This window comes from Dyadobacter sp. LHD-138, from assembly GCF_030929615.1.
Classification (GTDB): Bacteria; Bacteroidota; Bacteroidia; order Cytophagales; family Spirosomataceae; genus Dyadobacter.
On record NZ_JAVFVU010000008.1, the window covers coordinates 173014 to 230684 of the forward strand.

46 protein-coding genes (2 of these 46 only partly in view) are annotated in these 57671 nt (G+C 44.4%); 31 read left to right on the top strand and 15 right to left on the bottom strand.

Annotated features, from left to right (window positions below; translation table 11 throughout):
• A protein-coding gene (gene radA / locus RB622_RS08400) for a DNA repair protein RadA (protein WP_308046112.1) crosses the window boundary here: on the bottom strand, positions 1–803 show its 5' portion. 571 nt of this gene lie to the left of the window's left edge; only the first 803 of its 1374 coding nucleotides appear in the window; its start codon is at positions 801–803; its stop codon lies beyond the left edge, outside the window.
• A 168-nt stretch (positions 804–971) separates the two neighbouring features.
• On the opposite strand from radA, the gene RB622_RS08405 reads away from it, so the two are divergent.
• On the top strand, positions 972–1685 hold the full coding sequence (locus RB622_RS08405; protein WP_308046113.1) for a porin family protein: 714 nt from the start codon (positions 972–974) through the stop codon (positions 1683–1685).
• 114 nt (positions 1686–1799) lie between these two features.
• Here RB622_RS08405 and RB622_RS08410 read toward each other — a convergent pair whose 3' ends face one another.
• Positions 1800–2198: a LytTR family DNA-binding domain-containing protein gene (locus RB622_RS08410; RefSeq protein WP_308046114.1), complete on the bottom strand. Its 399-nt coding sequence runs from the start codon at positions 2196–2198 to the stop codon at positions 1800–1802.
• Between the two features lie 402 nt (positions 2199–2600).
• Here RB622_RS08410 and pheS point away from each other — a divergent pair, with 402 nt between their 5' ends.
• A complete protein-coding gene (gene pheS / locus RB622_RS08415) occupies positions 2601–3641 on the top strand; it encodes a phenylalanine--tRNA ligase subunit alpha (protein ID WP_308046115.1) in 1041 nt (346 codons plus the stop codon).
• 109 nt (positions 3642–3750) lie between these two features.
• On the opposite strand, the gene RB622_RS08420 is transcribed toward pheS, so the two are convergent.
• Both RB622_RS08420 and RB622_RS08425 read right to left on the bottom strand, forming a co-directional pair.
• A complete protein-coding gene (locus tag RB622_RS08420; RefSeq protein ID WP_308046116.1) occupies positions 3751–4482 on the bottom strand; it encodes an alpha/beta hydrolase-fold protein in 732 nt (243 codons plus the stop codon).
• Between the two features lie 141 nt (positions 4483–4623).
• Positions 4624–6054 carry a circularly permuted type 2 ATP-grasp protein gene (locus RB622_RS08425; RefSeq protein WP_308046117.1) on the bottom strand — a complete coding sequence of 477 codons (1431 nt, stop codon included), beginning with the start codon at positions 6052–6054 and terminating at the stop codon, positions 4624–4626.
• A gap of 401 nt (positions 6055–6455) precedes the next feature.
• Between RB622_RS08425 and RB622_RS08430 the strand changes: the two genes are divergently transcribed.
• From RB622_RS08430 to RB622_RS08440, 3 genes are all read left to right on the top strand, one after another.
• Positions 6456–7961 carry a DUF5723 family protein gene (locus RB622_RS08430; protein WP_308046118.1) on the top strand — a complete coding sequence of 502 codons (1506 nt, stop codon included), beginning with the start codon at positions 6456–6458 and terminating at the stop codon, positions 7959–7961.
• 74 nt (positions 7962–8035) lie between these two features.
• The gene (gene msrB, locus RB622_RS08435; RefSeq protein WP_308046119.1) at positions 8036–8431 is read left to right on the top strand and encodes a peptide-methionine (R)-S-oxide reductase MsrB; all 396 of its coding nucleotides are present in this window, start codon (positions 8036–8038) and stop codon (positions 8429–8431) included.
• Between the two features lie 81 nt (positions 8432–8512).
• Complete coding sequence (locus RB622_RS08440) at positions 8513–11068, top strand: transglycosylase domain-containing protein (protein ID WP_308046120.1); 2556 nt, start codon at positions 8513–8515, stop codon at positions 11066–11068.
• Positions 11069–11777: 709 nt separating this feature from the next.
• Here RB622_RS08440 and RB622_RS08445 read toward each other — a convergent pair.
• On the bottom strand, positions 11778–13547 hold the full coding sequence (locus RB622_RS08445) for an ABC transporter ATP-binding protein (RefSeq protein ID WP_308046121.1): 1770 nt from the start codon (positions 13545–13547) through the stop codon (positions 11778–11780).
• A 204-nt stretch (positions 13548–13751) separates the two neighbouring features.
• Between RB622_RS08445 and RB622_RS08450 the strand changes: the two genes are divergently transcribed.
• The 13 genes from RB622_RS08450 to RB622_RS08510 all read left to right on the top strand — a co-directional run bounded on the left by RB622_RS08450 (position 13752) and on the right by RB622_RS08510 (position 25218).
• Complete coding sequence (locus RB622_RS08450; protein WP_308046122.1) at positions 13752–14309, top strand: DUF4126 domain-containing protein; 558 nt, start codon at positions 13752–13754, stop codon at positions 14307–14309.
• A gap of 9 nt (positions 14310–14318) precedes the next feature.
• Positions 14319–15236: an AraC family transcriptional regulator gene (locus RB622_RS08455; protein ID WP_308046123.1), complete on the top strand. Its 918-nt coding sequence runs from the start codon at positions 14319–14321 to the stop codon at positions 15234–15236.
• 90 nt (positions 15237–15326) lie between these two features.
• A complete protein-coding gene (locus RB622_RS08460) occupies positions 15327–16748 on the top strand; it encodes a glycosyl hydrolase (protein ID WP_308046124.1) in 1422 nt (473 codons plus the stop codon).
• A 54-nt stretch (positions 16749–16802) separates the two neighbouring features.
• On the top strand, positions 16803–17618 hold the full coding sequence (locus tag RB622_RS08465; protein WP_308046125.1) for a sugar phosphate isomerase/epimerase family protein: 816 nt from the start codon (positions 16803–16805) through the stop codon (positions 17616–17618).
• 74 nt (positions 17619–17692) lie between these two features.
• Complete coding sequence (locus tag RB622_RS08470) at positions 17693–18838, top strand: Gfo/Idh/MocA family oxidoreductase (protein ID WP_308046126.1); 1146 nt, start codon at positions 17693–17695, stop codon at positions 18836–18838.
• A gap of 32 nt (positions 18839–18870) precedes the next feature.
• Positions 18871–19641, top strand: a complete 771-nt coding sequence (locus RB622_RS08475) for a 3-ketoacyl-ACP reductase (RefSeq protein WP_308046127.1) — start codon at positions 18871–18873, stop codon at positions 19639–19641.
• A gap of 296 nt (positions 19642–19937) precedes the next feature.
• On the top strand, positions 19938–21179 hold the full coding sequence (locus tag RB622_RS08480) for an MFS transporter (protein ID WP_308046128.1): 1242 nt from the start codon (positions 19938–19940) through the stop codon (positions 21177–21179).
• A gap of 249 nt (positions 21180–21428) precedes the next feature.
• A complete protein-coding gene (locus tag RB622_RS08485; protein ID WP_308046129.1) occupies positions 21429–21812 on the top strand; it encodes a hypothetical protein in 384 nt (127 codons plus the stop codon).
• A 251-nt stretch (positions 21813–22063) separates the two neighbouring features.
• Positions 22064–22444 carry a hypothetical protein gene (locus RB622_RS08490; RefSeq protein ID WP_308046130.1) on the top strand — a complete coding sequence of 127 codons (381 nt, stop codon included), beginning with the start codon at positions 22064–22066 and terminating at the stop codon, positions 22442–22444.
• Positions 22445–22643: 199 nt separating this feature from the next.
• Positions 22644–24242: a M6 family metalloprotease domain-containing protein gene (locus tag RB622_RS08495; protein ID WP_308046131.1), complete on the top strand. Its 1599-nt coding sequence runs from the start codon at positions 22644–22646 to the stop codon at positions 24240–24242.
• Between the two features lie 30 nt (positions 24243–24272).
• The gene (locus tag RB622_RS08500) at positions 24273–24491 is read left to right on the top strand and encodes a hypothetical protein (RefSeq protein ID WP_308046132.1); all 219 of its coding nucleotides are present in this window, start codon (positions 24273–24275) and stop codon (positions 24489–24491) included.
• Between the two features lie 29 nt (positions 24492–24520).
• The gene (locus RB622_RS08505; protein ID WP_308046133.1) at positions 24521–24937 is read left to right on the top strand and encodes a hypothetical protein; all 417 of its coding nucleotides are present in this window, start codon (positions 24521–24523) and stop codon (positions 24935–24937) included.
• A 17-nt stretch (positions 24938–24954) separates the two neighbouring features.
• The gene (locus tag RB622_RS08510) at positions 24955–25218 is read left to right on the top strand and encodes a hypothetical protein (protein WP_308046134.1); all 264 of its coding nucleotides are present in this window, start codon (positions 24955–24957) and stop codon (positions 25216–25218) included.
• Positions 25219–25305: 87 nt separating this feature from the next.
• Here the strand turns inward: RB622_RS08510 and RB622_RS08515 are convergent, their stop codons facing one another.
• Complete coding sequence (locus RB622_RS08515; protein WP_308046135.1) at positions 25306–26250, bottom strand: ring-cleaving dioxygenase; 945 nt, start codon at positions 26248–26250, stop codon at positions 25306–25308.
• A gap of 198 nt (positions 26251–26448) precedes the next feature.
• Between RB622_RS08515 and RB622_RS08520 the strand changes: the two genes are divergently transcribed.
• The 9 genes from RB622_RS08520 to RB622_RS08560 all read left to right on the top strand — a co-directional run bounded on the left by RB622_RS08520 (position 26449) and on the right by RB622_RS08560 (position 37528).
• Positions 26449–27564 (top strand): Gfo/Idh/MocA family oxidoreductase, encoded by a 1116-nt coding sequence (locus RB622_RS08520; RefSeq protein ID WP_308046136.1) that lies wholly within the window; start codon positions 26449–26451, stop codon positions 27562–27564.
• Positions 27565–27688: 124 nt separating this feature from the next.
• A complete protein-coding gene (locus RB622_RS08525) occupies positions 27689–28477 on the top strand; it encodes a DUF3050 domain-containing protein (RefSeq protein ID WP_308046137.1) in 789 nt (262 codons plus the stop codon).
• Positions 28478–28494: 17 nt separating this feature from the next.
• Complete coding sequence (gene rlmF, locus RB622_RS08530) at positions 28495–29463, top strand: 23S rRNA (adenine(1618)-N(6))-methyltransferase RlmF (protein WP_308046138.1); 969 nt, start codon at positions 28495–28497, stop codon at positions 29461–29463.
• A 409-nt stretch (positions 29464–29872) separates the two neighbouring features.
• Positions 29873–30712 carry an SMP-30/gluconolactonase/LRE family protein gene (locus tag RB622_RS08535; protein WP_308046139.1) on the top strand — a complete coding sequence of 280 codons (840 nt, stop codon included), beginning with the start codon at positions 29873–29875 and terminating at the stop codon, positions 30710–30712.
• 72 nt (positions 30713–30784) lie between these two features.
• Positions 30785–32869 (top strand): M3 family metallopeptidase, encoded by a 2085-nt coding sequence (locus RB622_RS08540; RefSeq protein WP_308046140.1) that lies wholly within the window; start codon positions 30785–30787, stop codon positions 32867–32869.
• A gap of 111 nt (positions 32870–32980) precedes the next feature.
• On the top strand, positions 32981–33379 hold the full coding sequence (locus RB622_RS08545) for a hypothetical protein (protein ID WP_308046141.1): 399 nt from the start codon (positions 32981–32983) through the stop codon (positions 33377–33379).
• A gap of 104 nt (positions 33380–33483) precedes the next feature.
• Complete coding sequence (locus RB622_RS08550; protein ID WP_308046142.1) at positions 33484–35883, top strand: TonB-dependent receptor; 2400 nt, start codon at positions 33484–33486, stop codon at positions 35881–35883.
• 3 nt (positions 35884–35886) lie between these two features.
• Positions 35887–36837 (top strand): DUF4249 domain-containing protein, encoded by a 951-nt coding sequence (locus tag RB622_RS08555; protein ID WP_308046143.1) that lies wholly within the window; start codon positions 35887–35889, stop codon positions 36835–36837.
• 130 nt (positions 36838–36967) lie between these two features.
• Complete coding sequence (locus RB622_RS08560; protein ID WP_308046144.1) at positions 36968–37528, top strand: helix-turn-helix domain-containing protein; 561 nt, start codon at positions 36968–36970, stop codon at positions 37526–37528.
• 105 nt (positions 37529–37633) lie between these two features.
• Here RB622_RS08560 and RB622_RS08565 read toward each other — a convergent pair whose 3' ends face one another.
• Complete coding sequence (locus RB622_RS08565) at positions 37634–38224, bottom strand: hypothetical protein (RefSeq protein WP_308046145.1); 591 nt, start codon at positions 38222–38224, stop codon at positions 37634–37636.
• Positions 38225–38393: 169 nt separating this feature from the next.
• On the opposite strand from RB622_RS08565, the gene RB622_RS08570 reads away from it, so the two are divergent.
• Positions 38394–38705 carry a DUF2809 domain-containing protein gene (locus tag RB622_RS08570; RefSeq protein ID WP_308046146.1) on the top strand — a complete coding sequence of 104 codons (312 nt, stop codon included), beginning with the start codon at positions 38394–38396 and terminating at the stop codon, positions 38703–38705.
• 45 nt (positions 38706–38750) lie between these two features.
• Here RB622_RS08570 and RB622_RS08575 read toward each other — a convergent pair whose 3' ends face one another.
• On the bottom strand, positions 38751–39767 hold the full coding sequence (locus tag RB622_RS08575; protein WP_308046147.1) for a GntG family PLP-dependent aldolase: 1017 nt from the start codon (positions 39765–39767) through the stop codon (positions 38751–38753).
• Between the two features lie 303 nt (positions 39768–40070).
• On the opposite strand from RB622_RS08575, the gene RB622_RS08580 reads away from it, so the two are divergent.
• On the top strand, positions 40071–40808 hold the full coding sequence (locus RB622_RS08580) for a class I SAM-dependent methyltransferase (protein WP_308046148.1): 738 nt from the start codon (positions 40071–40073) through the stop codon (positions 40806–40808).
• Between the two features lie 105 nt (positions 40809–40913).
• Here RB622_RS08580 and RB622_RS08585 read toward each other — a convergent pair whose 3' ends face one another.
• From RB622_RS08585 to RB622_RS08595, 3 genes are all read right to left on the bottom strand, one after another.
• Positions 40914–42824 (bottom strand): S9 family peptidase, encoded by a 1911-nt coding sequence (locus tag RB622_RS08585; protein WP_308046149.1) that lies wholly within the window; start codon positions 42822–42824, stop codon positions 40914–40916.
• Positions 42825–43258: 434 nt separating this feature from the next.
• Positions 43259–44407 carry an FAD-dependent oxidoreductase gene (locus RB622_RS08590; RefSeq protein WP_308046150.1) on the bottom strand — a complete coding sequence of 383 codons (1149 nt, stop codon included), beginning with the start codon at positions 44405–44407 and terminating at the stop codon, positions 43259–43261.
• Between the two features lie 187 nt (positions 44408–44594).
• Complete coding sequence (locus RB622_RS08595) at positions 44595–46916, bottom strand: GH92 family glycosyl hydrolase (protein ID WP_308046151.1); 2322 nt, start codon at positions 46914–46916, stop codon at positions 44595–44597.
• 137 nt (positions 46917–47053) lie between these two features.
• Between RB622_RS08595 and RB622_RS08600 the strand changes: the two genes are divergently transcribed.
• Positions 47054–47896 carry an MBL fold metallo-hydrolase gene (locus RB622_RS08600; RefSeq protein ID WP_308046152.1) on the top strand — a complete coding sequence of 281 codons (843 nt, stop codon included), beginning with the start codon at positions 47054–47056 and terminating at the stop codon, positions 47894–47896.
• A gap of 52 nt (positions 47897–47948) precedes the next feature.
• Positions 47949–48707 carry a patatin-like phospholipase family protein gene (locus RB622_RS08605; protein WP_308046153.1) on the top strand — a complete coding sequence of 253 codons (759 nt, stop codon included), beginning with the start codon at positions 47949–47951 and terminating at the stop codon, positions 48705–48707.
• Between the two features lie 15 nt (positions 48708–48722).
• Here RB622_RS08605 and RB622_RS08610 read toward each other — a convergent pair whose 3' ends face one another.
• The 4 genes from RB622_RS08610 to RB622_RS08625 all read right to left on the bottom strand — a co-directional run.
• The gene (locus RB622_RS08610) at positions 48723–50066 is read right to left on the bottom strand and encodes a vanadium-dependent haloperoxidase (protein ID WP_308046154.1); all 1344 of its coding nucleotides are present in this window, start codon (positions 50064–50066) and stop codon (positions 48723–48725) included.
• Positions 50063–53461 (bottom strand): VCBS repeat-containing protein, encoded by a 3399-nt coding sequence (locus tag RB622_RS08615; protein ID WP_308046155.1) that lies wholly within the window; start codon positions 53459–53461, stop codon positions 50063–50065. Before RB622_RS08615 ends, RB622_RS08610 begins: the two co-directional genes overlap by 4 nt.
• 97 nt (positions 53462–53558) lie before the next feature.
• A complete protein-coding gene (locus RB622_RS08620; protein WP_308046156.1) occupies positions 53559–55439 on the bottom strand; it encodes a RagB/SusD family nutrient uptake outer membrane protein in 1881 nt (626 codons plus the stop codon).
• Positions 55440–55451: 12 nt separating this feature from the next.
• Positions 55452–57671 carry the 3' portion of a TonB-dependent receptor gene (locus tag RB622_RS08625; RefSeq protein WP_308046157.1) on the bottom strand. Its footprint extends 1014 nt past the window's final position, so the window shows 2220 of its 3234 coding nt (coding positions 1015–3234); its start codon lies off the right edge, out of view — the gene reads right to left on this strand; it ends in the stop codon at positions 55452–55454.

Genomic DNA, 57671 nt, shown 5'->3' on the forward strand with positions numbered 1-57671 from the left:
GCATGCATTTCATAAATACCTAATTCCGAAGTACTTCCGAAACGATTTTTTACCGTTCTTAAAATTCGGTAGGTGGTATGTCGGTCCCCTTCAAATTGTAAAACCGTGTCCACCATATGCTCCAGCACTTTCGGCCCCGCCAGTGAACCGTCTTTGGTAATGTGCCCGATCAGAAACACGGGAACACCGGTTTCCTTGGCATACTTCATAAATTCCGCTGTACATTCCCGAACCTGCGAAACGCTTCCCGCTCCCGATTCAATGTACGCCGACTGCATGGTCTGTATCGAATCGATGATCAGGATTTCAGGTTGAAAATCTTCAATCTGCCTGAAAATATTGGTCGTATGTGTTTCTGTAAGGATAAAACAGTTGTCACTTTTCGAAGACATCCGTTCCGCACGCATCTTGATCTGCTGCTCAGACTCTTCGCCTGAAACATACAAAACCTTTTTCTTCGTAAGCGTCAGCGCAATTTGCAGCATCAGCGTCGACTTCCCGATCCCGGGTTCCCCTCCGATCAGCACCAGCGATCCCTGCACAATCCCTCCGCCCAAAACACGATTTAATTCACCATCATCGGTAATAATTCTCGGTTCGTTCGCGTATTCGATCTCGGCAATGGCCTTTGGTTTACTGGCAAGGTTAATCGCTTTCCAGGACACCGTCGTTTTTTTATCCTCTTTTTCGATCACTTCCTGCACCATGGTATTCCACTCTCCGCAAGAAGGACACCGACCAACCCATTTGGGCGAATTGTATCCGCATTCCTGACAAAAATATGCTGTTTTGGCTTTGGCCATAAGGGGTTTCTCTTAGTTTGTTGTCGTATAAGTTGTTATATTATTGTCTTCTAAATCTTGCCAAAGATGCAAACCTTTTCCACGTTAAATCAAAAAACAGTAGATTTACGTACCGTTTTTTATATCCAGACGTTATCAATCGGATTTAGTCATCAACAATTATTCCGTATGAACGTATTCAAGACAACAATTTTCGCGGGCCTTTTATTCCTGACCACAGTAATTTCTGCGCAGGCTCAGTCGAAGGGTTTCGCTTTTGGTTTAAAGGGCGGTGTCAATTTATCCCGTTTGACGATGGGAAATGTTTTGACGACCCGCTACGACGACAACGGGAACGCCTATCTGAAATATGACGGTTCCGAGGTCAGAGATAATCTTAAACAAAGTTTTGACACAAAAACCGGCTGGGTTGGAGGTGCCTGGATGCGATTTGGACGCACGATATTTGTGCAGCCCGAGGTTTTGGTTTCTACAAAGGGAGGATCTTTTAATATTATCCCCGATGGCTCCACTACTGCGGAGACTGTAAAAATCAAGTACAGCAACATTGATGTACCCTTGCTTATCGGATTAAAAGGCGGGCCGATCCGTATTTTAGCCGGGCCGTTATTTTCTTTTCGCGTTGGAGATAATCAGAAGCTGAGTGATGCATTCAAGCAGTATTCCTCGAACCGGGATAACGCTTTATCAAATGCAGTCGTTGGTTATCAGTTTGGTGCAGGACTTGATCTGGGGAGTTTTAGTCTTGATGTCCGCAAAGAAGGTACTTTTACGGATCTTGCCACCTTTAAATTAAATGGCAAACCAATTGAGGGAAGCAATGCAACGGTACGCCAGAAAGTAACTTCATGGCAGGTAACGCTGGGCCTTAAACTATTTTAGATTGACTAGACAACAAAACATGCAGCCGTCGATCTGGCGATGGCTGCTGTCCTTATGAATAACCCACTAATTTTTACCTAGTAAATATTTTATCGATAGAATATGTGTTTCGTGTCAGGCACTGATACGACGGTTGGCATGATCAAGAATGCCGGTTATTTCTTTGATTTTTCTACGGGATACAATCACTTCTTTACCGCAGGCCATTTTTAGCATACGATCATCCTCCATGCGTTCTACAACGTAATTCGAATTAACCAGATACGATTTATGAACTCTGATAAAATTGTTTGCCAATAGCTCCGCAAGCGATTTTAACGTTTTCGAAACCAAATATCTTTTACCGGCATTGGTATAGATAAAAGTATAATTCCCTTCTCCTTCCAAAAATGTAATAATGTCAGGGGTAAGAAATATCGTTCTGCCCATAGACTGAACTGAAATGTGAACTGTCCTGTCAGCCGATGCATTGTCCGACAATGTTTGATGAGTAAAGTTTCCTAAAGTTTTCATAATGATGTTTTGGGGCTGGTTTTCCGACGTTGTTTTGTGATTCAAATGTAGATGGAATATTCATGTAAATAAAGTACCCATAATTAGGTATTTTAACACAAGTAACTGAATAACATAGAGTTAAATCAATACTTAGAAATGAAATGACGTAACTGACCTTATCAAAACACGTAATTTTACCTAGTATACAAAACATCCAAAACGGGCTCTTTTTTAGGTTAAATTTTATACTCTTAAAAAATCTCAGCTCAGGCCGCGTAACTTTATCTATCTTTGCAGCAGTTTTCACACCAATATCGCCTGTTCGATAGCTGGTTTAGAAGAAATAGAAATTAGTGGAACACGGCAGTTGGCAGCCAGCAATCTGGTTCCGATTACGGTTCTTTACAACCAATAAAATTTATGATTACTGATCGGGTAAAGGAATTACTCCAAGAAATTGAAATAAGCCAGGTTGACAATAAAGAACAACTTGAAGCATTTCGTTTACGGTACATTAGCAAGAAAGGCGTTGTTACCGAATTATTTGACGGGCTTAAAAACATTCCTCAGGAAGATCGCCGTGCCGTTGGACAGGAATTAAATACATTAAAAAATCTTGCTCAGTCCCGTTTTCAGGATTTTACGACAAAACTGGAAGAGGTTTCCGATAACAATGAAGGCAGCCAGATTGACCTGACTTTACCCGTTGCGCCTAACCTTCAGGGCAGTATCCATCCTCTTACCATTGTTCGCCGCAGAATTATTGAGATTTTCGAACGTATGGGATTCAATGTTTCTTACGGACCGGAAATCGAGACGGACTGGTACAATTTCGGCGCGCTTAATTTTGCTGATAACCACCCGGCGCGTGAAATGCAGGATACTTTCTTTATTTCAAAAGGAGAAGGTGCCGTAAAGGATGATGTGCTGCTAAGAACGCATACTTCCAATGTTCAGGTGCGTTTGATGGAAAGACAAAAACCGCCGATCCGTTCGATCATGCCGGGACGTGTCTTCCGTAATGAAGCGATTTCGGCGCGTGCGCACTGTGTATTTCATCAGGTAGAAGGACTTTATGTCGACCGCAATGTTAGCTTCAAGGATTTAAAAGATACACTGCTTCACTTTGCCAAGGAGATGTTTGGTAAAGATTCCAAGATCCGTCTGCGTCCTTCGTATTTCCCTTTCACAGAACCCAGCGCGGAAATCGACGTAAGCTGCTTTATATGTAAAGGAAAAGGCTGTAACATTTGCAAGCACAGCGGCTGGGTAGAAATTGCAGGTTCAGGTATGGTTGACCCCGCTGTTTTGGAAAATGCAGGCATTGATGGTGAAAAATTTACCGGTTTCGCATTTGGCATGGGCATCGAGCGTATTACGATGCTGCGTTACGGAATCAGTGATTTAAGATTATTTACAGAAAACGATGTGCGGTTCCTAAGACAATTCGAAGGCGCCTGATAGCAATCTTTAACCTGATTTTTAATCATAATCTCAGGCAAACATTGAACGCATATAAAATCCGGTTTTCCAGTGGAATTAATTTCCAATCTGGCAAATCGGATTTTTTTCAAAATCTCGTTTCGAGGTAATAAGGTAACATTCTCTTCCAGGCCCACCAGTCATGGGGTATATCTTCCCCCCAGATATCCAGTTCATGGGGTACATTTTTAGCGTTTAAAATATCAGATATCTGCCTGGAACACCCCGGATGTTCATGCGCTCCCGACCCGGTAACAAAATGAATATGTCTGCTTTCCCTGTAAAGCGACAGTTGCCACTCGGCTTTTAATTGCGACAGATATTGAATGGGCGAATTGAAATACACATTGTCATCATAATATCCATCTGTATATGCGCTTAAATCGTAACAACCACTCATGCCAACCACGCCGTGGATAGCATCAGGATAACGAAAAAATAAATTGGCCGCATGAAAGGCGCCAAGAGACGCACCACCGGTTATAATCTGATTTTTCTGACTGGTTGTGTCTTTTATAAAAGGAATGACTTCCCGGATCACATAATCATTAAAATGCTGATGGCGCATCGCCTTGTCATATCCATTCATATGGGGATTGAGCCAGCTTTCTCCATTGATACTGCTGATGCAATAAACCTTTACCTTTCCCGAATTGATGTAAGGGGCTATACTTTCGATAAGTCCGTTTTGTTCGTATTCGAGATAATCCGACGCCGCAGTGGGAATTAATAACAAAGCAAATCCATAATGGCCATAAACCGCGATATCCAGCGGTTTATTAAGCGAAGGGCTGTACCAGCTGGCTACTTCACGTTGCATCTCGTTTTAATTTAAAGTTGATAAAGTTCCGGACAACCTGCCCTACCATCAAGACCAACATTAAAAAATTGATGCCAGTCCGCCATAATCCAGTGCTGGCATCAATTTTTTTAAACGACTCGAAAAAAAACGGACCGATCCTTAATATAAAACCCAGGTATCTTTTCCTCCGCCACCCTGCGACGAATTCACGACCAGCGATCCCTTTCGCAAGGCAACACGGGTAAGTCCGCCCGGAATCACACTGATTTCATCACCATATAAAATATACGGACGAAGGTCAACGTGGCGCCCTTCTGCATGTCCATCAACCATACAGGGAACCCTCGAAAGCGAAATTGTCGGCTGCGCGACATAATTACGCGGGTTATCCCGTATTTTTTGTCTGAAAATCTCATGTTCTTCCGGCGTCGCTTTAGGCCCGATCATCATCCCGTATCCACCAGCCTCATTGGCTTCCTTCACGACAAGATCATGGATATTTGCTAAAACGTACTCAAAATCGTCCGGTTCACGGCAGATGTATGTTTTTACATTGGGAATAATTGCTTCTTCCTTAAGATAATACTCAATGATGCGCGGCACATACGCATAAACCACTTTGTCATCAGCCACACCCGTGCCCGGTGCATTCGCCAAGGCGACACGTCCTTTCTTATACACTTCAAAAATACCCGGAATACCAATCAATGAATCCAGATTAAAGGCTTCCGGATCCAGGAATGTGTCATCAATACGACGATAAATCACATCGACGATCTGAAGACCGCTCGTTGTACGCATCTTCACATAACCATCCGACACGACAAGATCCCGGGCATCCACAAGCTCTACCCCCATTTGCTGTGCCAGATACGAGTGCTCAAAATACGCCGAGTTGTAAATTCCCGGTGTCAGAACCGCTACCGTTGGATTTGGTCTGTCCGCCAGGTGCTGAAGCATTTGCAAAAGCCGGGTCGGATAATCCGAAACCGGCCGGACACCGGTACGCGCCAACACATCCGGAAAAATCTGTTTGGACAGCTCCCGGTTTTCAATCATATAAGAAACCCCGGAAGGACAACGCAAATTATCTTCCAAAACCATAAAAGTTCCGTCATCCCCTTTGATCAAGTCGGTTCCCGTAATATGGCACCAAATACCTTTCGGCGGATTAAGCCCGATGCAAGGTTTAAGAAAACACTTGCTGGATTCAATCAGATCCCTGGGCACAACACCGTCATTTAATATATTCTGCTCATTATACACGTCATGGATAAACATGTTCAGCGCTTTGATACGCTGCTTAAGTCCTTTTTCAAGCCATTCCCATTCTGCATTTGGGAGTACGCGCGGTATGATATCTATCGGCATAATCCGTTCTGTACCTTCCCCTTCCGAATACACATTGAAAGTTATTCCCATCGAAAGCAAAGCCCGTTCTGTTGCCAGCTGTCTGTTGGTAAGATCCTCGTTGGTTAAATTTTCAAATTTATTTTTTAGATGCTCATATCCCGGACGAATTTGTCCATCGGGCGTAAACATCTCATCGAAGAAATCCTCGCATTGATAATCAGAGAATGAAAAATTCATACAATACAAAATTTGAATAAGTATATTTCTAGTATTTACAAAACAATATATGGCATATGTTTCAATTTGCAAAATATTCACACAACATATTGCAACAGAAGTTAATTAATTTACTAAAAGAACGGCATCGTCCGATACCAATGATTTAGCTGTTAAATGTTTATAAAAAAGAATAATGCAAATCCCGGCTGAATACGACTCATGCAATATATTCATAAAAAGGCCACGAGCATTTCCTTACGATTATTATTACCCCCTTAAATAAACAAACGTTGGATGTCAGTCCGCTTCATGTTTAATTTGTACCGGGAATAATGAAAATGAAGGTTTACCGTTTTAACCACATGTCTAAAAATTGGTTGCTTATTGGGGGAATAATACTTGGAATAACGAATACTGTCTTGGCGCAACATCTTCAGGGAATTGCGATGGGCAATTATTCCGGGACTCAGGCCCTATACCATAATCCCGCATTTGTCGCCGACTCCCGTTACAGTGTCTATGTTAACCTGGTCGGCTCGCAGCTTTATACAGCAAACAGTGGCGTCAGATACAATGCTCCTTATTCGTTTTTGAGTTTGATCACCAATCAGGTTTCTTCTGAATACCGGAATGAAAAAGGTGCCGTTTTGTTTCCGCGTGCCTACCTGAAAGAAAGGCTGAATGGCCGGGATAAATGGCTGAATGCAGGCGGAGATACCCGTTTGCCATCGATTATGTTCGGGCTTTTTAAAAATAAGATCGGTGTCGGGTTTTCAACGCGCGCCCGTTATTATGTCAATGCCTCCGGCATTACAGAACCGCTTTCCCGTCTGATCAGCAAAACGACAAGGCTTGAAGAATTGCAGGGCCAGCATTTTGATAACCAGTCCGGGCGTCTGCACGTCAATGCGCTGGGAGAACTGGCGATGACCGTCGGCGGTGTGGTCATGGATAATGAAACCGATTTCCTGAAAGTCGGTGTCACCGTTAAAAGGCTGATCGGACTGTACAATGCACATGTGGAAATCAATAATTCCTCATACTCCATCCAGCCAGATCCTGCCTGGACTACCAGAACGCCTTCGATTCCCCGTCACATGATCGTTGGCGACCAGATCGACGTTAAATACGGGATAACCCGGGATGAAGCCTTTCAAAATATCAAGCCAAATGCCTCCTGGTTATTAGGCAATGCACCTGCCGGCAGCGGCTGGGGATTCGACCTCGGTGCAGTTTACGAGTACCGTCCGGATGTTCATAAATATTCGTACACCGAAAAAGGTGTGCGAAAAAAAGACGCCAGCAAAAACAAGTACTTATACCGGGTTGCCGTTTCGTTGACCGACATAGGAAGGGTTCATTTCAAAAACCCGACCTACCTGCTGCAACAGGAAGTTGTTACAACAGGTAAGATTTTACGATATGACGATTTTCAAAACTTAAAGGGATCGGAAGGAGCTTTTGATGCGGTCAATGAAGCTTTCGGTGTTTCGGGATCTCAGGCAGCCCATTTTTATTCCGTATTGCCAATGGCTTTACAGGCAAGTGTGGACTATAATATCCAGCCAAAAATTTACGTCAATGCCTTATGGGTACAAAATCTTATTCCGCAAAGTACTTTTGGCATGAAAAGCGAATCCATGCTTGCTGTGACGCCGCGCTACGAGCATAAGTGGTATGAAGTTTCTGTACCGATTTCGATCATGAACCGATACGGTTCGCCCGCCATTGGCCTAGCCGGACGTGCGGGACCGTTCTGGATCGGAACTGACCATATCACCGGTTTATTAAATATCGGCAACCCGAAATCTTTCAATTTGTATTTTGGTGTATCTGCCGGTTTGTTCCGCAGACCGCCTGATATCGGTAATAAATGCTGGCCACCGGAAAATTCCTGGCTAAGGCGAATTTTCAGCAGACGCTGATCGTTCTTACTAGTAAATGCACCACAATCTTGGTAATTAGCATAACCTATAACATCAACTTTAAACCAAAAAGGATGAGAGAGATAGAGAAAACAGAGGAGGAATGGCAAAAAGAACTGACTGGCATGCAGTGTTTTGTCTTGCGTGAAAAAGGGACCGAGCGCCCCTATTCCAGCCCATTGAATGACAATAAAGAAGAAGGCATTTATGTATGCGCAGCCTGTGATACACCTTTGTTCAGCTCTGAAACCAAATATGATTCCGGATCAGGCTGGCCAAGTTTTTATACACCGATCGGAGAACAAAGTGTAGAGGAAATTGTTGACAAAGCCCACGGCATGATCCGTACAGAAGTGGTTTGCAGGAAATGCGGAGGCCATCTGGGGCATGTTTTCAACGATGGCCCAAAACCAACCGGATTGCGGTACTGCATGAATGGTCTGGCATTAAAATTTAATAAAACGGCCTAGTATGCGCTGATCGAAAAGCCGGACATACCGAGATATGTCCGGCTTTTCTTATCTTTGACACCTTATGAACCTTAACGTTTGATGGAAGTTATCAAAACCTTCTACAATAAATTAAAAGCATTGTTTCAATTCACTGGAACACAGCTTAAAGCAATCATCAGCAGCTCCCTTTACAAACTTTGCACCTTCTTTGTCGGCAAAGCGAAAACGAATGCTTATATCGCTGCCATCCATGAAAAACAAGCTGCTTACGACGCCTGGTGGGATAAGAAAGTAGATAAAAACTCCGCGTTTTATAAGCCGGTAGTCTTCACCTGGAAATTGTTTTTATACGGATTTATAGGCGCCTTCTTTTATATTTTCTGTGTCGAAACCAATTTTCTCTGGCTGATGGGCAGTATGCCAAGTGTTGAAGATCTTCAGAATCCGAAAGTTTCGCAGTCATCAGAAATTTATACATCCGACGGGGTCATGATCGGTAAGTTCTATACCGAGAACAGGACACCGGTTCCTTACGAAAAAATTTCCCCCAATCTTGTCAAAGCACTTATCGCGACGGAAGATATTCGCTTTTATGAACATTCCGGGATCGATTACCGTGCAATGGCCGGTGTTGCGGTCGGCATTGCAAGCGGCGAAACAGACCGCGGCGGAGGAAGTACCGTCACGCAACAGCTGGCGAAGAAGCTTTTTAAAACAAGAAAGAGAGACGCACGTGGTCTTTTGGGTTATGTGCCCGGTGTCAGCACGCTGATCTACAAAACCAAGGAATGGCTTACGGCGATCAAACTGGAAAGGAATTTTACGAAACAGGAAATTCTGACGATGTATTTCAATACCGTGGATTACGGTAATAATACTTACGGGATTAACACGGCCGCCAAATCATATTTCAGCAAAACGCCGGACAGTTTGAATGTGCAGGAAGCTGCGGTACTGGTAGGTTTGCAAAAAGCAACAACGACTTATAACCCTGTAAGGAACATCAAACGTTCGCTTGAAAGAAGAAACGTTGTGATCGGACAGATGCAGAAATACGGTTATTTGACGGCCAAACAAGCCGATTCGATCAGTGCGCTGCCTATCGAACTGAAAACAAAATTTGAAACTCCTTACGACGGCAATGCCAATTATTTCAAAAATGCAGTCGTTGATTTTGTAAAAAAATGGGGCGACGAAAACGGATATGACCTTTATACCGATGGCTTGAAAATTTATACCACCATTGATTCCCGTATGCAGGAAAAAGCGGAGGAGGCCATGACCCAAAGAATGAAGCAGCTCCAACGCGTTTTTGAAGACCATTGGGGTAAGCAAAACCCGTGGATCGATGAAAACGGTGATGAGATCCCTAATTTCCTTGAAACGGTCATCAAGCGTACCAGCCGATACAAATCATTGGTTGCCAAATTCCCCAATAGCCCCGACAGTGTTTCTTATTATCTTACAAAAAAGGATAGCATGACGGTTTACGACTGGAAAACCAGCGGCGAGATAACGAAATACTGGAGTTCGATGGATTCCCTTGACTATTACAAACGTATTTTGCGCGCCGGAATGATGGCTATGAACCCACACAACGGCCAGATTAAGGCCTGGGTTGGTGGGCTGGACTACAATTATTTCAAGTATGACCACGTAAAACAGGGACGTCGTCAGCCGGGATCAACATTCAAACCTTTTGTTTATACCACAGCGATTGACGATTCTACGTATAACATGACGCCCTGCGACCAGATTGAAGATAAGCCTTTTGAAAAGACTTATATGGAAGATGGTGTGGAAAAACAGTGGAAGCCCAAAAACGCAACAGGACATTTTTCGTATTCCAACATGACACTTCGCCGCGCTTTGGCACAATCGGTGAATTCAATTACGGCGCAGCTGACCGAAGATGTCGGCGCGGCTGATGTGGTGCGTTATGCTAAAAAAATGGGGATCACAACGCCTTTGAAGGCGGTTCCTTCCATCGGGCTTGGGCCATTTGACGTCACACTTTATGATATGGTGGCAGCGTACAGCGTTTTTGTCAACAATGGCCAGTACCAGGAACCTATTTTGGTGACAAAAATTGAAGATCAAAAAGGGAAAATCATCCAGGAATTTGCGCCGGAACCGCGTCAGGCTATCAGCCGCGAATCTGCGTTCCTGATGATTCATATGCTGAAAGGTAGTGTTGAAGAGCCCGGCGGAACTTCGGGAAGCATCCGGTGGAGATTTGATGTGGCTAAAAATAATAATGAGATCGGCGGAAAAACGGGAACAACTTCCAATAACTCGGATGGATGGTTTATGTGTATCACACGCGACCTGGTGATCGGTGCCTGGGTTGGCGGCGATGACAGAAGTATTCACTTCCGAACCACCAATCTCGGGGAAGGGGCAAAAACAGCGCTCCCCATTGTCGGCAGTTTCCTTGAAAAAATATATCGTGACAAGTCAATCGGTATAGAACCCGGACCATTCCCAAAACCAAGTTTCAAGATCAGCAAGGAATATAACTGTCCAAGTTACTACCAGCCAAGCCAGAGCGATTCACTTGAAGTCGGCAGTGACAGTTCAGATGCCAAAAAGCCTGAGGATGACTTTCTGATCGGGCCACCACCGATTCCGCTTGATACAGGAAGAAGAAATTAAAAAATTATAAGAATTGAAGGCGCGGAGAAATTGATCTCTGCGCCTTTGCTTTTTTAACCTAATATCTAATCTATTTTCCCGCTTCGTCTCCTACCTTTTTTGTCGCCCGATAAGCTTGCCAAGCCTGGACTGAAAAACTAAGTACAAGAATAGCGGTCAAAAAAACTTTTCCTGTAAAGAAATCAGCCCGGAAGAATAATGTATATCCTTGCGTAAATAGTATATTAAAGTTCCGGCTTCGACCGAGAAAAAGAATAGTCGTGTGTGAGGATTTTTAAGTTCCATGGTTGTTGTCTAATAGAAAATCCTGAATAAAACTCAGTCTTCCCTAACCTTTCTATAATGCTTAAAATAAATCATTACCAAAAGAATCAATAGCAAAGAAGAAATTACCAGATAAAACAGATACATGTGCTCGTTTGGCTTCTTTACCGATATGAAATCTCTGTAAGCCATCCAAAGCTGTAAGAGACAAATTACAATCGTACCAATGTTGTTCTTTAAGAGTTTCATCTCAGCCCGAGAAATAAATTTTTAGATATTTATCCTTCAGCAGACCTCACGAACCCCGCATTCTAAGAGCTTAGCTCTTCAACGCCATCCCCCAAGAGAGATCAGCTTCAATTTTACAGAATAAAAAATCTTTAACCAAAGCTTATTCCAAATTCGATTAAAATATTCTACCTCAATACATTAACGATACAATGCCCTACCCAATCTTCAAAACCTCCTTATACTGCATCCGGTACAAATTAGCGTAGAAACCTTCTTTTTCAAGCAGTTGTTCATGGTTTCCTTCTTCCATAATCTCCCCTTTATCAACCACGATAATCTTATTGGCTTCCTGAATTGTCGATAACCGGTGCGCGATTACGATGGCGGTTCTGCCCTTCATTAGCTTTTCAATGGCTTTCTGGATAAGTTCCTCGGTTTCGCTGTCGACGGATGAAGTGGCTTCGTCGAGCACTATTATTTTAGGATCGTGAACCATCGCCCTTACGAACGAAATCAGCTGTCGCTGGCCCACGGATAAGGTCGCGCCACGCTCCATTACATTGTAGGTATAACCACCCGGAAGTCTTTCTATAAAGTCATGAACACCAACCAGTTTGGCTGCTTCCACGATTTTGCCGTGCGTGATCGTATCGTCACCCAAGCGGATGTTGTTTTCAATCGTGTCAGAAAACAGGAAAACATCCTGTAAAACCACCCCGATATTTCTCCTCAGCGCCGTCAGTTCGTATTCATGAACCTCGATTCCGTCAATAAATATTTTTCCTTTATTGATATCGTAAAAACGGCTCAGGAGATTGATAATGGAAGATTTTCCGGCGCCAGTCGCCCCAACAAAAGCGATGGTTTCACCTTCATTCACTTTGAAATTGATGTTTTTCAAAACATAATCTTCATCATTGTAAGCAAACCAGACGTCTTTAAATTCTACTTCTCCGCGAATTTTTTCAGGCACATAGCTTCCGTCATTGGATGTAAACTCGTCACTATCAAGCAATGTCAGGATTCGGTCGGTACTGACAATACCCATTTGCAGTGTGTTGAAACGATCGGCCAATTGACGTATCGGCCTGAAAAACAAGTTAATAAACATCACAAAAGCCGTCACCGTACCAAAAGTTACTTCGGCATTTAAAATCTGTTTTGAACCATACCAAACCACCAGACCGGTACCTGCCGCCGAGATAACATCCGCCACCGGAAAGTATATCGAATAGTACAAAATCGACCTGATATTGGCATCCCGGTGGACCTTATTAATTTCTTCAAACTTCTTATATTCAATAGCTTCGCTGCTAAAAATCTGCACGATACTCATACCGGTGATGTGCTCCTGGACAAAAGAATTCAGGTTGGAAACAGCGGCACGGACTTCGTTGAAAGCATCCTTGATCTTTTCTTTAAAAACATAGGTACAAAACAACATCAGCGGGATCATGGAAAGGCTAATGATCGACAATTTCCAGTCCGTATAAAACATCACCCCGATGATCAAAACCAGTTGCAGGATATCGCCTGCTATCGCCGCCATACCATCACTAAACACATTGGAAAGCGTTTCTACATCAGAAATAGTCCTGGTAACCAGACGGCCGATCGGCGTATTGTCGAAAAATTTCAAGCGCAAACCGATAATCTTTTCGTAAAGCTGAACCCGGATATCACGAATAATATACTGCCCAAGCCAGCCAGCCATGTACGTGTTCCAAAACTGAACAAATCCCTGGACAATCAACACCACCACCATAACAACCAGCATTAACGCCAGCTGGTTATAATTTCCCTCCGCAATTGGTTTGTCAATAGTATATTTTATCAAAAGCGGCGTCAAAGGCGCAAGCACCGCGTTGATCATGATGATGCCGATCAACAAATAAAACTGCTTCTCGTATGGCCTAACGAACGTATATAAACGTTTAAGAGTTGAAAGATCAAATATCTGGCCGCTTTTGGTTTCCTGATTCACAGACTGGTGGTTGTTTATTCTGGTTTTCTTGCTGACGAAAATCAAGCAGTACGATCATGCTCATTAAACACAGCGCATTCACTTATATCTACTGATCAACAACGAAAAAGTAAAATTCGTCACCAAAGAAACGAAGAATTCATTTTTTTGTCTAACTTTCTTCACGGTCTTCCTCTCAAATCATGTTTTCAAACCACTACGGCCATGGAAGTTTTTCTTAGTATCTGTCTCGGATTAGGTCTTAGTGCAAGCAGTGGTTTTCGGGTATTCCTCCCCATGCTCCTTGCCAATATTGCAGCCATGAGCGGCTGGATTTCACCGGCTGAAAGTTTTGCATGGCTGGCCACCTGGCCTGCATTTTTTGCATTACTCACGGCAACCATCGCGGAAATAGGAGGTTATTATGTCCCGTTCATCGATAATCTGCTCGATACCATTGCCACACCAGCCGCGATCATCGCCGGTACCTTGCTGTCGACTTCTTTCATACAGATCGACAATCCCGTGCTGCACTGGGGCCTGGGACTTATTCTGGGTGGCGGAACGGCGGGCATGGTTCAGGTGGGTACGGGTCTGCTGCGGTTATTGTCGTCTAAAACAACGGCAGGGTTAGGAAATCCGGTGGTGTCCACCGCTGAAAACGTTGCCTCTTTCGGTCTATCAGGACTCGCCATTTTTTTGCCAATAATCGCCATGGTGCTGGTAGTTCTGCTGATTTTATGGCTTTTTAGAAAAATAGCCAATTTAAGAAAAACAAAATAGCGTACTTTCATGTCTGATGCCATACCAGTTCATTCGCTTCCAAAGTCGCAAAGTCCGGTTCCGGCACTCAAAATTTACAGATTTAAAAACAGCAACGAAATCACGGCACAAGCACCCGAAGCGTTACCCATAACGCCTCTTCCGACGGACACGCCGCATCGTCATACCTATTACGAGATTCTTTTTATTGAGGAAGGTCAGGGATTTCACGAGATTGATTTCCATTCCTATACCATGCAAGGTACGGGGATGCACTTTATCACACCCGGCCAGGTACATCTGCTCACTTTTGCAGCGCCTTGCCAGGGATTTATTGTGGCCTTTTCAGAAGATTTTTATACTTTTTACAATCCAACCAGCCCGGCCTTATCGCATTTCCCCTTTTTCCAGATTAATAAACGACAGCCTGTTCTCCGGTTAACAGATACCGAGCGTCACTATTTTCACAACATGCTGGAAAACATGGTAGAAGACCACCTGGGAAAAGATACCGACCAGAACATGCTTGGACAGTACCTGGGTTTGTTGTTGCAAAAATGTGCCATCATCAATCAAAAAGCGGTACATACAATGACCAACACTAGTTCCTCCATACCTGAAATGGTCGGGCGTTTTCAGGAACTGGTGGAAAAAAATTTCAGGGAAATGCACGAAGTACAGCAGTATGCAACCATCCTGAATGTTTCTCCCGACTATTTGAGCAAGATCGTAAAACGATTCCTTGGCGTACAAACGCAGGAATACATCCTGGATAAGCTGCTTTTAGAGGCCAAACGCCTCCTGGTTTTTACCAACCTCAGCAGTAAGGAAATTGCTTACCACATCCACATGGACGACCCCTCCTACTTTGGACGGATCTTCAAACGCAAATCAGGACTGACCCCAAACGAATACCGCGAACATGTTCGGAAAAGTACCATTTTTTAACAAAAATGTACCTTGATGACACATATCCAGAAACATATCTTTGTATTATCCTAAAATAAAAAGGCTAAATAATACTTTTGATATCAGATCATGGAGATTCGTAACGACCTGTCCGCAGCATCGCTTCAACCGAAAATAGATCGGTTGTGGCAACTTTCAGCTGAGAAAATTAACCTTATTTCAAATGAGTACGACACCTCGAAAGGTTCTCCTATTTTTACCGTCAACGGAAAGTATACCACCCGCGGATGGACTGAATGGACGCAGGGATTTCAGTATGGTGCCGAAGTTTTACAATTCGATGTCACAGACGACGAATCATTTTTGGAAAAAGCCCGAAAAAATACCGTCGATTACATGGCGTCGCACGTCGGACACTTCGGGGTTCATGACCATGGATTCAATAATGTGAGTACCTATGGCAACCTGCTGCGCCTGATGAACGAAGGCCGCATCGCCGAAAATAAATGGGAGCGGGATTTTTACGAAATAGCACTGAAAATCTCAGGTGCGGTACAGGCAAAACGCTGGACCAACACCCGAGACGGCCAGGGTTATATCCACTCTTTCAACGGCCCGCATTCCTTGTTCGTCGATACCATCCGTTCCGTTCGGGCCCTTATGGTTTCACATTTGCTGGGACACGGTTTGATGGGTGAAAATGATGTCAAAACCAGTTTGCTCGAAAGAGGGACTTATCATTCGCTGGCAACGGCAAAATATTCCGTCTTTTACGGAGAAGGCCGTGATAGCTATGATTTATGGGGAAGAACCGCACATGAAAGCGTATTTAACACCAACGACGGAAACTTCCGCTGCCCGAATTCACAACAAGGTTTTTCAGGATTTACAACCTGGACACGCGGACTTGCCTGGGCAATGACCGGATTTGCGGAGCAGCTTGAGTCGCTTCCTTTATTCTCGGATGATGAACTGGCATCTGTGGGAGGCCGTCAGCTGATCGAGGAAATATATTTGAAAGCAGCCAAAGCAACCTGTGATTTTTACATCGCAAACACCGCTGCCGACGGAATTCCCTACTGGGACACCGGAGCTCCCGAACTGTACAAATTGGGAGACTACACAAGCCGTGCTTCCGATCCTTATAACAATTTTGAACCTATCGACAGTTCAGCAGCCGCCATCGGTGCCCAGGGATTATTACGGTTGGGAAAATATTTGAATGACAAAAATGCCACAGAAGAAGGAAATAAATACTGGCAGGCAGGACTTACAACGTTAAACACCCTGTTTGGAGAGCCTTATTTATCGACGGATCCAACGCACCAGGGACTCATCCTGCATTCGGTTTATCACCGTCCAAATGGCTGGGATAATATTCCGGCAGGGCAAAAGGTACCAAACGGCGAATCCAGCATGTGGGGCGACTATCACGCCCGTGAAGTAGCCCTGTATCTGCACAGAATCAACAAGGGGCTGCCGTATTACACATATCTGGGCGCGGTAAGATCATTGTCAATGACCAACGCATCATTAACAATTAATCCTTAACCATTAAAAATTCCCCCGTCGTCATTAACCATTCATCATTAACCATTAAAAAAGATGTCTCTCGATCGCTGCTGTATTCATACCATTACGACAAAACCATGGGCGCTGCCCGAGGCGGTTGAGAAATATGCGGCTGCCGGAGTTAAAGGGATCAGCGTCTGGCAGAATGCGACCGAGGGAATTGGTCCACGTCGTGCCGGAGAGATCATCCGCGGGGCCGGGCTTGAAATTGTTTCTTATGTCCGTGGCGGCTTTTTCCCCCATACCAGCAGTGCCGGACGTGCACGAGCGATTGATCACAATAAAAAGTTACTTGAAGAGGCCGCAACTTTGGGTGCACCGATGATCGTGCTGGTTTGCGGGGCCTCTCCGGACCAATCGCTGGATGTTTCCAGAAATCAGATTAGGGAAGGGATTGAAGCCATTTTACCATTAGCCGAAAAACTTAACGTAAAACTTGCCATAGAGCCGTTACACCCGATGTACGCCGCGGACCGTTCTGCGATCAACACACTTGGACAGGCCAATGATATGGCAGAATTTTTCAGATCGGATTATGTGGGTGTTGCCGTGGATGTCTATCACTTATGGTGGGACCAGGATCTGGAAAAAGAAATAATCCGCTGCGGAGCCAACGGAAATCTTTTTGCCTACCACGTTTGCGACTGGAAAGTAAATACCATCGATCTGTTAAACGACCGCGGGCTGATGGGAGAAGGCTGTATTGACCTCAAAAAAATCCGGGGCTGGGTTGAATCTACCGGTTTTAACGGTTTTTGCGAGGTTGAGATTTTCTCCAATATCCACTGGGCGAAAGACCAGGATATTTTCCTGAAAGAAATTACCGACGCTTTTGTTCAACATGTTTAATAAAAGCACAAGCTTCAAAAAATCTGAATTATCTATAAGCTAAAAGCTAATAGCCAACCACTAAAACCTAAAAAATGACGACTCATACCATTGGCATTATCATGAACGGCGTAACGGGCCGTATGGGAACGAACCAGCATTTACTTCGTTCCATCAAAGCAATTATTGAACAAGGCGGTGTTAAAATTTCAGCTGATGAAATTATTATGCCCGATCCCATCCTGGTTGGCCGAAACCTGGCCAAGCTCGAAGCATTGGGAAAACAATCCAATATCACAAAATTCACAACGGATCTGGATTCTGTGTTAGCCGATCCTCATTATCAGATTTATTTCGATGCACAGGTTACCGGCCGCAGAGCTCCGGCGATAAAAAAAGCGATTCTCGCTGGAAAACATATTTACTGTGAAAAGCCAACCGGCACAACGACCGAAGAAGCACTGGAACTTTTCGAACTGGCCACCGCAGCCGGATTAAAAAACGGGGTGGTCCAGGATAAGTTATGGCTTCCGGGTATGCTAAAATTAAAACGATTGATGGAAAACGGCTTTTTCGGAAAAATTCTTTCCGTTCGCGGGGAATTTGGCTACTGGGTTTTTGAAGGTCATTCGGTTCCGGCGCAGCGTCCCTCATGGAATTACCGCAAGGAAGACGACGGCGGTATTATCGTCGATATGCTTTGCCACTGGCGTTATGTGCTGGACAATCTTTTCGGTAAAGTAAAAGCGGTTTCCTGCCTGGGCGCAACCCATATCCCCGAAAGAATTGACGAGAACGGAAAGTCTTATAATTGTACTGCTGACGACGCCTGTTATGCCACTTTCGAGCTTGAAGACGATGTGATTGCGCAATTCAATTCATCCTGGACTGTACGTGTCCGCCGTGATGATTTGCTGACATTGCAGGTAGACGGCACAAAAGGATCGGCCGTTGCGGGTTTGCGTGAATGCTATACCCAACATTATGGCAATACACCAAAGCCGGTATGGAATCCGGATATTGCGCAGCCTATTCCGTTTTTTGAAGGCTGGTCGAAGGTACCCGAGCAGGAGAATTTCGACAATGCTTTTAAAACGCAATGGGAGCTATTCCTTAAACACGTTGTAAAAGACACACCGTTCCCATGGGACCTCAAAGCCGGCGCACGTGGCGTTCAGCTGGCTGAAAAAGGTATCGAAAGCTGGGAAAAACGCCAGTGGGTAACCATTGACGAATTATAAAAGTCTTTTCATAAATCACTTAAAATCATTTTATGAAAAAGACAGCACTTATCACCGGAGGAAGTCGCGGAATCGGTTTTGGCATTGCCAAAGCACTGGCAAAAGAAGGTTACAACCTAGCCATCAACGGCGTACGTGACGAAGAAAATGCCTCCGAAGCTTTGGAAGAACTCCGTCAGCTTGGCGCAGAGGTGGTTTACTGTCAGGGAAGTATCGCTTTGGCCGAAGACCGTGAAAGAATTATTGAGAAAGCATACAACGCTTTTGGACAGATCAATCTGCTCGTCAATAATGCCGGAATAGCACCCAGGGAGCGGATGGATTTACTGGAAACCACGCCTGAAAATTATCAGGAGGTATTAACTACAAACCTGGAAGGGCCTTTTTTCTTTACCCAAAGTATTGCCCGCAAAATGGCTCATGCCAAGCAGAACAACCATGCTTTTGAGGCGACGATCATTTTTGTTACTTCCATTTCGGCTACGGTTGTTTCCATTAACCGGGGCGAATATTGCGTTTCAAAAGCCGGACTGGCAATGACGAGCGCACTCTTTGCTGTGCGTATGGCTGAATACAGCATTCCTGTTTTCGAGATCCGTCCGGGCGTTATTGCAACCGATATGACTTCCAAAGTACAGGGCAAATATGACGCGCTGTTCGAAAACGGCATGGCTTTGCAGCCACGGTGGGGTACGCCTGAGGATGTTGGAAAAGCCGTCGCATCGCTTACCCGAGGCGACTTCCCCTACTCGACCGGCCAGGTGATCGGCGTGGATGGGGGGATGCTGATTGACAGACTGTAATGAGCTACTGGCTTTTAGCAGTTGACGATTAGCTCTTTGGCTCGTCGATATATTAGACCTGATCACGAATTCATTTGTACCGCTATCGGCAGTCTGCATTCGATTACGCGCCCCGGGGCTATCAGATTAATGCAGGAAATGGCATTTCGGACGACTGCTGATAGCCGAAAGCAAAATTGTCATACAATATTATTCGTGATAAGGTTTATTATTCGCACTTCCAAGTACGCTTTACGACAAAATATTCTAATGATCCAAACCAACGCCTAATTACTAATAGCTAACTCCTGAAAGCCATGTCCGTCATTCCACAATCCCGTCCGTCCTTGTTATCGCAGCTTATGCAGGTGCCGGTTATTGTTGCTGCACTTGGTTATCTGGTGGACATGTATGATCTTTTTTTATTTAGTGTCGTGCGGGTACCCAGTCTTAAAGCACTGAATGTAGCCGATGACCAGCTTTTAACACAAGGCATAAAGTTGCTGAATTATCAGATGGCCGGTATGCTGATCGGCGGCGTGCTATGGGGCATTATTGCAGATAAAAAAGGACGCCTTTCGGTCCTTTTCGGCTCGATCATCATGTACTCACTTGCCAACATTGGCAATGGATTTGTGACCTCGGTGGATCAATACGCCATCCTCCGTTTCATAGCCGGCGTAGGTTTGGCCGGTGAGCTCGGAGCCGGCATAACGCTGGTCACGGAAGTATTGCCAAAGGAAATCCGCGGTTATGGCACAACGCTCGTTGCAACTTTGGGCGTACTAGGAGCCATTCTGGCCTATTTTGTGGCTGATCTTTTTGCCTGGCGTATATCCTATTTTGTCGGTGGCGGCATGGGTTTGATACTTCTGGTGCTCAGATTCAATGTTTTTGAGTCCGGCATGTTTGAAAAAATAAAAGAGAAAAGCGTCGATAAAGGAAACATCCTGCTGATCATTGGTAATGGAAAACGATTTGCCAAATACCTGATGGCCATTCTCGTTGGGCTTCCTATCTGGTTTGTCGTCGGCATCCTGATTACTTTTTCACCGGAATTTGGCAGTGCAAAAGGTGTTGTCGGCGTGAACGCGGGAAAAGCCGTTATGCTGGCTTTTTCAGGACAGGTTTTCGGAGACATCGCCAGCGGTTTATTAAGTCAATATTTACAAAGCAGAAAAAAAGTGATTGGGTTATTTATAGGCATGTCACTTTGCATGATGGCCGTCTATTTACTAATCCCGCTGCAAGACGCATTTTCCTTTTACGCGGTTTGCGCGTTCCTTGGATTCTGTAATGGCTACTGGACTTTATTCATTACCATCGCAGCAGAACTTTTCGGAACAAATCTGCGGGCTACCGTGGCTACCACCGTTCCCAACTTTGTTCGGGGTGCTACCATTCCGCTCGCGGCACTCTTCGTCCAGTTCAAACCCGATCTGGGCGTCATCAACAGCGGCCTTATGCTCGGTATTGCCACAGGTATTATCGCGTTGATCGCCTTATACTTCCTGGAAGAGACCTTTACCAAGGATATGAATTTTGTTGAGAAAAATTAAGATTTGCATAACATCAATCAAAAAGCAGTTTTCGGGCATCCGGAAGCTGCTTTTTTGATGTATTTACGATTCACATACGGTCATTTGCCAAGCTTCTGTTTGCCGTTTAATTACTCATTCCGTTTTCAAACCACTTATCACCGGAAAGCCCCCATTCGTGTACTTTGCATTACATAGTACCTTCCATCACCTTACCTTTGATATGTACTTTAAGATTAACAGTTAACAACAACATAAAAACATATAGCCATGAAAAATTCAATCAAAACCTTCATCTGCGCATTCGCATTAGTTACTTCTGCTGCTTTCACCGCCTCTGCGGCCGATAAAGAAACAAAAAAATCGACCGGATTCGGGACGGGCATTTACACGACCAAAGCCGGAAAAATCAATGTGTTGGTCGATAAAGCCAATGCCGAAGCCAAGACTACCTTGCTTTTGAAAAACGATAAAGGCGACGTGGTTTACCGTGAAGTAATAGACAAAAATCTTCAAAAATTCGGACGCACGTTAAATGTAAATGATCTGGAAGCAGGCAACTACGAAATTAATGTGATCAGCAATGGGGAAAAACAATCCAAATCCTTTAAGCTGACCGAACAAACAACAGAACGAGTACTGAATATCCATTAATAAAACAAAGCGGGTTCAGCCATTACAGAACCGATCTATTAGCCATCTCATAAGTAATAACCTCCCGCGAAACCGGGAGGTTATTTTGTTATTCACCTGTAAGTCACACAACTATAAAATATTTATTGAAATTTTTTATAAATATCCGTTGCCAAAAATGCAGAGATAACGACTAATACGATGAAAGAATTAACGGAATCTCAAAGGTATTGAAGCAGATTACAATGAACCCAACATAAACTACATGCGTCATGAAAACTTCATTTTTAGCTTTAACATGTGCTGTTGCACTGTTCACTCCTTTTTCCTCAGCTGCCGATGATGAGAAAGGAACCAAGAAATCGGCTGGGTTTGGCACCGGCATTTATCGGACCAAAGAGGGGAAAATTAATGTATTCATTGATAAAATCGACACGAATTCCCCCACGCTGCTACTGATCAAAAATTCGAGAGGAGAGATTATCTACCGGGAAATAATCCGGAAGGGTTACCAGAAATTCGGGCGCCTGCTGAATGTAAACGATCTGGAATCAGGCAAATACGAGATCAGGGTGATAATCAACGGTGAAGCACAATCGATACCGTTTCAACTGACGGAAGAGAAAGTGGAACGTGTTTTACGGGTTGACTAAATATAATTTTATGGATTTATTAGCCATGTTAATCTAAGACGGCTCCCTGGTTCAGGAAGCCGTTTTTTTGTTGCCTGCTATGGTTTATAAAAATATCATAAAATAATATCAATAAAATGTTACCACACCAATAATCGGCTGCGACTAACCTGATGAAACGTTTCAGAGCATTTTAATTTAAACCTTAAATTAAAACAACATGTGTAACCATTCATCAAAGGGTGATCATTTTTGCATCATGCCTCCTTCTCCCGAGTTACTGGAGAAGATTGTCAAAACCAAGGCCGCACTCCTTCGGGAAGCCGACCTTGCCGACTTCAACGACGTAGATATTCTTGACCTCCGCACGTTCAGCCAGATCACCAGCCGACCTCACAAAACCCGTAACCACGATTTTGTCGGCGAGGCGCGTGAGCAGGCACCGGTGTTGGGCAACAAACGCGCCATTGTATTGCTCGTTGATTTTTCAGACAAAGCTGCGGCACAAACCCAGGCTCATTTCAACAATCTGCTCTTCTCGGTAGGCACCTATGCAACGGGCAGCATGCGCGATTTTTATAGGGAAGCGTCTTATGGGCAGCTGGATGTAACCGGTGCCGTCGCAGGCCAGGGCGGTCCTACCGCGGGTTGGTTCAGAGCTCCGCAAACCAAGGCCTATTACACCAATAATGATTTCGGCTTTGGGGCTTATCCACGGAACGCCCAGAAACTTGTTGAGGATGCCATCGACCTTGCCAATCCTTTTGTCAATTTTTCACAATACGACAATGATGGTGATGGATTTGTGGAAGCGCTGGTTATTATCTGTGCAGGTGTCGGGGGGGAACAGAGCGGGAATAAAAATGATATCTGGTCCCACAAATGGGGTATTTCACCTAAAAATGTAGACGGTGTAAAAATCGACCGTTACTTTATGGCGCCGGAAAACGGAAAAGTCGGCGTAATGGCCCACGAGCTCGGACACCTGTTATGTGGCTTACCAGACCTTTATGATACCGATTATACTTCACAGGGAACGGGTCGCTGGGATCTTATGGCAGCCGGAAGCTGGGGAAATGGTGGAGACAAACCCGCACACCCCACGGCCTGGTGCAAGGTAATAACCGGCTGGGTCACGCCCACTGTTATTTTCGGAGCAGAACAGGAAGTTACCATCCGCCCCTACAAGAGTAACAGGGATATTATCAAACTTCCCGTCGGCAGTATCAACAGTAAAGAATATTTTTTACTGTCAAACCGTAGAAAGGAAGGTTTTGACGTCTCGCTTCCCGGAGAAGGATTGCTTATTGAGCACATTGACGAAAATCAGTCGGGTAATACGGATGAAAATCATTACCTGGTTGATGTGGAACAGGCTGACGGGTTGCGACAGTTAAATCTAAATCCGCAGACCAATTCAAGTGCAAATTCCGGCGATGCAACGGATGCTTTCCCAACGGCAGCCAACAATTCCTTTACGGTATCCAGTACACCGAACAGCAAAGCCTATAACGGAACGGATTCCAAGATTTCGATCACCAACATCACGCGTTCAGGAAACAACATTACCGCAAAAATTAATGTTGGCGGCACTTCTGCATTAACCACCCTATCCAACAAAAAAGTTCTGCAGGTATTTTGCAGTCCCCATACGACAAATGCCTGGGCTTTTATCGAGTCGGCGGGATGGAGAAAAATCAGCGAGCTTACGCCAGACGGGGTCTCCAATGTATTCTTAGCGCTTGTAAAGGCCCGGATCAGCAACCAAACCGTAACGGTTCAGGTAGACGGCAGTAAGATTCATTTGCTTTATTATTAATCATTTCTTCACCTTTAAACTTTTACGATCATGAATTTCTCAAAAAAAATCTTGCAGGTATTTACTTCTCCGCACTCAAAAAATGTTTGGGGTTTTGTTGAAACACTGGGCTGGAGAAAAGTACAACCCCTTACCAATGACGGTGCAACCAACATGTTTATGGTGTTAACTTCCGCAAAGAGTAGTGGAATTGCCGTCAGCGGTACCATCAATGACGCAACAAACGAGATTACGACGATCTATTTATAGTCAGGTCATTTAAATTTATCCTTAAAATTATGGTAACCATCAATGTATTTCCACCACCTGATGCTTCTCAAAAGCAAACGGAACAAAATAACAGCTTTTCGGCGGGTCCGGAGCCGGGAAACTTCCAGTCGGCAGAAACCGCAGGCATTGACAGTAACTTACCTACTCCGTCGCTTCAGATTCAGGAGCTAACGGCGGGGAATGAAGAGCTGCCGCAGCCGACTTTGCAAATCAGTTCTTTTCAGGATCAGGGATTATCCAGTGCTGATGCGCCGGTTCCTTCTATGGATTTTTTAAATCTGACCGGGGGCTTTCAGTCAGCACCGGATCCCGTTTTCAATCCAGAAAGTGACCAAAATACCGACGCCATGATACCTTCGCCTTCTATGCTGCCACCCGGAGAAAATACAGAAGGGGCAGGTAAATCGTTATCAAAGAAAAAATAACCATGATAGCTCAACCGATGTCTTTCAGATGTAAAATCCGTATGCTTGAAATCAAAGAAGAGGGCAAGGCGGAGAGAAGGTATTGGATCACATTCGTCATCGAGGAATCACCAAAGGAAGCCGAAGGGAATTCATTTTTTGAAAAAGGCAGGCGCGCGGACGGCATCTCGTTCGATACACTGCCGACTATAAAACCCGACACGATGGCATTGGCAGATATTAAATTCTTTGGCGATCCCTTCCATCTGAACTATCAGATAAGCAACATAACGCTGATCTGAAATGCGTAAAGTAAAAAAGACAGACTCTATCCATGACCGAACGGGTTGATGTGATAAAGTCTGTCTTTTAATAACCAGGGACTTAAATTATTTCGATTCCGCACTGAGAACAGGTAACGCCGCTTCAATTTTTTCCCTTCTTGCTTCAAACCATTCCGGTAATTTTAAAGAAGATCCGAGCTCGGAAACCGTTTCATCAACAAAGAATCCAGGAGGGTTGGTCGCAATTTCAAATAAAATACCCCCTGGCTCACGGTAATAAATACTGTGGAAATAATTCCGGTCCAACACTTCGGTCGGATGATAACTTCCCGACAATAATTTCTCACGAATTTCAAGCTGTGTTTCATCACTTTCCGTGGCAAAAGCCAGGTGATGCACGGAGCCCGCGCCCTGCAAAGCACGAACATCCTTTGGCGATTCCAACACATCCACAAACGAACCTGGCCCACCTTCTCCACTTTCAAAGCGGTATATCCCCGACTCTTCCGCCACCAGCCTGTGCCCCATGACGTCGGTTAACAAAGAAACGGTCCGATCAATTTTAAACTCATTTAATGAAACGGTATAGGCGCCACGGATTGCATATTCTTTTGGTATTTTGCCATTATCCCAACCAGGACGTTTATCGGTATCATTGGCAACGAGTTCCACACCCATGCCATCAAAATCTTCAAATCGGAGATAAGTTTCATTAAATCTTCTGTATGGCCCCGCATAAGGTATTCCAAACTGCACCAGACGGTCCATCCAATAACCCAAAGACGAAGTGGGAATTGAAAACGCCGAAAATGTCAGCTGTCCGCCACCTTTACGACCACGCACCAAACCGGCATACGGAAAGAATGTAACGATCGAGCCGGGTGTGCCGGTTTCATCGCCATAATATAAATGATAAACATCGGGTGCGTCAAAATTTACTGTTTTTTTCACCATCCTCAACCCCAGAATCCCTACATAAAAGTCCACATTTCTTTGTGCGTCACTGGCCAATGCCGTGATGTGGTGTAAGCCGTTGATCAGATTATTCATAATTCAGAAATTTATATGTTATTACATTTAATGTATATACATTAAATGTAATAATTAAGTTCATTGCCTGGAAAAACATTAAAAATTACATTCCAAAAACAATACTTATGGCTCATAAGGAGATCGTTACAGAATTTCACTTTTGGGATAAGTGACTAATCTTGTCTGTTAAACACTATTCACAAACCCTGTTATCCTATGAATTCTCGTCGTGATTTCCTTCAAAAGGTTTCTCTGGGTATCGGAGTAACTGCGCTTTCCGGCCTTCCTGCATCGGCGAATAACAGTCCCGAACCTTTTGTTCGTCCGGAAAAACAGCTACGCGTTGCGCTGATGGGCCTGGGCAGCTACGCAACGCGCGTCGCTGAAGCCATGCAGAGCTGTAAGCTGGCAACGCTCGCTGGTGTTGTTTCAGGTACCCCTTCCAAAATCAACACATGGAAACAGAAATACAACATCCCGGACAAAAATACATATAACTACCAAACGATCAGTGAGATAAAAAATAATCCTGACATTGATATCGTTTACGTCACCACGCCAAATTCGCTGCACCACAAACACGTATTGCAAATTGCGGCAGCAGGCAAACATGTGCTTTGTGAAAAGCCGGTTGCCGATAACGCCAAACAGGCAAGAGAAATGATTGCTGCCTGCGAAAAAGCAGGTGTCAAATTTTTTATTGGCTATCGCATGCATTTCGAACCGCATACACGCGAGCTGATCCGCATGCGCGAGGCGGGCGAACTTGGAAAAATCATGCATGTGAACAACTACATGGGTTTCAAAAGCGGCGATCCGAACCAATGGAGGCTAAAAAAAGCATTAGCGGGCGGCGGAGCGATGATGGATGTAGGGATTTATGCCCTCAACGGAGCGCGTTACGCAACCGGTGAAGAGCCGATCTGGGTAACGGCGCAGGAAAGTAAAACCGATCCGGTAAAGTTTAAGGAAGTTGACGAAACGATCACGTTTCAGCTGGGTTTCCCAAGCGGTGTCATCGCAAACTGCGGCACGACTTACAATTTCAATAATTTTGAAAGGCTTTATGTTATTGGCGATAAAGGATTTGCAGAACTAAGTCCGGCCTTTGGTTACGGCCCGATCAAGGGAAGAACTCATCTGGGGCCGATGAACCAGCCTGTGGTAACCCACCAAACTTTACAGATGGACGGTATTGCCGATATTATTTTAAACAATAAACCGGATCCGAATGTAACGGGTCACGAGGGATTGAAAGATATGATCGTCGTGGATGCCGTTTATGAGTCGATTCGAAAAGGCGGACAAAAAGTTTTTATCAATAAAGTATAGTCAAAAGCCCGGTTTTGCGAGACCGGGCTTTTTTCGGTCTTATAAAAACATCAAACTATATGATAACGCCTGGTGATGCCTTACCTTTGCGATTTATTTCGAATCTTAAAAGTTTCATTGCCATATGGCCGATCATATCAGTAAATTACAACAGTCGATAGAGCCGCTTCGCCAGCAAATTATCAATCATAAAGTTTATTCAGCCATCACCGAGCTCGAAGACCTGCGGGTTTTCATGCAATATCATATTTTTGCAGTTTGGGATTTCATGTCACTTTTGAAAGCGCTGCAAAATAATCTTACCTGCACCACTGTGCCCTGGTTTCCAAAAGGATCGGCTGAAACCAGACATTTGATCAATGAAATTGTCCTTGGAGAGGAAGCCGATATTGATGAAAACGGCGACCTGAAAAGTCATTTCGAACTGTATCTGGAAGCGATGCAGCAAAGTGGCGCGGATATTATCCAGATAGAAAAATTCATTTCCGCGCTGAAATCCGGTAGCAGCCTTGCTGCTGCATTTGAGATTTCCGACGCACCGAAAGCGACGAGAGATTTCGTAAATTTCACCTTCGATATCATCAACAGCGGGAAAGATTACCTTCAGGCGGCAACTTTTACATTTGGCAGAGAAGACCTCATCCCAAATATGTTCCATTCGATTGTAAACGACATCGGTAAAACATTCCCGAATGAGGTGTCCATTTTCAAGTATTATCTGGAAAGACATATCGAAATTGACGGAGATCATCACAGCAACCTGGCTTTGCTAATGACATCAAATCTTTGTGAAGAAAACGAAACGTTCTGGAAAGAAGCGGAAGTGGCTACCATCCAATCCCTTCAAAAAAGAATTGATCTTTGGGACGCTGTTTATGACCAAATTGCTTTCAATAAAGCAATTTCTAACTAATCTGACCGGCTTTTCCATTGGCTCAAAAATCCAAAAAAATACATACCGAAAAAACAAGTCTGCATGCCCGGAACCTGCACCGGGACCGGTATGATTTTAAACGATTGATACAGGGTACTCCGGAGCTGTTCAGGTTTGTTTCGATAAATCCCTATGGCGATGAATCGGTTGACTTCTCAGATCCGGAGGCCGTTAAATCGCTTAATAAAGCGCTTTTGAAACATTTTTATGGAATTGCTTACTGGGATATCCCTGAAAATTATCTTTGCCCCCCGATACCCGGACGGGCAGATTATATTCACCATCTTGCCGACCTACTGGGAGCATCCAATCATGGAAATTTCCCCGTTGGAAAAACGACAAGCATACTGGATATTGGTACAGGCGCCAATTGTGTTTATCCGATCATCGGTCATCGAGAGTACGGATGGAGCTTTGTCGGTTCTGATATTGATTCGGTCGCTTTTGATTCCGCGCGCCGGATCGTAGAAAACAATCCGTCACTGGAAGGTGCAATCGACTGCCGCCTCCAAACTTCATCACAGCATATTTTCAAAAGCATCATCAAACCAGGCGAATACTATGACGCCACCATTTGTAATCCGCCGTTCCACGCCTCACTTGCCGAAGCGCAGGCAGGGACGAAACGAAAGTTGACAAACCTGGGCTTAAAGAAAACCGGTAAACAAACCCTGAATTTTGGTGGACAAAATGCGGAGTTGTGGTGTGAAGGTGGCGAGGAAACTTTCGTAAAAAAAATGATTTCGGAAAGTATCGAATTTCAGGAGCAGTGTCTTTGGTTCACATCCCTTATTTCCAAAAAAACAACATTACCCGGCGTGTATGGCGCGTTGAAAACGGCGAAAGCTTTTGAGGTAAAAACCATCGAAATGGCACAGGGACAAAAAGTAAGCAGGTTTGTCGCCTGGACGTTTTTTGATAAAAATAAACAGAAGGAATGGCGTAAAAGGCGTTTTTCGATCTGAGAGAGCGTTTGATGATAATGCAATGATCAGGATTATTCTTCTGTCACCCTTTCAGGGTTTTGCGTGAGCGCCTTCCGACATGTTTTCTATAATCATGCCATCCCTTCGGGATTGTTCCCCCCAGATAATGGCATCCAAATGCATAGAGGCTATTTTAATCCCGAAACGATAAGTAGTATTATAAAAGACCAATAAAAATGCCCCCAAAACCCTGAAAGGGTGGCACAAAATTCAAACAATCTGTTTTTTGCATCGTTAAATTCCGTCAATCTATTCCTTATCTGTGCATCCAACATGATTGGCGACTAAAATCCAACTTCCATTCCGTATGAAACAAGCCACCTTATTCAATGCATTAACAACCGCGACTTTATCTTTTTTTTTCCCAATAATTCTTTCCGCACAAATCATGGACAAAAACGCAATTGCTGCGCCGGGAGCTCAGGTTGAAAAACTGGGCGAAGGTTATAAATTTACAGAAGGACCTGTTCCAGATACAAAGGGAAATGTTTTTTTCACCGATCAACCCAACAATAAAATCATTCGCTGGGACGCGGAAACTCGTCAGTTCAGCACATTTTCCGACAATGCAGGCCGGGCAAATGGCATGTATTTTGACAAAAAAGGAAACCTCATAACTTGCTCCGATGAAGACAATCAGGTTTGGTCTTTTGATAAAAAGGGGAAACCGACGGTTTTGGTTAAGGAATATGACGGAAAACTGCTCAATGGCCCAAACGACTTATGGATTGACCCAAAAGGCGGAATGTACCTGACCGACCCGCTTTATCCAAGAGATTATTGGAAACGTGATCCTAAAATGCAGCAGGATGGTGAGCATGTTTACTATCTTAGTCCCGGCAGCAAAGAACTGGTACGCGTGGACGACAAGCTCAAAAAGCCAAACGGGATCATTGGAACGGCTGATGGTAAAAAGCTCTATGTAGCCGATATTGGTGCCAATAAAACTTATCTGTACGACATAGCCAAAGATGGTTCGCTGACCAACAAAACACTTTTCGTGTCAAAGGGTTCCGACGGCATGATCCTCGATAATGAGGGAAATTTATACCTGACCGGGGATGGCGTGACTGTTTTTGACAAAACCGGTAAAAAAATCGCTCATTTTCCAATCAGCAAAGGCTGGACGGCAAACTTGTGTTTCGGTGGAAAAAACCGTGATCTGCTTTTCATCACTTCTGAAACCGCGGTTTATGGAATAAAAATGAGGGTAAAAGGTGTTAAGTAAAATATTGATCATTACATTTCGCTGAGCAATATTTGAAACGATCTCAATTACAAACCTGATTTATTACCCGACATGACTTCCACAGCGCACGAAAACGTCTTCATAGCAGCCGACACCAATCCTTTTTTTTCAGAATATACAACGCCTTTTGAGGTACCGCCTTTTGATAAGGTCGCAACGGAACATTTTATGCCTGCTTTTGAGGAGGGCATGAAACAGCAAAAAAATGTTATTGCTGAAATTTGTTCGGCCACTTCCGATCCGACTTTCGAAAATACCGTGGAAGCGTTGGAAACAAGCGGGGAGCTTCTGACAAAAGTCTGTGCCGTATTTTTCAACCTGGCGTCGGCTAACACGTCTCCTGAAATTGAGAAAATTTCGCAGATTATTGCGCCGAAATTGTCAGGTCACGGTGATGACATCTATTTGAATGCTGATTTATTTGACAAAATAAAGAAACTGAACGATTCCCCGAGCACGTTAAACCTGACTCCGGAGCAAAGTCGGTTATTGGAAAAAACATATAAAGCCTTTGTAAGAAGCGGCGCAAATCTGGACGCCGGGCAGCAGATCAAAATGCGCGAGATCAATAAGGAACTTTCAATACTGACCGTTCAGTTTGGGCAAAATCTTCTGGCCGAAACCAATCTGTTCGAGCTTATTGTTGACAAGGAGTCCGATTTATCAGGATTATCTCCTTCATTCAAGGCGGCCGCTGCACAATCCGCGAAGGAAGCCGAAAAATCGGGTTCATGGAGATTTACCCTTCATAATCCCAGCGTGATGCCATTTTTACAGTATGCCGAAAACAGGTCGTTACGCGAAAAAATATTTACGGCTTATGTCAATCGCTGCAATCATGGAGACGAGCGGGACAACAAGGAAATCGTTGCGCGTATCGCCGTGTTACGTGCTGAAAGGGCACAATTGCTGGGTTATCCAACGCACGCCGATTTTGTTTTGGAAGAAAGCATGGCCAAAACACCTGATCAGGCTTATGATTTGCTCAACAAACTTTGGAAAGCTGCGTTACCCGTCGCCACGCTTGAAGCCGGAGAAATGCAGCAAGTGATGGATAATGAAGGAGCAGACAACGTTCTTGAAGCCTGGGACTGGCCGTTTTATGCTGATAAAGTTCGCAAAGAAAAGTACAATTATGATGCCGAGGAACTTCGTCCGTATTTCAAACTTGAAAATGTCCGTGACGGCATTTTCACAGTGGCTCAAAAGCTGTATGGTTTAACATTTACCGAAATAAAAGATCTTCCAAAATATCATCCCGATGTGACTGGCTATGAGGTAAAAGAAGCGAACGGAACACATACCGGGATTTTTTACATGGATTTCCATTCCCGCACCTCCAAACGAGGGGGAGCCTGGATGACATCCTATCGCAAGCAATCCCAAAAAGGTGGAAAGGCTGTTTCGCCGATCGTTTCCAATGTCTGTAATTTCGCTAAACCAACAGAAAACGAACCTGTATTGTTAACCCCTGATGAAGTGGAAACACTTTTTCACGAGTTCGGACATGCGCTGCACGGTTTGTTATCACAGGTAAAATATGAAACGCTGTCGGGAACTTCTGTTCCACGCGATTTTGTAGAGCTCCCTTCGCAAATCATGGAACACTGGGCTTTCGAGCCGGAAGTATTGAAACAATATGCCAAACATTATGAAACCGGTGAGGTCATTCCAAACGAGCTGGTTGAAAAAATGAAAAACGCTTCAAAATTCAATCAGGGATTTGGTACCGTTGAATATCTGGCGGCCTCATTTCTGGATATGAGCTACCACACGTTACAGGCAGGCCAACAGATCGAAACTACTGTTTTTGAAAAACAACAAATGGCTGATCTGGGGTTAATTAACCAAATCCCGCCCAGATACAGAAGCACTTATTTCCAGCATATTTTCTCCGGCGGGTATTCGGCCGGGTATTATAGTTATATCTGGTCGGAAGTACTGGATAGTGACGGTTTTGCAGCGTTTAAGGAAACCGGCGATATTTTCGATCCGGCTACCGCAGCATCTTTCCGAAAAAACATTCTGGCCAAAGGCGGTACCGAAGAACCGATGACCTTGTACAAAGCCTTTCGTGGCAGAGAGCCGGAAGTTAAATATTTACTTGAAAACCGGGGATTGGATAAAGCTGTTTAAACTGAATAATCCAGCTTATACGTAGAAATAAGGTGTCGGTATTGACTGGCACCTTGTTTTTTGAAAATCTTAAAAAACGACAACCTGCAAATAAACCGTACTAAAAGATCAATGGGAAGTTTTATCGAAATCAATGATACACTGCAAATTACAGCAGAACAGGGTTTTCCTGCCGATTTACTGAATCTTGAAAAACATTTACAGACACCGGTAACCCTGGATGACGTCAAAGGAAAAGTTTTTCATTTTTATAAAAAAGACAGTGCAAGGCTATTTCACCTGGATCCTGTCCGGGTGTTTTTAGTGCAGAGCATCAACGGCAAATGGCTGATATGGGGCAAGGCTCTAATTCAGTCCCAAACCATAGCGAAACAATTGGATGAATCCGGAAAATGGATTGACGAAAAATGGCAAACCAGCGGCACTTACGTCATTTCAGAAATTTACGAGCCCGATTATCAGGCGCTGTTTACAAAGCGGGAATCAATCCCGGGCAAGAGCTATTTATAAGCAAAATACAATCCACCTCTTTCTTTTCGACTTATACTCGGCAATGAAATTTTTATACTATATTCAGCATTAGGACGTTACCAATGTCAAGCATCAGGTTCACTATGCGTATAGTTTTTACTTTGTTTTTCTTATTATACACATTCAAAGTCAGCGCTCAGGAACGTATAACCATTAGCGGCTTTGTAAAGGAGCAAGGCAGCCAGGAGCAGCTTCCAGGTGTGAATGTATACATTCCTGATACGCCTTACGGCACGGTCACCAATACCTATGGCTTTTATTCGCTGACGCTTCCCGTCGCGGATTCTGCGCTGATCGTTTATTCTTTCGTCGGCTATGAAAAGACGGAACGAAAAATAAGTTTGACAAAAAATACGGAACTCAATATTTTGCTGACGACCATCAATCAGCTGGAAGAAGTGGTGGTTTCCTCACGCCGCCAGGAGGATTATGTAAGCCGCTCGGCGCAGATGAGCCAAATTGAAATTCCCATTCAGCAGATAAAAAAAATACCAGCCTTTTTCGGAGAAAAGGATGTTTTGAAAGTTTTGCAGCTCATGCCCGGCGTCCAGAAGGGAACAGAAGGGCAGACCGGTTTATACGTGCGCGGCGGCGGCCCCGATCAGAACCTTATCATTCTGGACGATGCCGTAGTTTATAATGCCAACCACCTTTTTGGGTTTTTCTCAATTTTCAACAGTGATGCCCTGAAAAGTGTAGAACTTACCAAAGGCGGATTTCCGGCAAGATATGGCGGGCGGCTTTCTTCGGTCCTTGAAATGAATATGAAGGAAGGAAGCAAAGATGCTTTGCATGGCGAAGGAGGCATTGGCATTATCTCATCAAGATTGAGATTGGAAGGACCTATTTCCAAAGGAAAATCTTCTTTTCTGATATCGGGCAGGCGTACTTATATCGACATTCTCGCCGCACCGCTTATTGCCAGAAACCAGCGTGGTTCCGATGAACAGGTTAAACCCGGTTACTATTTTTACGATCTTAATGCAAAAATCAACTACGATCTGGGTACAAAAGATAAGGTATATTTAAGCGGTTATTTTGGTCACGATAAATTTTACGCCAATGAGACCGGAAATAATGACGAATCCCGTGCCGGGCTCGACTGGGAAAACAAAACGGCAACCCTTCGCTGGAATCATTTATTGAATCAAAAACTGTTTGTCAATACCTCATTCATTTACAGCAATTTCAATTTCGGCGTTTCCAATGATAGTAAAGATCTCAATACGGATGGCAGCACGCAGGATGAATTCAGCCTGCGTTACACTTCAAAAATCCGCGACTGGGGTGTAAAAACGGACCTGGACTATTATCCCTCCCCCAAACATGCCGTGAAATTCGGAGCCCAGGCCACATTTCACAGATTCATTCCATCAGCACTGGCCCTTAAGGGTTCTTTTATTGACGAATCCATTGAAAGATCTGTAAAACCGGTCAATACCCTGGAAAGCGGAATATACATTGAAGATACCTGGCAGGCTGCTGATGCCCTGAAAATGAATGCGGGATTCAGGATAAGTTCATTTCAGACGGCGTCAAAAACGTACATCAGGCCCGAACCTCGTTTCTCGGCAGCCTTGCGCCTTGCTCAGAATTTTTCTTTCAAAGCGTCTTATGCCCAAATGAACCAGTATGTCCATTTGTTATCCAACACCGGACTTGGCCTGCCGACAGATTTGTGGGTACCGACCACAGACCGGGTGGCGCCGCAGCAATCGAAACAGATTGCCATTGGTTTGGCAAAAGATCTCGAAAAGCCAGCGCTGACTTTAACATTGGAGGGCTATTACAAAAAAATGAACCACATCCTTAATTACAAGGAAGGCGCCTCGTTTTTGAGTATAAACGGAGAAAATGCCAATGAGCTCAGCTGGGAGGATAACGTAACAGCGGGAAAGGGCTGGTCCTATGGGGCTGAATTTCTGGTCCATAAGAAAACAGGACGGTTTTCGGGATGGGTCGGTTATACACTTTCCTGGACCAAATGGCAATTTACCGAACTCAATTTTGGCAAAACTTTTTACCCGCGTTACGACCGTCGCCACGACTTATCCGTCGTCGGAATCTATGAACTGAGCAAACGGATTACCCTTTCTGCGACCTGGGTTTACGGTACGGGAAATGCACTCACATTACCCATGGCCAGTTTCACAGGCGTGACAGATAATTTTTTCAGTCGCTTTTCTTCGGGTGGAAAATCGACGGTAACCTGGAATGGCGACCGGGTTAATGAGTATGGCGAGAAAAACAGTTTCCGGGCTGAACCGTTTCACAGATTGGATCTGGCCCTGCAGCTGCATCGGAAAAAGAAACGATACGAACGAACCTGGGAATTCGGCCTCTACAATGCATACAATCGCCGAAACCCATTTTTCTATGATATTTCCGAAGAAAAGCTGGCGAATGGAAATACCAAAAGCACGCTGAAACGCTATTCACTATTCCCGGTATTACCTTCTGTCAGTTACAATTTCAAGTTTTAGGATATGAAAACAAATATTTTTGTTCTGCCGATACTCTTGACCGGGCTATTTGCCTGCGATACCCTGATCACAGAAATCTCGCCGGAAGACCTCCCCGAAACGACATCAAAGCTTGTCGTTCAATCATTCATTTCCCCGCAGGCGACCCGTATCAATGTGGTCGTAACGGAATCCATCCCTTTGTTCGGAGAATCGGGTTCAAGTACTTCGGTGATCAAAAATGCAATCGTAAAAATGTCGGGAGGAGGTAAAGAAGTAACCCTGCTCTATGACTCAACCAGTCAACTGTATACCATTGAAAAAATGAAATTTCCGATCGTCGCATCAGAAACATACAAGCTGTCTGTGTCTGACGGAAAACGCTCCGTAACTTCTATCTGTACCGTCCCGACCAATCAGGTTACAATAAAATCTTACGTTATTGACACGGCTTATCTGAGCCGCCGCAACGGTCCGGACACGGCCCTGACGGTAAAAATGATCTGGCAGGATATTCCCGGAGAAAGTAACTACTACCGCGTTCGGGCCAATATGGACATTGAATATTCGATTCTGGAAGGGACCAATCCTGATAATTTTGAAGAGAAACGGGTACGAAACAGGTTCAGCATCCGCTGGGATGACAACAGCGGAAGAAGTGATTTCCAGAATGATGTAAATCTGGATGGCACTTCATTCACCTCGCCGCTGGGAAGAGGTTTTTTGCCTTCATCCCTCCTGTACACGTCCAGCGATGGAACGAAGTATTATGCCAAACAGAAACCAAAACTCATCGCGATGGTGATGGAAGTGAATAATACGGAAAAATCGTACTACGAATACCATCAGTCGCTCAGACTGAATGAACGTACCGATAACCCCTTCGCTGAGCCCGTCCTTGTTTTTAATAACATTCTGGGAGGACTCGGTTGTTTTGCAGCGTACAACAACAAGCAGCTGATTTATAACCCATGACCGCTTCACAAATCTGATCAAATGCTTTTATTATCGCTGTTTGCTTTATAACTTCCATCCAATTCCAATCTGTGCTTTCAGAATTTCAATAAATAGACTGGTCTGTATGTTTAACTAATCTGTCCTGCTTATGAAACACCATCCCATCGTACCGAGAGAAAGGATTCTGGATACTGCGTTGCGTTTGTTTCATGAACAGGGCTACCATGCAACAGGAATCAACCAGATTATCAGTGAAGCCGGCGTAGCAAAAGCGAGTTTATATTTGCATTTCAAATCGAAGGAGGAGCTTGGCATCGAATATCTGAATGCCCGCCAGGATCTTTGGTTTACGCAACTCAGGCTTTTTACTGACGCGGAAAAGAAAACCAGAAAGAAAATTCTTGCTGCATTTGATTTCCTGGCTTACGTCAATGAAAATGAGCACTTCAGAGGATGCAGCTTTCTTAATATGTTATCCGAAATACGGCCAGACAATTACGCACTCTTAACTTCGATTCAAAATCATAAACAGGAACTCCGTCAATTTTTCACTGACATTCTTGGGGAACAAAAAAATGATGCCGCCGATATCGTGTATATGCTCTTTGAGAGTGCCGCTACCGAAAGTCAGCTTTTTAAAAACCAATGGCCTATTGAGAAAGCGAAACAAGCAGTTTCCGATCTTTGCAAACTGAAATACATCAAATAGCAGCGTTTAATTTACGCCAATAACCCGATTTTGTTCACATCAAAAAAGCCACTCCCAAACAGAAGTGGCTTAAAATGATATGTATTGAACCGTAATTTTCAGCGCTTAAATAGCAGAACCGACAAGACTTACAATACTTCCCAAAGACTTGCTGGAAGCCGTTGCAGCCAGTTTTCCGGCCATACCTTTTTTGTCCAATCCACCCACAGCTTTTGTCGCTTCGCCTAATAGCCCGCCTAACTTGCTTTGAGAATCTGAACCCAGGATTGATGACCCAGCTTTGATTAACCCAAGGTTGCTTGTTAAACTCGACGCATTGCCAAGTAATCCGGACTCTCCTTTTCCCAATAAGCTGCTGATTCTATTCGCACCAATAAGCATTTTGACCGCGCTCACAGCTTTTCCTAGAATCCCTGATTGTAATTTCCCACCGGAAGCCAAAGGAATTAGCGATTTAAGATCACCCGCTTTGCTTAACAATTTATCCTTCAAAGTGCCTGTTGACCCCTTTGCCTCACTTTCCAGTGCAGCAGTTCCCTTTGTCAAAGCCTCGGCAGTACCGGCGCCGTCTCCTTTTTCCGAAAGCGCAACGGCCTGATCAAGCAGGCCTTCCACAGACATATCCTGTGCAAATGAAACATGTGTTAAAAATAATAAGCAAAAAGCGGCTGTCAGGGATAACATGTAATTCTTCATAACTTGTGTTTTTTATGTGATGTACTATGGACGAAAAACGATGCAAAAAGACACTTTTTCGGGAAAAAAAATTTTGCTTCATCCCGACGATATAACCAATGGGCGTAACAGAATTACCTATTTTTCCCTCATTATATTCACCGTTATATTTGGACTAACTTCCAGAAAAATGGCTGATCAACTTCCGAAGTTAGTTAATTTATATCTTGGCGATGCACTGTGGGCATTAATGATTTTTCTTATCGCTGGATTCCTTTTCACAAAACGCTCAACACTGCGTATCTCCCTGTATGCAGCAACATTTTGTTATCTGATCGAGATCAGCCAGTTATACCATGCGCCCTGGATTGATACGATTCGGGGCACTACTTTGGGAGCACTTGCCTTGGGTTATGGTTTCTTGTGGAGTGATATGCTCGCCTATTCCATAGGTGTCGGATTTGGCCTGTTTTTGGAGAAATTGATGTTAAAAAACAGGTAAGACAAGTCGTCCCGATTATCGAAACGACTTATCCCGCTTTGTTTCTTACTTTAATAACCTTGCCCGCATTTCCGTAAGCTGATCATCTGAAAAGTCATGGTGTGTAACAAAACGGACCAGATTCTTACCAAAAGTTACCGCCTGAATTCCCGATTCGGCTAAAGTACGAACGTAGCCGGGAGCGGAAATATGCGAAGCGATGCGAATGATGACAATATTCGTATCCACCGGATAAATATCTTCCACTTCCTGTTTCTGCATAAAAATTTCAGCGATCGCACGGGCACGGGCATGATCTTCTTTCAAACGGTCAACGTGATTGTCAAGCGCATAAATTCCGGCGGCCGCCAAAAAACCTGCCTGTCGCCAACCTCCTCCCATTACTTTACGGAAGCGTTTGGCTTTGGTAATCATTTCTTTTGTACCCAATAACAAAGAACCTACCGGACAACCCAACCCTTTGGACAGACAAATACTGATGCTATCAAAAACCTTCCCGAACTGCCGGGGTGTTTCACCAGTTTCAACCAGAGCGTTAAAAAGACGTGCACCATCAAGATGTAAAACGAGACCATTTTGATCACACACCTTACGAACTGCCTTTATTTCCTCAAAGTCATAATAACAGCCGCCGCCCTTGTTCATTGTATTTTCCAAAGAAACCATCCGGCTGACCGTCGCATGTATATCTCCCTCGGGGCTTATGGCATCGGCAACCTGCGCGGCATTAATCCTGCCACGGTCACCATCCAGCAATTTCACCGATGAAAATGAGTTCAGCATGATACCGCCTCCTTCATACAGGTAGATATGCGAGTTTTTATCACAAATTACATCGCTTCCGGGCTGCGTATGTACGCGAATTGCCAGCTGGTTGGTCATCGTTCCCGAAGCACAAAACAATGCTGCCTCCATTCCAAATAAAGCCGCCGCTTTATCCTGCAAGGCATTCACCGTCGGATCGTCCCCCATTACATCGTCGCCTACCGGCGCCGACCACATGGCTTCCTGCATGGTTTTGGTTGGGCGTGTTACCGTATCGCTACGAAGATCTATTACCATTTTTACTCAATTTTTTCAAAAATCTTAGACAATTGGAATGTATCCTCTGAACAAAACTATTCCCGAAAAATGCCGAATATAGGAAATCAATCCCGTTTATTCTTCCTCTTTTTGAGATTATCTTTGTGTTGAAATCTCAAAAGAAGAATCTTTATTAACATAATTTTTCTGTGATTTTGTACCAGGAAAGGCCCCCTGGACATACTGCTTTACCTGAGTGCTTGAAATTTACAGGACAAAGTTGCCGAAGATGCGTTTGTTATAGATATTCGCATATCATAAACGGAGTAAAATGATCGGGTGATGAAAGATAATTTTTCAAAGCAATCCAGAGCGTATTCAGTTTTCCGACCAACATATCCGGATGAAGCAATTTCGTTTATTTTATCCCAGGTTCCCAACAAAACAGCGGCCTGGGATTGCGGAACCGGTAATGGACAACTGGCGGCTAGGCTCTCGGATTTTTTTCAACATGTGTATGCTACCGACATCAGCGAAAATCAAATCGCGAATGCCGTCAGGAAAAACAATATAACTTATCAAATTGTAAGCGCCGAAGAGGCCCTGTTTCCGGAAAATTCCTTTGATCTGATAACCGTCGCGCAAGCGATTCACTGGTTTGATTTTGACAAATTCTATGAAAGAGTCCGGACAACATTGAAGCCAAACGGCATCCTTGCCGTGATCGGATACAACCTGATGCAAATCGATGAGGCCTGTGACCGGCTCATAGGACACTTTTACAAAGATATTCTTGGAGACAAATATTGGGATCAGGAGCGCAGTTATCTCGACGAAAAATATCAAACCATCCCTTTTCCGTTCCACGAAATTCCAGCCCCTGCGTTTGCTCAAAAAGTAAACTGGACTCTGGATGAATTAACGGGCTATCTCAACACCTGGTCTGCTGTGCAGCATTATATTAAGGCCAATGCGGTTAATCCGGTTGATGCTATACGAAAACAGCTGCAAGAAGTCTGGGGAAGTGAGGAAAAGAAAGAAGTTTGCTTTCCAACCCTTTTGCGAATCGGGAAGTTATGAACGGTGTAAATAAATAGGCTTCCGGTTGTTCAGTCAAATATTGAACAAACAGAAGCCTATTCAGCATTTCAGCTGTCTGACTGGCTTATTAAAATGTACTTAACTTCACAAAGTCTCTTTTAACCAACCGAAAAATTCACGCTGCCAAACCAACGCATTTTGCGCGCTGAGGACACAATGATTTTCGTCCGGCAGGTATAACAACTTACTTTTAATACCCTTTAATTGCACAGCCTGAAATGCCTGTAGTCCCTGTTCGATCGGAACGCGGTAATCTTTCCCACCCTGAATGATGAAAATCGGGGTATTCCATTTGTCTACAAAATTGCTCGGCGACTGGCTAAATGAACGCTGGGCAACCGTATTCTTTTTGTCCCAGTACGCACCTCCTTTTTCCCAGTTTTCAAAAAACATTTCATCCGTTGTGCCATACATACTTCTAAAATCAAACACGCCGTCATGCGAAACAAAGGTCTTGAAACGACCTGCATGCTCTGCTTCCAAAGCAAATACCGAAAATCCTCCAAAACTCGCTCCAACGCATCCCAGTCGGCTTTTATCCACATAAGACTCTTTGGAAACCGCATCAATTGCACTCAGGTAATCTTTGATAACCTGACCGCCCCAGTCCTTGCTTACCTGCTCATTCCACTGCGTTCCGTGTCCGGGCATCCCCCTGCGGTTAGGCGCCACGACGATATATCCCTGAGAAGCCATTAACTGAAAATTCCAGCGGAATGAATAAAACTGCGTCAAAGGCGCCTGAGGGCCACCCTGGCAATAAAGCAGTGTCGGATATTTTTTAGCAGGATCAAAATTCGGCGGGTAAACTACCCAAACCAGCATTTTTTTATTATCGGTCGTGGTTACAAACTTGCGTTCCGTTTTACATTTCGCGAGCGTTGCATTGATATCGTCATTCACGTGCGTCAGCGGTTTCATGCTTCCGTTTGTGATGTCCACTGTGTACAATTCCGCAGCATTATTCATGTCATTTCTGGAAACAACCAGCGTATTACCAACCTGTCCAACCACGCCGGTTATATCGAAATCTCCCTTTGTAATCTGTGTAATCGTTGCGGCAATTTTGGTCAATCCGGGATAATTCACTTTAAACAACTGAATCGTTCCATCAATCGGAGCCCAGAAAAAGATCGTCCGGTCATCTTCTCCCCATTTGAACCCTTCTACGTGAATATCGTCACGTTGCCCCGTCAGGTTAATTTTGACATTGCCGTTTGACACAATGATATCCTGTTTGTCGGCCTCGTAACCATCTCTTTTCATTTGCAGCCAGGCAAGCTGCCCTTTCGTGTTATAGGCAGGTGCTATGTCATAACCCTTGTTTTCTTCCGTCAGGTTTTTTGTAGTGCCTTTTTCGATATCGTATTCGTACAAATCCGTATTCGTGCTAATGGTGTAATCCGTGCCGAATTTCTTTTTTGTTACGTACAAAACACGCTTGCTATCAGGATTCCAGATAAAATCTTCGTCTCCGCCGAATGGCTTCTGAGGGCAATCAAAGGCTTCGCCAGCCATAATATCTTTGGCTTCACCGGCAACTCCGTTGGCAAACGGAGCCACGAAAACATGATCAAATTTCCCGTCCTCCCAGGTATCCCAGTGACGATAATTCAGCGACGTAAAAACATAAGCATTGGATTTTTTCAAATCCGGGTACTTATCTGAGGCAATGATATCCTTTACTTTTACGGCGTCACTTGTGATGATATGTCTTCCGTCCGGTGCAACTTTATCATTCGCCAGCACACCATCCGTACTGGTAATTTCAACGGCGGCACCACCGGTAACGGGTATGCTGTATAGCTTTCTGGCGCTTTTATTTTCTTCAGCATTTGGCGTACTGACCGAATAAATAACATTTTTCTTATCGAGAGACAATCCCATGCCCGAAACACGGCCAAGTTTCCAAAGCTGTTCAGGAGAGAGTAAATTCTGAGCCTGGGTTCCAAACGACATCAGGACTAAACCAGCCGCGTACCAAATTTTATTCATGTTTTTATTGATGATTTTAGCCGAAAGAAAAATTTTAATGATCCTTTCGGGAATAAATTAAAACGTGAATTTAGGAGTTAGTAGTAGGAAAACAAAAATAAGGGATGACCAATGACGATAGATCGGGGTGAGAATGGCTAATTGACCCACGTGACAAACGACAATGGACGGAGGCACGACCAAATAAAAAAACCGGAGCGGTCAACGAAAATGGACGCGGTGGGAATGACACACACGGAACGACCAACGATAATGGATCCCGCGGGAATAACGAACTCGGAACGACCAACGATAATGGATCCGGCCGGAACGACGAACCGTAATAGATCCGGCCGGAACGACGAACCCGGGGCGTTGCCCCGGGCTAAGTTAGGCAACCCTTTCAGGGTTGTGATGGTTGGGGTGTTTCCCTATTTTTAATTCCTCATTCAAATTTATCCCCTCATGTTCTCCATCAGTTTCTGAATAATTCCCACGGTCTTTTCCGTTTGTTCCCGGCTCGGGGTCGTGTCCCAATTCCCTAAAATTCCGTTGCTTCCAATATAAATCCCGTCTTTTCTAGAAATGAAATTCGCGCCCTGGGTGTATAATTTATAGTTCACATCGCTTTGCGGAATCAGACAGGAAAGTTGTCCCGATACCGGTGTTAGCTCCTGGTCGTTGAATACTGGTTTGGCTCCCAACCCCATGCAATTAACAACCACACGTTCCGGCAGTGCATCAATATCTTCAAGCTTTTTGATTTCCTGGATTTTCACTTTTCCGCCAAACATGAGAAAATCATTCAAATGATGTCTCAGGTAGGACGGGATGTTGAACATCAGATTGGACCGTCTTGTAACGTGACCGGCTTTAAACGGATGCTCTTTTTCAGTCAGTTTTACACGTTCCGGTATCAAGCCATGAATTTCAAAATCTTCGCCGCCCGCTCCCGGAATGTATACCGGTTCCTTGTCAAAAACACCATATTCCTCAGCCCAGCAGGCGATATCATTCATGCCCAGAAGAAACTGAAAACGTCGGAATGAAAACCGTGTCGCCTCTTCCCAGATCGCCTTAAATTCGGGTCTGGCAACCTTTACATCACAAACCCGGGAAGCTGGAGACCAGGTACCCGTTGCCAGATTACTCGTAATATTCGGTGGAACATCTTTCGTATAAATCGTAACCTCACAACCACTTTCCTGCAGCAAACGCGCCGTGGCAATACCCACCGCTCCGCAGCCCAGCAAGGCTACTTTTTTCTCATTTGTCGCCAGCACCATTTTCCTGGCCATGTTGCCCGTTCCCCACGATAGCGACCATCCGCTCCCCCCATGTCCGTAGTTATGAACAATGGTTTTATTGTCTAACATTTCTGTTTCAATACGTGGCCCTGACGGACGGAAAGGACGTAATCCCACCGTTTCCTTCACAATACGATCCATTGAAAGGCGTAATTTAGGAATCTGATGGTACCCTCGACTGATATGAAAATGCTTGTCGGGATACTGCTGTTGTAATTTCGGTGCACAGGATGTCGCGACAGCGCCAAGGGCCAGACTGGCCGGAACAGCTTTTTGGAAAAAGTTTCTACGATTCATTTGAAAGGGAGTAATAGGACGACGTATTCCAACGAAAAATAGTCAACCCATTACTCGATTACAAATTTAATATCGCACAAAACTAAATTATCGAAATTATATTTTACAAATATTTACTTTAATACAATAATAACACAGCAAAATACTAGATTCACAAGACAATAAACCGTTCAAAAAAATAAAATTATTATTTAGTCAGCGATGGTGGCATGTCCGACGGTGCACTACCCCATTTTTCATTAGGGGTTTCTCCCATTTCCAGAACAAGTTCCCCTCCGCTTGTAATTTCCTGATGCGACAAATAGGTTTTGGTAAAAGGCCTCCCGTTCAGCCGGGCCGACTGAATGTATAAAGCTTTGTCGGACACATTGTTCGCTTTAATTTTAAATTTCCTGCTTCTTGAAAATTCAAAGACCACTTCCTCAAAAGCCGGTGTTCCCAAAACATAATAAGGCGTCCCGGGTGTAACCGGATACAAACCGGCCATGCTAAACACCAGCCATCCCGACATTTGCCCTCCGTCTTCATTGCCACTTAGGCCGCCCGGTGTAATATCATATTCTTCGCTGATGATTTTTCGAACCCATTTCTGCGTTTTCCAGGGTTGTCCTGCATAAGCAAACAGATATGGAATTTGATGATTTGGTTCGTTGCCGTGCCAATAATATCCTTTCTCAAACATGGAGTCGAGCTTTGCTGCGAAATATTTATCTCCTCCTACGGCCTTTTTCAAACCGGCAATATCCTGCGGAACAAACCAGGTGTACTGCGCCGGAGAGCCTTCGGTAATAAAACTGGATCGTTTGGCAAAGGGGTCAAAGGGTTTAATCCAGCTGCCATCCGCATACCTTCCGCGCGCATAACCTGTGGAAGGATCAATCACATGCTGATAATTCAACGCCCTTTTTCTAAGCACCGCTGCGTCGTCAGCATGCCCCAACTCCTCCGCCAAAACAAAGAGACAGAAGTCATCGTAAGCATACTCCAGCGTTCTTGAAACCTGTTCCCGTTTATGAAATGCCTGCCAGACACTGTCCTCCAAGGGCACATAATTGTATTTCAGATACGATGTCAACGCCCGTCTGCCTTTTCCGGCTTCATAACTTTTCTGATCCGTGTTAACATCAAAAGCATTTTTGCGTAAATACTTGTAACCTGTCTGCACGTCAAAATTCCTTACGTTTTTAACATAAGCATCCGCCATAACAGACATCACGTGGTCGCCAATCATTGCAGCCGTGTAGTGGTTCCAGATTGGAAAAATTGGCATCCAACCGCCCTGTTCCGCTTTTTTCACAAGCGACTGCATCATGTCACCGGATTTTTTCGACTCTAGCAATACATTCAGCGGCATTGATGCCCGGAAAGTATCCCACATGCTGTAATCACAGTAATAATCAAATCCATCAGCTTTTTGAAGTGGTGTACCGCCCGCAAAAGAAGGATACTGGCCGTCAACGTCGGAATATAATCGCGGTGAAAGTTTTGACCGGTAAAGCGCGCTGTAAAACAATGTCTTATCTTTTTCACTTCCTTTCACCTTCATTTTACCCAAAGCCTCATTCCAGGTTTTCTCGGTCGATCTGCGGACAGCATCAAAACTTTTACCGGCCTGCTCTTTTTTCAGGTTATTTCTTGCACCTTCCAGACTCGTAAAGGAAGTACCGATCTGCACAATCACAGACTGCTGTTTTGTACCAAAACCTACATAGGCCCCCAGCTTCTCGCGCTTTCCTTTCCCGGCTCTGGTCCTCCCCATCGGCAGGATCGTATCAGATTCCCACACACCATATTGTGTAAAAGGCGTATCAAATTTCAAAACAAAATAACCACTGAAACCTGCCGACTGGCCTGATCCCTGATAAATCCGGTGCACGGGATTGTATCCGACGATCTCCCCTCTTTCAGGATACACTTCTACAAAACCTTCTCCCTCGTCACTATTGGGTTCCACGACAATAAAATTCTCTTTTCCTGCTTCATAGGTAAAGCGCAGCATTGCCGAACGCGCCAGAGACGTTACTTCCGCGTTGATTTTATAATCGTCAAGCAATACACTATAATAAGTCGGCGTCGCGACCTCTGTTTCGTGGCGGAATTTCGATGCACGTTTTTCGGCAGCGACAATTAACTCTCCCGAAAGTGGCATCACGGTCAGCGTTCCGTAATCCTGCACACAGGAACCGTTGAGCCAATGCGTACCACGAAAACCCTGAAAGTGAGTATCTGAATAATAGTAAGGAGCAATACACTTCGTCTCCGTAGCCCTGGTTTGCGGCGTCCACTGTGTCATGCCATACGGTGTTCCTACGGCTGGCATTGTTTGTCCTTTTAATTCGCTGCCCGCTTCACTGTGCATTTTGGCACTCTGGGTGGCAGCCGGAGCGGTGCCAATTCTCGTTTCTACGTATTGAACAGGTAATTTTTGAGCCTGGGAAACATGAAAAATCATCAGCAATAAAAAACTGAAACCACCTGATATTTTTCGAAAATGTAAATAATGAGACATACAAATAGAATAATATTATAATTGCCGGTATTGGATCTTTAAGTTTGGTAATTAAAGACCAATTACCAACTTCTGTATTAATAACTAACTTTACCGGCAAAGCTACTTCTAAGACGAATAAATATCTTGTTTCCCTTATGAATTTACATATTATCGATACCGGTTATTTCAAACTTGACGGTGGTGCAATGTTTGGCGTCGTTCCAAAAACGCTATGGAACAAACACAATCCGGCGGATGAAAAAAACTTGTGCAGCTGGTCCATGCGCTGTCTTCTGATCGAAGACGAAAATCGTCTCATCCTGGTTGACACCGGTCTGGGCGATAAACAGGATGATAAATTCTTCGGTTTTTATGATCTGCATGGCGATGCAACATTAATCGGTTCGATCAAAAAAGCCGGGTTTAGTCCGGAAGATGTAACGGATGTTATCCTCACCCATTTGCATTTTGACCATGTCGGAGGCGCTGTGAAATACAATACAGACAAATCTGTCCTTTTACCCACTTTTCCGAATGCAACCTATTGGTCCAACGCATCCCACTGGCAATGGGCTACAAATCCAAATCCAAGAGAGAAGGCTTCTTTCCTGAAAGAAAATATTTTACCAATCCAGGAATCCGGACAGCTAAAATTTATTGACAATGAAAAATCACCGTTCACCAATATTGACTTTATTCATGTCAACGGGCATACCGAGCAAATGATGCTACCGGTTATCCATTACAAAAATCAGAAAATAATTTATGCTGCCGACTTAATCCCTTCGTCTTTTCATCTCCCCTTGCCCTGGGTGATGAGCTACGATGTACGGCCTTTGTTAACGATGCAGGAAAAAGAAAGTGTATTAAAAAAGGCGGCGGAAGAAAAATGTATTTTACTGTTCGAGCATGACCCTGTATACGAAGCAGCCGTTGTTGAACAAACTGAAAAAGGGATAAAAATTTTGGAACGGGGGGATTTGAAAAATTTTATCTGATAAAAAACGGAGAATACAACGACAAGATCCCCAGGATCTGTGTTTATAAAACATGAAGAAAATTGGACTCGTTTTATCTGGCGGCGGTGCCCGGGGGATATCACATATTGGTGCAATAAAAGCGCTGGAAGAATACGGCCTAAAACCCGCTATCATCAGCGGAACAAGCGCCGGTGCATTCGTAGGAGCATTACTCGCTTACGGATATTCCGCCGATGAAATATTTGAAATCGTTCTCAAAACACGGTTCAGCAATTATTTAAGATTCGGTTTCAGCCTTGGAGGTTTGTTAAAAATTGACAGGGCGGAAGAGATATTAAAAAAATACATTCCCGAGAATTCCTTTGAAGCGTTGAAAATTCCTTTGGTCGTCACGGCTACCGACATTAACGCCGGGGAAGAAATATCTTTTCGCGCCGGCGAGCTGGCAAGAATTGTCCTGGCCTCCTGTTGCCTTCCTGGGGTATTCAGACCGCTCCGGCTAAACGGCCGTGATCTGATCGACGGCGCTATTTTTAATAATTTACCCGTAACCCCAATCGAAAAAGAGACCGATTATATCATTGGCGTCCATTGCAACCCGCTTCTTTTCAACAAGCCTTCTGCCCACATGCACCAGATTACCATCCGGAGCCTCCGGATGGCTATGCGGCAAAAGGCCAAAGCAAGCCTCGACCGCTGCGACCTGCTCATTGAGGCTCCCGAACTAAGCACTTTTAATACCTTCGATTTTACGAAAGCGCGGAAATTATTTGATATCGGCTATCGATACACCCACCAACTGCTGGCGGAAAAGAAAATTGACGTATAATGTCCGGATTTCTTCTCAATGGCTGCTCGCTACCACACCCTGAGGTTTAACATCCACCAGCGTCCCGATAACCCAGTCCCCTACTGCTTTCCCCTGAATCCATCCATTTTCCACCGCATCCATAAAGTGGATTCCGCCATAAAAACGGGATAAACCGGATTCTTCGGCGGCGTCATTGAAGGATTTAAATTTACGTGCTTTCAATCCAAAACGTTCTTCGACAGTATCTGTATAGGCAAAATTTTCACCGAAATAATGCGTCAGAATTACCGCCGCTGCTGCCGAAACCACGGAATGGCCGCTGAGATACTCAGGAAAAGGCGGTGTCTGCAAAAATGGTTTCCAGTTGGGATCAATGTATTTCCGGATCACCGTTTCAGGACGAATGCGGTTGCTTCTGTACTTTTCATCCCAGCAAGCCATAAAACCATCCATTAAACCTATCGCTACGGACGTGGTGATCAGCATGGTTTGCGAGAAATCCGTTTTTGCTTGCTTACATGCAATGTCGGTAATCCCGATCCAGTGCGCGCCGGGTGATATTTTCTTCATCCCAACGAGTAAATGCCCCTTATTTTCAAGCGCAAACGGATTACAATCCCAAAAAGCAGCGATGACTTTGGCATCACCTTCGGGCTTCACCTTGTAATTATCCAGCATCATTTTATAAAATTCAGCATTTTTATCTTCTGAAAACGGAACAGGAGGCTCCGGTTTAAACTGCGATGCTGAATCAAGCGTAAACGGGCGAACGGTATTGAAGTAAGGCTCCACGGGTGGAAAATAACCCGGAGGTGTCGGGTACCAGCTGCCTTTAATTTCCCTGGGTTCGTAACGCGGAAAATTGCTTATCTTATTGTACTTATCCGCTTTCGCATATTTTAAGATCTGCTTGCTGATATCAACCGCATAGGCTTTTGATTCATGGATCGTTTCTTCACTAAAACCAATTGTTTTACAGGAATCAATCAAACGATCCTGAAACTTTTGTAACATCACGCCACCGGAAGGCTGCATTTTTTTCGCCGTTTCCAGCATCGCCAAAACAGCACTTAACTGATATGAATAGTGCGTTAATCCTTCCGGTTTTTTTATCTCGGGAAAGTCGTTGAGCCGGCCATGCATGGTTTTCGTCACTGCGTCATGCTGCGCTATCACTTCATATCCGGCCAGACAGGCATAGGAATAAAACCTGGCACCCAACGGAGGATTTGTCACATCATGAACCATCACATCCGTCATCTGACTCGTTACCTGACCAATGATTGCCGGACTCAGTTCCGGTGACTTTGCTTCTTTTTTGTTACATCCAATCAAACAAACAACAAACAGAAGAGGCAGAATTAATTGAATTTTCATTTTTTGTTTGTTTTGTATGCTTTAATTTCCTGCTGATTTATCCCAAATAAGAGTGTATTTCCAAGCGAAACCACACTGCGCACATCACCTTTCAGGGCAAAACCTGATCTGTTCTGAGGTATATAGCCAAAATTCCCTTTGCCATCTCCCTTCAATAACGTCCCATAATTTGCGTCATATTTCCCAAACCGCAACCGTGCTTTGTTGCTATTGCCACAAAACAGCAAATCCTTTTTTCCGTCCTGATCGTAATCCAACGCCGTGATCGTAAATACCGGAGACGACTGTACTTCAAGCGGCAACGCTTTTTCTGTAAGCTTACCGGATGCTTTACTTTCAAAATAGGCCGTTTTAAGGAAATTTGATTTCAAATGCGCAACCCCTTCGAGTTCTTCTTTCGAAAAAATATCGGTCAGCGTTGCCTCTGCATAACTTTTATAATCCTGAAAACGTGTGCGCATGATACTCATCTGATCCAGCATTTCGTCACGCGTCACATAAGGATAACTTTTACCCTGAATGTAAAAGGAAAGGATCGGATCAACCGAGCCGTTATCGTCAAAATCTTTGTAAACCATTTCCACCGGCTCCGTATCGCTTGCTTTGCATTGTGTATTTAAGCCAATATTGCCAACCACAAGATCCGTCTTCCCGTCACCATTCAGGTCTTCTGCCAGAATTTTATTCCACCAGCCACTGTATGATTTTTCAAAATAGTCAGTCGTTTTGTTGGCCAGTTTCCCGCCGTTATTAACCAGCACCATCACCGGCATCCACTCTCCGACCACAACCAAATCAGGTTTCTTATCACCATTCATATCGGCCCAGGCGGCATCGGTAACCAACCCGATCCTTTCAAGTTCCGGTGCAAGAGCCGCCGTTTGGTCCGCAAATTGTCCTTTCCCGTTATTGATCAAAATATAACTTCTCGGTGTTTCCGGATACCTCCCGGGAATAACCCGGCCTCCCACAAATAAATCTGGTTCCCCATCCAAATTCAAATCCGTAACACGGACACAGCTTTTACTGAAAAGCATTTTGGGTAACGCGTCAGCCTTTTTTGTAAAATTCCCTTTGCCATCATTGAGGTATAAACGGTCCTGAAGCAAAGCATCTTCCGGCATAAAACTGGCATAACCTCCGCTGGCAACATAAATATCAGTGAAACCGTCGCCGTTCGCATCAAAAAATGCAGCGTCTGCATCCACGCTTTGCTTATCACCATCAAAAGCCGGAACAGGTTTTATCGTAAATGTGCCGTTTTTCTGCTGAACATATAACTTTCCGGGCTCGCCAGCACCGCCGCCAATGTACAGATCTTCCAGTTTATCGCCGTTAATATCTCCTTTCACCATGCACGGCCCCGAAAATGAAAGCGCGTTCACCATCAAAGGCTGGCGTTTAAAATCATTCGTTTTGTTCACCGGATTTGTATAAACAACCGGCGACGGCACCGGATTAAATGTCGTCGGTTCCAAAGTCGGAATGCCTGCATCGCCTTTTGCATTTTTCTCTGATAGCGTCAACAACTGATCAGCTTTGGGATTAACAAGTTTCTCCTGCTTTCCGCTGAGCCAAACAATTTTCAGAGAATCAACCGAAGCAGTGCCACCCAGACCGAAATGAAGGATTGGCGAAACACTGGACTGATAGCCGCGCGTTGGCATTTGTTCAAGATATTGCTGCTGACCTTTTTGGTAAATCGTCACTTTTGCTCCTGTACCCAAAGTATTTTTGCCTTCTCCCTGCAACTTCAATTTCAGATAATGATTCTTTAATTGTTTGTCTCCGTCATTTTGATAAACAAATGCCGGCAGGTTAATATTATTCACGACAAGATCCAGGTCTCCGTCATTGTCAAGGTCTGCATAGGCAGCGCCGCCGCTGTTAGAAACCTGTCCAAGGCCCCAGTTGGCTGCCACATTTTTAAAGGTCAGGTCTTTGTTATTTTTAAAAAGATAATTCGTCATATTCGAAGATGGCATCTGATAAACCAGTTCCAGAATGTCTTCGCGACGTACCTGCCCTTCTTTCCGTTTCAAATGATCGCCCATGTATTTTACAAAATCCATGTTTGTAAAATCACGCAAGTTTCCGTTCGTGATAAACAAATCCTTCCAGCCATCATTATCATAATCGGCAAAAAGTGGCGCCCAACTCCAGTCGGTATTGGAAACACCCGACAACTGCCCGATCTCCGAGAAAACAGGTGCAGCAGATTTGCCCGAAGCAGCGCCTACGACGCCTTTATTCAGTTGCAGCATATTGCGCATATACTGGTGATGAAAACCCATTTTTACATTAAAATCGAATAATTCGTAATTATCCAATCCCACCAGAAGTTTCTGCCGACGGTTATCTTCCGGCAACATGTCCAAAGTAAAAATATCGGGTAATCCGTCGTTGTTAAAATCCGCAATTTCATTTCCCATGGAAGAATGCGAAGTGTGACCGATACCCGCATCAATCACATCGGTGAAAGTGCCGTTTTTATTATTGATATATAAAAAATCAGGAACAGAATAGTCGTTGGAAACATAAAGGTCCGGCCAGCCATCGAGGTTAATATCCGCTATGCCAATACCCAAACCATAACTTAATCCAGAACCGTGAATGCCTGCTTTGCTGGTAACATCTTCAAAAACGGGTTCCCCGCCATTGGTCATATTGTTACGAAATAACCTTGCTCCTGCCGAAGGATCTTCCTTTTTCAGGATTTCGGCCGTGGATGATTCATCTAATATCGGTAACGCCTTAGGATTATGGTTTAGTAAAAACATGTCGAGATCTCCGTCCCGGTCATAATCAAAAAAAGCTGCTTGTGTGCTAGTGGAAGAACTGGCCAATCCGTATTGCTCCGCCTTTTCCTCAAACTGCGGAACGCCCTGCGTATTAGGTCCTTTGTTAACAAATAATTGATTTTTCAGTTTATCCGGCGAAACGCTTCCCGAATAACAAACATAAATATCCAGCAGACCATCGCCATTTACATCTGCCATGGTCACACCGGTTTTCCAGGGGCCTTCCCTGCCCGCAACATTGGCGGTCGCGGTAATATCTTCAAACTGCATTTTTCCCTTGTTCAGGTACAGTTTGTTCGAAACCATATTTCCGGTAAAATAAATATCATCCAGCCCATCCCCGTTGATATCCCCAACAGCGACACCACCACCGTTATAAAAATATTCATACATCAACACGTTGGTATTCAATCCTTCGGTCAAAGTATTGTTAAAATCGATTTTAGTTTTTTCGGCGGGAAGCAGTGTAAAAAGTGGAGGCCCGGTTTCGGCGTTTTCCTTTTCATCAGATTTTTCAGACTTGCTGCAACCCGTAAAAGTGATAATCCCAGCAAACAGGGAGATGGCCAGAGATAAGCCGCTTTTTAGTTTCATGATTTGAAACAGAAAATATTGGATGGAGATGGAAAAAAGAAACTATGCCTGCATAAAGCAAGCATAGTTTCTGGTAATGAAGATAAGAAACAATTAACTATTTATCATAACCAGGGTTCTGAACAAGTTTCGCGTTTCTGTTCATTTCGTCACGACTGAACGGACGGAAGTACATTTTATCAACCCAGGTACGGTTCTCATGAGCTTTCTCTTCAACCGATGTGTAAGTATAATCATACACCGAGGTATCATAGTGATATGGCTCTTTCATAGACTGACCCGCCTTGAATTTACCTACCACATTGATATAAGTCAAGGTTCTACCCAAAGTAGTCGGCGCGACCATCCAGCGACGTGCATCGTGGTAACGTTGCTCTTCATAAACCATTTCAATTCTTCTTTCCTTACGGTAAGCTTCTTTCAGCTCAGCACCCGTTGCCGTCAATGCTGGCATACCGGCGCGGAAACGAATTTTGTTAAGCCATAAAAGCGCTTCTGCGTCTTTTCCAAGTTCAATGTTTGCCTCAATATAGTTGAAAACAACCTCAGTAAAGCGAATGAAAGGCCATGGAATATTCTGACGGTCCGTGTTGTCATACAACGCCGGATTCGGATCGATAAATTTTCGCATGTAGTAACCTGAACGGCTTCCGTTCCAGTCTTCTACCGAACTGCTACGCGTATCCAATCCTTTACGGTTGATCAATGCACCCTTATCATCCAAAAGATCATAAGCACCTGTCTGGATCTGGTTAGCAGGATCCTTAACATCCGATGGACGTGGTTTCCAGCCAGCTCCGTCATACATCACCGTTGCATAGAAACGCGGATCACGGCCTGTGTAAGGCGCTGCTTTATGAACCGGATTAGTCCATTTAAAATCCGTTCCATCCATCATTTGATAGTCATCTACCAATAAACCGATTGGTGTATTTCCAGCCCAGTTGTGGTATCCGTTAGGACCGTTGTTAAGACCCGTCTGACGAGCGCCCTCGCCCAAACTTGGCGTAAAATAGCGCCCGAAAATAATCTCGCTAGCTGCTGATGGATCAAGCGTTTTATCAGCACTCGCACCTGCCATGGCTATAGAGATATAATTAAGTCTTCCTCTTTCTGCTGTTTCTGGTGCTGTAAGGTTCAGCTTGTAACCTCCGTTACCAGCATCCAAAGCTGCTTTTGCAGCGTTCAAAGCCGCTGTCCAGCGCGCCGTACGGTCACCCGAAACATAGCCTAAAAATTCAGGATTCGAATATCCTGAGATTAGCGCCGATTTTGCCTTCGCCGTTGGTATATCATGCAGATCACTGGCCGCATAAAGCAATACCCTTGATTTCAGAGAAAGTGCCGCAGCTTTGGTAGCCCGTCCTTTTACCAGTGTTTTTCCGTCCAGAAGCAATGCTGCACTGTCCAGGTCACTGACGATAGACTTTACACACTCATCATACGAGCTGCGCGTGATCGAGTAGTCTTCGTTCAGCGCATATACTTTTTTGATCAGCGGAGGAGCACCATAGTAACGCAGAAGCTGCTGATAATAATAGGCTCTTAAAAAGTACGATTCTCCTTTCAGTCGGCTCTTCAACGCATCGCCGCTAAAACTAGCCGTTGCCAAATTCTGAATCGCCAGGTTGGTTGCACGGATACGGGTAAACATAGGTCCCCAGTTATAGGTATCATCCACCCAACCAAGACTTGAAGGGCTCAAACTGCCCTCATTGACCGTGTTGATATTACGGCCCGTATGGGTAAACACGGCTTCATCGGATAAGGAAGCAAGCATCTGCTCACTGAAACCTCCCTGCTGAAGCCCGGCATAAATACCGGTAACAAAACCTTCAGCCAAAGCACCATCCTTCCATACTTCCTCCGAAGGAATTTCCGTAGGCGGGGTTACGTCCAGAAAATCAGTTTTACACGATACCAACCCTCCCGTAGTCAACAGCGCAATCAGAATTATATTTTTATATTTCAATTTCATAATTATAGGTCATTAAAATGCTACACGTATACCCGCATTGATAACACGCGACTGTGGATAGTACTGTCCGCCGCTGTTGGTAGATTCCGGATCCCACACTTTGATTTTGTCAATGGTAAACAAGTTCAATGCGTTCACGTAAACACGGAATTTGCTTAGTCCCAATTTTGAACCAAGTTCAGAAGGCAGGTTATAACCAAGTTCGATGTTTTTCAAACGCAGGTAATTATTGCTTTTCAGGAAGTAGCTGTTGATACCTGCCTGTCCCGTGTTCGTATAATAACGGTTGCCACGGTTGGTTAATCTTGGATACTTGTCAGTTGGGTTGTCAATCGTCCAACGGTGGTCATAATCGTATTTAAGATAGTTTCCAATATCACCCGATTCGGTCAAACCAACCAGCTGAAGACCGCCTGCTGCGCCCTGGAAAAGAATGGCAAGATCAAATGCCTTGTATCCAAGATTGAACGAAGCACCACCCGTAAACCATGGACGCGCTACTTTCTCCGTACGAATACGGTCATCAGCGCTGATTTTTCCGTCGCCATTTACATCCTTAAATTTCATATCGCCTGGTCGCAAATTTCCAGTAATATCATTATACTTTATTGTATTGGCATCAATCTCGGCCTGGTCTTTGAAAACGCCATCGAATTGGTACACCAGGAATGACTGGTAAGGCATGCCGGTTGTTTTTTGGTAATCAGGGGCACCGGGTACTTCATCCCAATACTTGATCTTGTTCTTTGCATAACCGCCGTTGATACTTGCAGAGTAAGTAAAGTCACCTGCATTGCCGTCGTAGCTCAATTTAAACTCCCATCCCTTGTTTTGTAGTTTTCCAAGATTTTGGGGTGGAAGACGGTTGTCGATGCCGACAGACGAAGGCGTAGTACCCGATTTTGGAATAAGCATTTTAGAACGGTTGTTCACAAAATAATCAAATTCAAATGCCACTTTATCGTTGAACAAGGTACCTTCAATACCAAAGTTACTGTTGTTGGCTACTTCCCAGGTAAAGTTCTTGTTCGCAATACGGGTTTCCAGCAACGTTTTAGCAACCTGGTCGTCCATCACAAAGCTACCAAAACCCATGGTGGAAAGATACTGGTATTCAGCAAGCGTTTCTGTACCAAGTAAGTAAGGTTCAGCACCCATTTGTCCCCATGAACCGCGAATCTTTACATTATTCACGAAACGGATATTATTTTTCCAGAAACCTTCTTCAGACACGCGCCATCCCGCCGAAACCCCCGGGAAAAATCCCCAGCGACCTTCCTTTGGGAAAACGTAAGAAGCATCTCTACGCCACAGGAACTCAGCGATATACTTCTCTTTGTAGTTATAACCTGCACGTCCAAAATAGCTCAAACGGGCACGTCTGTACAAATCACCGTTGTTAGTACCCGAATTTCCGATATTCTGTTCGGCAGTACCACCGGCGAAAAGTTGGTCAACTGCTGGCGAAATGAAATAACGACGGTAAGCAAAGAAACCATCGGCATCTACTTTTTCTCTCTGAACCCCGGCCATGACGTTGAAATTGTGTAAGCCAAATGATTTCTCATAAGACATCTGACCCGTTAGCTGGATCGATAGCTCCTGCGCAGCGGTCTCCGTCAAACGAGGATCCTTGAAGGTAGAACGCACCGTTCCCGTCAATAATGGGCTTACGCCATCCGCTTCGAACGTCTTCTTGTCCCAGAAATACAAAGTCCAGGGTGTTTCCCAGTTTTTCACCCTGCGTATCTGCTTATCCAAAGCAGCCATCGTATTTATTTTCAAACCTTTAACGCCAGGTATTAAAATTTCCAAGCCTCCGTTGGTTTGAATATAGTCTCTTTTATCGTTGTTATAACCCGTCGAATTGGTTGTGATAACCGCCGGGTTTTGACCGTTCTCGATATCAGGACCTGGTTTTCCATTCGGCCAGATCGCGATTTCCGTTGGCTTTCCACGCATCAGCATACGGAAAATCGAACCGGCACTGTTACCACCACTTGGGAAATGACGATATTCCTCTCTTAATGTTACACCCAGATTAGCCGTAACATATTTGTTAATCTTCGTATCGAGGTTGATACGCATGTCATATTGCTTATACCCTGTCGCAGATTTAACATAATAGCCATCCTGCTTAATGTGACCCAGAGAAGCAAGATACTTGATATTTTCACTTCCACCTGTCAACTGTACATTGTGACGCTGCTGGGGAGCCCAGTTACGAAGCAC

What these genes read in the sequence shown, in the direction of transcription:
- RB622_RS08405 (WP_308046113.1), top strand. Translation starts at nt 972, where the DNA reads ATGAACGTATTCAAGACAACAATTTTCGCGGGCCTTTTATTCCTGACC.
- RB622_RS08410 (WP_308046114.1), bottom strand. Translation starts at nt 2,198, where the DNA reads ATGAAAACTTTAGGAAACTTTACTCATCAAACATTGTCGGACAATGCA.
- pheS (WP_308046115.1), top strand. Translation starts at nt 2,601, where the DNA reads ATGATTACTGATCGGGTAAAGGAATTACTCCAAGAAATTGAAATAAGC.
- RB622_RS08420 (WP_308046116.1), bottom strand. Translation starts at nt 4,482, where the DNA reads ATGCAACGTGAAGTAGCCAGCTGGTACAGCCCTTCGCTTAATAAACCG.
- RB622_RS08425 (WP_308046117.1), bottom strand. Translation starts at nt 6,054, where the DNA reads ATGAATTTTTCATTCTCTGATTATCAATGCGAGGATTTCTTCGATGAG.
- msrB (WP_308046119.1), top strand. Translation starts at nt 8,036, where the DNA reads ATGAGAGAGATAGAGAAAACAGAGGAGGAATGGCAAAAAGAACTGACT.
- RB622_RS08440 (WP_308046120.1), top strand. Translation starts at nt 8,513, where the DNA reads ATGGAAGTTATCAAAACCTTCTACAATAAATTAAAAGCATTGTTTCAA.
- RB622_RS08450 (WP_308046122.1), top strand. Translation starts at nt 13,752, where the DNA reads ATGGAAGTTTTTCTTAGTATCTGTCTCGGATTAGGTCTTAGTGCAAGC.
- RB622_RS08455 (WP_308046123.1), top strand. Translation starts at nt 14,319, where the DNA reads ATGTCTGATGCCATACCAGTTCATTCGCTTCCAAAGTCGCAAAGTCCG.
- RB622_RS08460 (WP_308046124.1), top strand. Translation starts at nt 15,327, where the DNA reads ATGGAGATTCGTAACGACCTGTCCGCAGCATCGCTTCAACCGAAAATA.
- RB622_RS08465 (WP_308046125.1), top strand. Translation starts at nt 16,803, where the DNA reads ATGTCTCTCGATCGCTGCTGTATTCATACCATTACGACAAAACCATGG.
- RB622_RS08470 (WP_308046126.1), top strand. Translation starts at nt 17,693, where the DNA reads ATGACGACTCATACCATTGGCATTATCATGAACGGCGTAACGGGCCGT.
- RB622_RS08475 (WP_308046127.1), top strand. Translation starts at nt 18,871, where the DNA reads ATGAAAAAGACAGCACTTATCACCGGAGGAAGTCGCGGAATCGGTTTT.
- RB622_RS08480 (WP_308046128.1), top strand. Translation starts at nt 19,938, where the DNA reads ATGTCCGTCATTCCACAATCCCGTCCGTCCTTGTTATCGCAGCTTATG.
- RB622_RS08485 (WP_308046129.1), top strand. Translation starts at nt 21,429, where the DNA reads ATGAAAAATTCAATCAAAACCTTCATCTGCGCATTCGCATTAGTTACT.
- RB622_RS08490 (WP_308046130.1), top strand. Translation starts at nt 22,064, where the DNA reads ATGAAAACTTCATTTTTAGCTTTAACATGTGCTGTTGCACTGTTCACT.
- RB622_RS08495 (WP_308046131.1), top strand. Translation starts at nt 22,644, where the DNA reads ATGTGTAACCATTCATCAAAGGGTGATCATTTTTGCATCATGCCTCCT.
- RB622_RS08500 (WP_308046132.1), top strand. Translation starts at nt 24,273, where the DNA reads ATGAATTTCTCAAAAAAAATCTTGCAGGTATTTACTTCTCCGCACTCA.
- RB622_RS08505 (WP_308046133.1), top strand. Translation starts at nt 24,521, where the DNA reads ATGGTAACCATCAATGTATTTCCACCACCTGATGCTTCTCAAAAGCAA.
- RB622_RS08510 (WP_308046134.1), top strand. Translation starts at nt 24,955, where the DNA reads ATGTCTTTCAGATGTAAAATCCGTATGCTTGAAATCAAAGAAGAGGGC.
- RB622_RS08515 (WP_308046135.1), bottom strand. Translation starts at nt 26,250, where the DNA reads ATGAATAATCTGATCAACGGCTTACACCACATCACGGCATTGGCCAGT.
- RB622_RS08520 (WP_308046136.1), top strand. Translation starts at nt 26,449, where the DNA reads ATGAATTCTCGTCGTGATTTCCTTCAAAAGGTTTCTCTGGGTATCGGA.
- RB622_RS08525 (WP_308046137.1), top strand. Translation starts at nt 27,689, where the DNA reads ATGGCCGATCATATCAGTAAATTACAACAGTCGATAGAGCCGCTTCGC.
- RB622_RS08535 (WP_308046139.1), top strand. Translation starts at nt 29,873, where the DNA reads ATGGACAAAAACGCAATTGCTGCGCCGGGAGCTCAGGTTGAAAAACTG.
- RB622_RS08540 (WP_308046140.1), top strand. Translation starts at nt 30,785, where the DNA reads ATGACTTCCACAGCGCACGAAAACGTCTTCATAGCAGCCGACACCAAT.
- RB622_RS08545 (WP_308046141.1), top strand. Translation starts at nt 32,981, where the DNA reads ATGGGAAGTTTTATCGAAATCAATGATACACTGCAAATTACAGCAGAA.
- RB622_RS08550 (WP_308046142.1), top strand. Translation starts at nt 33,484, where the DNA reads ATGCGTATAGTTTTTACTTTGTTTTTCTTATTATACACATTCAAAGTC.
- RB622_RS08555 (WP_308046143.1), top strand. Translation starts at nt 35,887, where the DNA reads ATGAAAACAAATATTTTTGTTCTGCCGATACTCTTGACCGGGCTATTT.
- RB622_RS08560 (WP_308046144.1), top strand. Translation starts at nt 36,968, where the DNA reads ATGAAACACCATCCCATCGTACCGAGAGAAAGGATTCTGGATACTGCG.
- RB622_RS08565 (WP_308046145.1), bottom strand. Translation starts at nt 38,224, where the DNA reads ATGAAGAATTACATGTTATCCCTGACAGCCGCTTTTTGCTTATTATTT.
- RB622_RS08570 (WP_308046146.1), top strand. Translation starts at nt 38,394, where the DNA reads ATGGCTGATCAACTTCCGAAGTTAGTTAATTTATATCTTGGCGATGCA.
- RB622_RS08575 (WP_308046147.1), bottom strand. Translation starts at nt 39,767, where the DNA reads ATGGTAATAGATCTTCGTAGCGATACGGTAACACGCCCAACCAAAACC.
- RB622_RS08580 (WP_308046148.1), top strand. Translation starts at nt 40,071, where the DNA reads ATGAAAGATAATTTTTCAAAGCAATCCAGAGCGTATTCAGTTTTCCGA.
- RB622_RS08585 (WP_308046149.1), bottom strand. Translation starts at nt 42,824, where the DNA reads ATGAATAAAATTTGGTACGCGGCTGGTTTAGTCCTGATGTCGTTTGGA.
- RB622_RS08590 (WP_308046150.1), bottom strand. Translation starts at nt 44,407, where the DNA reads ATGAATCGTAGAAACTTTTTCCAAAAAGCTGTTCCGGCCAGTCTGGCC.
- RB622_RS08595 (WP_308046151.1), bottom strand. Translation starts at nt 46,916, where the DNA reads ATGTCTCATTATTTACATTTTCGAAAAATATCAGGTGGTTTCAGTTTT.
- RB622_RS08600 (WP_308046152.1), top strand. Translation starts at nt 47,054, where the DNA reads ATGAATTTACATATTATCGATACCGGTTATTTCAAACTTGACGGTGGT.
- RB622_RS08605 (WP_308046153.1), top strand. Translation starts at nt 47,949, where the DNA reads ATGAAGAAAATTGGACTCGTTTTATCTGGCGGCGGTGCCCGGGGGATA.
- RB622_RS08610 (WP_308046154.1), bottom strand. Translation starts at nt 50,066, where the DNA reads ATGAAAATTCAATTAATTCTGCCTCTTCTGTTTGTTGTTTGTTTGATT.
- RB622_RS08615 (WP_308046155.1), bottom strand. Translation starts at nt 53,461, where the DNA reads ATGAAACTAAAAAGCGGCTTATCTCTGGCCATCTCCCTGTTTGCTGGG.
- RB622_RS08620 (WP_308046156.1), bottom strand. Translation starts at nt 55,439, where the DNA reads ATGAAATTGAAATATAAAAATATAATTCTGATTGCGCTGTTGACTACG.